Genomic DNA, 45367 nt, shown 5'->3' with positions numbered 1-45367 from the left:
ATGGTCTTCTCCGTGAATTTTTCCCGAAGGGGACAGATTTCGGAAAGGTCAGTCGTTCTGAAATCGCTCAAGCGCTCGCCTGGATTAATAGGAGACCACGAAAATGTCTTAACTGGAAAACTGCATACGAGGTCTTCACGGAAGAAGTGTTGCACTTAATTTGACAAAACGTCACATAAAAAAATCACCACCGGAGCAGGCTCCAGGTGGTGATTCAATCACTGTATTCCTTCAAGGAAGAATTAAAGTGCGTTTACGAGACGAGCGAGACGTGATTTGTCACGACCAGCTTTGTTGCTGTGGATAAGACCTTTAGCAGCAGCTTTGTCGATTTTCTTAGATGCTGTGTTGAAAGCTACGAGCGCTTGCTCTTTGTTGCCTTCAGTAGCGAAAGTTTCGACTGCTTTGATAGCTGAACGCATAGACGATTTACGTTGTACGTTAGCGACGCGGCGTTTTTCAGCTGTTTTAACACGCTTGATTGCTGATTTAATGTTAGCCATGGATGATTCACCTCCAAGAAAACTCATTCGAGATTTATATTCGCATATCTGCATTTATCGTTCAACAGAACAAACACAATTGTAGCAAACGTTTTTCTTAAAAGCAATAACAGCTCCAGTGTTTCTTTCGATTTTTGTTTTTCGGTAAAACAAAACGAGATGGTGCACCCCGTGTGATTTTTGGTATAATGAAGCGTATGTACGTTTGACTATAAGGTAAGGTGACTATAAACATGAATAATGCAGATCGTTTAAAGCGGCAAAAAAGTATTCGAAACTTCTCAATCATCGCCCATATCGACCACGGGAAATCGACACTTGCAGACCGCATTTTAGAAAAAACAGGTGCTTTGACATCACGTGAGATGAAAGATCAGACACTGGATGCCATGGATCTCGAGCGCGAACGCGGAATTACCATTAAATTGAACGCCGTTCAGTTGAAGTATACGGCAAAAGATGGTGAGGAATATATCCTCCATCTGATCGATACACCGGGACACGTCGACTTCACATATGAAGTTTCCCGTTCTCTTGCAGCCTGTGAAGGGGCGGTTCTCGTCGTCGATGCGGCGCAAGGGATTGAAGCTCAAACGCTTGCCAACGTATATTTGGCACTCGATAACGACTTGGAAATCCTGCCGATCATCAATAAGATTGATTTGCCTTCAGCAGACGTTGAACGTGTTCGTCAAGAGATTGAAGACATAATTGGTCTGGATGCTTCTGAAGCTGTTCCGACATCCGCGAAAGCCGGTATCGGGATTGAAGAAATCCTTGAACAAATCGTGGCGAAAGTGCCGGCACCGACGGGGGATCCGGAAGCGCCGCTTGAAGCATTGATTTTTGATTCCTATTACGATGCATATCGTGGTGTCGTCGCGTCGATTCGTGTTGTCAACGGGACGGTGAAAATCGGTGACAAGATTCGGATGATGTCGACCGGAAAAGACTTTGAAGTCTTGGAACTTGCTGTCTCGACACCAAAACCACTTCGTCAAAAAGAATTAACGGTCGGAGACGTTGGAACGTTATCGGCTTCTATAAAGACAGTCGGCGATGTCCGCGTCGGGGATACAATTACTTTGGCGAAACAACCCGCGACAGAAGCTTTACCGGGATACCGGAAGATGAACCCGATGGTGTACTGTGGTCTCTATCCGATTGATGCGGCACGTTACAACGATTTACGCGAAGCACTCGAGCGTCTTCAATTAAGTGACGCAGCCCTTGAATTCGAGCCGGAAACATCACAGGCACTCGGATTCGGTTTCCGTTGTGGATTCCTTGGAATGCTTCATATGGAAATCATTCAGGAACGGATTGAACGCGAATTCAACATTGATATGATTACGACGGCGCCGTCGGTTATCTATCATGTCACAACAACTGCGGGAGAAGTGCTGCATGTTGATAACCCATCGAAGATGCCGGAACAGCAAAAAGTTGAGTTCATCGAAGAGCCGTACGTTAAGGCAGCCGTCATGACACCAAACGATTATGTGGGTGCCATCATGGAACTTTGTCAAAAGAAACGCGGAACGTTCATCGATATGGAATATATTGATACGACACGCGTTAAAATCACGTATGAACTGCCGTTATCGGAAATCGTCTATGATTTCTTCGACCAGTTGAAATCGAGCACAAAAGGTTATGCGTCGCTTGATTATGAATTGATCGGCTATCAGCAGTCGCGTCTCGTCAAGATGGACATCTTATTAAACAATGAAAACGTCGATGCACTGAGTTTCATCGTTCACCGTGATTTTGCGTATGAACGCGGGAAAGTCATCGTTGATAAATTAAAAGAACTCATTCCGCGGATGCAATTCGAAGTACCGATTCAAGCAGCCGTCGGAACGAAGATTGTCGCCCGTTCGACAATCAAAGCGTTGCGTAAGAACGTTCTCGCCAAGTGTTACGGCGGAGATATCTCGCGTAAACGTAAATTGCTCGAGAAGCAAAAAGAAGGTAAGAAACGCATGAAGATGGTAGGCTCGGTAGAGGTACCGCAAGAAGCCTTCATGTCGGTTCTGTCGATGGATGAAGATTAAAGAAGACACAAAGGGGGCGTTTCTGGCGCACCCTTTTTCTGTTTAAGAAAGAAAGGATGAGGCGAAATGACACCACGCGCCGCATATGTCCACATTCCATTTTGTGAGCATATTTGTTATTACTGTGACTTTAATAAAGTCTTTTTAAAAAATCAGCCGGTTGCAGAATATCTGGATGCATTGGAACGGGAGATCGAACTGACGTTACAACACTATCCGACGGATCGGCTCGAAACGATCTTCATCGGTGGAGGAACACCGACTGCCTTAAATGAAGCTCAGATGCAACGATTGATGGATATCATTTCGAAGCACCTTCTGCCGCTGACGGATGCGACACTTGAGTATACCGTCGAATCGAATCCGGACGGCGTTTCGCCGGAAAAACTCGATATCATGAAAGCGGGCGGCGTCAACCGGGTCAGCTTCGGTGTCCAGTCATTTGACGACGGATTACTCGAACGGATCGGCCGGACGCACCGGGAAGCGAAAGTCGCAGAGACGCTCGATCATGCGGCAAAGCGCTTTGACAACATCTCGGTTGATTTGATGTTCGGCTTACCGAACCAAACGCTCGAGCAAGTCCGGTATGATGTCGAACGGGCATTACGTTTGCCAATCACGCATATCTCGTCGTACTCATTGATTCTTGAGCCGCATACCGTTTTTGCGATTCAAGAACGAAAAGGCAAGTTGCCGTTACCGACGCAGGACCTGGAAGCGGATATGTACCGTTTGATGATTGAAACGATTGAAGCCGGCGGATTGCACCAATATGAGATTTCGAATTTTTCTCTGCCGGGCCGGGAAAGTCGGCATAATCGCGTCTACTGGGAAAATGATGAATATTACGGATTTGGTGCCGGCTCCCACAGTTACATCAACAAAACACGGCGGGCAAACATCGCACCGATTCCACACTACATCAAAGCGGAAGGATTGCCGGTCCGTAATGAAACACCGTTGACGGAAGTCGAACGGATGGAAGAAGAGATGTTTCTCGGCTTACGGATGAAAGAAGGGGTGTCGGAACGGCACTTCGAAGAAAAATACGGGTATTCGCTCGACCGGGTCTTCGGTCAGACGATTGCGAAACTATTGCCGCGCGGACTCGTCGAACGGACAGCGACTCATCTCCGTCTGACGGACGCCGGTGTCCCGCTCGCCAACGAAGTATTTGCCGAGTTCATCGGCGAAGCAGAAGTGGAATAACAGAACAGCAGGAAATAAAACGGCGCCGATACGAAAGTATCCGGCGCCGCTTTATTTTTTCGGTTTTCGTAAAAAGTAGGCGGTTGTACCGATGATCGCGATGAACACCCAAACGAACACTCCAGCCATTGCAAACAGTTCGAGCATAGATCTCATCCTTTTCGTCGTTTGTTTCACTGTATCGCAGAATGGGAAAGTCTTCAAAGGGTTCAGCAAATTGGTTGACATCATTTCGCCAATTCCTTATAGTAAAGATGTAATTAGCACTCGTTAAAAGTGAGTGCTAACAAAATAAGGTGGTGAAGAAGGTGCTGACGGATCGCCAATTGTTGATTTTACGTGCAATCGTCGATGATTATATCAAAACCGCTCAACCCGTCGGCTCACGGACGCTCTCGAAACGGAGTGACGTGACGTTCAGTTCCGCGACCATTCGAAATGAGATGGCGGACCTCGAAGAAATGGGATTGATTGAAAAGCCACATACTTCTGCAGGTCGAATTCCATCCGAGCTCGGATATCGATTTTATGTCGATCATCTGATTCGTCCGGAAAGCATCTCACCGCAAGAGGCAAAAGCGTTAAAATCGTTATTTGCCCATTCCGTGAATGAAAATGATCGGTTAATCCGACATACAGCGGACTTGTTGAGCGAATTGACACATTATACGACGCTTGTATTAGGTCCAAAAGAAGAAGGACAACGTCTCCATCATTTAGAACTGATTCCCTTAGCGGAAGGACGTGTCGTTATCGTTCTCGTGACAGAAACCGGTCACGTCGAACATAAGACTCTTCAGCTCGCGGAAGCCCTCTCACGTGAGGCGGCCAGCCGCTTGATGGAACGGTTGAACCAAACGCTACGCGGAACGCCGCTCAGTCAGTTGCGTCTCCGTCTGCTCGAAGAAATCAGACGGTTCCGTTCCGAACATTCGGAACAGACGACCCTGCTGTCAAAAGCACTCGATATCGTCTTGACGGATCAGCATGAGGAACGTCCCTTGATTTACCTTGGGGGAAAAGCCAACATGTTTGATCAACCGGAGTTTCAGGATGTCGCGAAATTGCGTCCGGTCCTCGAGTTGATCGAACAGCAGGAAGCCTTGTTTGATTTCTTGAGTCCGAGTCTCGATAATCAGATTTTGATTACAATCGGCAGTGAAAATAACGTCGATGCCTTAAAAGACTGCAGCGTGATTCGTGCCCATTATTCCGTTGATGGCGTCTCACTTGGCACACTCGCCCTGATTGGGCCGAAACGAATGGATTATAATCGAGGCATCAATTCGATCATTCATCTTTTACAAGCATTCCAAACCGAGTTGCGTAAGAACAGCTTGGATTGAATATAGAAAGGGGCTCGATTCAGAGTGGAAGAAAATAAGCAGAATCAAAACCTCAATACTGAAGAAACAACCGAGCAACAAACAGAAGCAGAAACAGTTGAAGTAACAGAAGAAGAAGTCGTTCAGGCGGATCTCGTTGAAGAACCGGCTGCACCTGACTTCGAAGCACAACTTGCGGAAGCAAAAGCATCAGAATTACGCCTTCGTGCGGATTTTGACAACTTTAAACGCCGGAACCGGATTGAAGCCGAAAACCGTGCGAAGTATTCTTCACAGACAATCGTCGAGAAATTGCTTCCATTGGTCGATAATCTTGACCGCGCGCTTCAAATCGAATCGGACAACGAAGAGACAAAATCTGTCCTTGCCGGTGTCGAGATGGTCAAACGCCAATTGGTGGAAACACTTCAAAACGAAGGCGTCATCGAGATTCCAGCAGTCGGGGAAACCTTTGATCCGAACCTGCACCAGGCAGTCGTTCAAGAGCCGAGTGAAGAACACGAATCAGGTGTCGTCACAGCGGAATTCCAAAAAGGATACAAATTACACGATCGTGTCATTCGTCCAAGTATGGTCAAAGTCGCAGAATAATCTACGTTTCGATCTGATTTAACACTACTAACTATTCGAAGGTGAGGAATTTATCATGGCAAAAATCATTGGTATTGACTTAGGAACAACAAACTCATGTGTCGCAGTAATGGAAGGCGGAGAGCCAGTCGTTATCGCAAACGCTGAAGGAAACCGTACGACACCATCTGTCGTTGCTTTCAAAAACGGCGAGCGTCAAGTCGGGGAAGTCGCAAAACGTCAAGCCATCACAAACCCGAACACAATCATGTCGATCAAACGTCATATGGGTACAGACTATAAAGTTGAAGTCGAAGGCAAGGACTACACACCACAAGAAGTATCTGCCATCATTCTTCAAAAACTCAAAGCACAAGCGGAAGACTACCTCGGTGAAAAAGTAACGGAAGCGGTCATCACGGTTCCTGCTTATTTCAACGATGCAGAACGCCAAGCAACAAAAGACGCAGGAACAATTGCTGGTCTTGACGTCAAACGGATCATCAACGAGCCGACGGCAGCAGCACTTGCTTACGGTCTTGAAAAAGGCGAAGACCATACGATCCTCATCTATGACCTAGGTGGCGGTACATTCGACGTTTCGATCCTCGAACTCGGAGACGGTGTTTTCGAAGTAGTTTCAACTGCCGGTGACAGCCGTCTTGGTGGAGATGACTTTGACCAAAAAATCATCGACCACTTGGTTGCAGAATTCAAAAAAGACAACGGCATCGATCTTGCCCAAGATAAAATGGCGCTTCAACGTCTAAAAGATGCTGCTGAAAAAGCGAAGAAAGACCTCTCAGGTGTCTCTTCCACACAAATCAGTCTTCCGTTCATCACGGCTGGCGCAGCAGGTCCACTTCACCTTGAAATGACATTGTCACGTGCGAAGTTCGACGATTTGACAGCTGATCTCGTAGAACGGACGATGGCTCCAACACGTCGTGCCCTCAGCGATGCTGGCATGACACCGGACAAAATCGACAAAATCATCCTCGTTGGTGGATCAACACGTATTCCTGCAGTTCAAAAAGCCGTTCAAGACTTCACAGGCAAAGAATCATTCAAAGGCGTTAACCCGGATGAAGTCGTTGCCCTCGGAGCAGCTGTTCAAGGTGGCGTATTGACAGGGGACGTCAAAGACGTTGTCCTTCTCGACGTCACACCACTTTCGCTCGGAATCGAAACAATGGGTAGCGTGATGACGAAATTGATCGATCGTAACACGACGATCCCGACTTCAAAATCACAAGTCTTCTCAACAGCTGCTGACAACCAACCAGCCGTTGACATCCATGTTCTTCAAGGGGAACGTCCGATGGCATCAGACAACAAAACGCTTGGTCGTTTCCAATTGACAGACATTCCGCCAGCACAACGTGGTGTGCCGCAAATCGAAGTTAAATTCGACATCGATGCAAACGGAATCGTTAACGTATCAGCGAAAGATCTTGGTACGAACAAAGAACAATCGATCACAATCCAATCATCAAGCGGTTTGACTGAAGCAGACATCGACCAAATGGTCAAAGATGCAGAAGCAAACGCGGATGCTGACAACAAACGTAAAGAAGAAGTAGAACTTCGTAACGAAGCGGATCAACTTGTCTTCGCAACGGATAAAGCAGTCAAAGATCTTGGCGAGCAAATTGACGCAGCTGATAAAGAAAAAGCGGAAGCGGCAAAAGAAAAAGTAACAACTGCACTCGCAGGAACAGACGTCGAAGCGATTCGTTCTGCAAAAGACGAATTATCAACGGTTGTTCAAGAATTGACACAAAAAGTTTACGAAAACATGGCTCAACAACAAGCGGGCGCTGAAGGTGCGCAAGCTGGTGGACAAGATGACAATGTCATGGACGCTGAATTTGAAGAAGTCGACGATAAAGACAACAAATAAGTAACCGACCGATTTTTCGGGCGCTAGAGAGAGCCAAAGCGTAATCCGCGCTTTGGCTCTTTCCATGTCGCCTGAAGTTCGGTAAAATCAAACAGTATGAAATGAATCGGACCTAAAGAGAGGAAGAATGCACGTGGAAAAACGCGATTATTATGAAGTGTTAGGCGTCGCGCGCGATGCCTCAGCAGCAGAGATTAAACGAGCTTACCGAAAACTAGCCCGGACGTATCATCCGGATGTCAATAAAGAGGCGGATGCCGATCAAAAGTTCAAAGAGTTATCGGAAGCCTATGAAGTTTTGTCAGACGACAATCAACGTGCCCGTTACGACCAGTTTGGTCACCAGGATCCATCGCAAGGCGGTGGTGGCTTTGGCGGAGCAGAAGGTTTCGGCGATATCTTTGATATGTTCTTCGGCGGCGGACGCCGTCAAGATCCGAATGCCCCGCGTAAAGGGCAGGATTTACAATATGTCGAAGAAATCGACTTCATGGAAGCTTTCTCAGGTGTCGAGAAAGTCATTACGATTCCAGTCGAAGAAGATTGCGGAACATGTCACGGTTCAGGTGCTAAACCGGGAACACATCCGGAAACATGTAAACGTTGTGGCGGATCAGGACACATCAACGTCGAGCAAAACACGATGTTCGGACGTGTCGTCAATCAAACGACATGTTCGACATGCCACGGTCGTGGACAAATCGTCAAAGAACCGTGTGAAACATGCCGCGGAGCAGGTCGTGTCCGTAAAAACAAAGATGTTCGTGTCAAGATTCCAGCCGGGATTGACAACGGTCAACAGATTCGTTTGGCAGGTAAAGGGGAAGCCGGCGTTAACGGCGGACCATTCGGAGATCTGTACGTCGTCGTCCGTGTCCGCGAACATGAATTGTTTGAACGGGTCGACGATCATATCGTGATGGATATGCCGCTTACGTTCGCCCAAGCGACGCTTGGCGATGAAATTGAAGTGCCGACGGTTCATGGGAAAGTCAGCTTAAAGATTCCGGCCGGAACACAAACCGGTTCACGATTCCGTCTGCGCGGCAAAGGGATGCCGAACGTCCGTTCAGGCCATCACGGGGATCAATATGTCAACGTCGTCATCATCACACCAAAAAATCTGACAGACCGTCAAAAAGAACTACTCCGTGAGTTCAATGAGATCAGTGATGAAAAAGGTGTCGAAGAACAACACGAAGGCGTATTCAGCCGGATTAAAACATTCTTTACAGGGTGATCACTAAAGGAGCGTGACAGGAAATGAAATGGTCAGAAGTCTGTGTCCATACGACACAAGAAGCAATCGAAGCAGTCTCGAACATCTTACATGAAGCAGGAGCAAGCGGTGTCGTCATCGAGGACGTCGAAGATTTCGAAATGATGTCACACCGTGAAGATAACTTCGGTGAGATTTGGGATGAGAAGAAGCGCGACGAATATCCGGACAGCGGTGTCCTCGTCAAAGCGTATCTTGCGGAAAGCAGCGATTTGACGGATACGATCAAAGGAATCGAACGCGACATTCAGATGCTGACAAAATTCGGTCTGACGATTGGTGCAGGAACTGTCACGCTGACACAAGTCGATGAAGAAGATTGGGCCCATTCGTGGAAGCAGTTTTATAAACCGGTTAAAATCAGCCGTCATTTGACGGTTGTACCGATGTGGGAAGAGTACACACCGCAACCGGATGAGAAAATCATCGAGCTCGATCCAGGCATGGCATTCGGGACAGGAACACACCCGACGACCGTCCTCTGTATTCAAGCCATCGAAAACTATCTTCAAGACAACGATCGTGTCGTCGATGTCGGGACCGGTTCGGGTGTTCTCGCGATTGCAGCGGCCAAACTCGGTGCCAAGGATGTTTTTGCGCTTGATTTGGATGAAGTCGCGGTTCGTTCGGCAACAGACAATGTGGCGTTAAACAAAGTCAGCCAGCAAGTGACCGTCCGCCAAGGTGATTTGATGAAAGAACTCAAAGAGCCGGTCGAGTTGATTGTCGCAAACATTCTGGCCGAAGTGATTTTGTTATTTGTCAACGATGCGTATGAACTAACATTACCGGGCGGTCACTTCATCGCTTCCGGCATCATCGGTCAGAAAAAAGAGATGGTACGTGACGCCATGGTCGCTGCCGGATTCACGATCGTTGAGACGACGAAACTCGAAGACTGGGTCGCGATTATCGCGAAACGCGAGGCGTAAGCCGATGCAACGATATTTCGTCGAACAGACCGCACGTGCAGGAAATACCTTCACATTGTCAAAAGACGACGCCCATCACATAAAAAACGTCATGCGGATGGACGTCGGGGATGAGATTTTAGTATTGGACGGAACGGGATTGTTCCGTTGCCGGCTTGAGCAACTGGATAAGCAAACAGCCGTCGCAGAGCTGCTTGAAGAATTACCGATTGAGACGGAACTTCCGATTCATGTGACGATTGCCTATGCCCTGCCGAAAGGGGATAAAGTGGAGCTCGTTGCCCAAAAAGCGACAGAGCTTGGCGTTAGCCGGCTGCTTGTATTTGAGTCGGCCCGCTCGGTCTCGAAATGGGATGCGAAAAAGATTCCGAAGAAGCTCGAACGTCTTCAAAAAATCAGCAAAGAAGCAGCAGAACAATCGTACCGGGCACACTTGCCGACGATTGAGTATGTAACGTATGATGAAGTCCTACAATGTGCTGCCGATTATACAGCGTGTCTGATTGCCTATGAAGAATCGGCAAAAGAGGGAGAGGCGGCAGCCTTTGCTTCGACGTTGTCCCGGCTTCAGTCAGGCGACTCTTTATTGGTTGTGATCGGTCCGGAAGGTGGACTGACGGAAACAGAAGTAACGCGGTTAACCGCTGGCGGATTCGTGCCGGCATCACTCGGACGACGGATTTTGCGGACAGAAACGGCACCACTCTACGTCCTATCCGCCGTATCGTATCATTTTGAATTGAAAGGGTGAGTGAAATGGCAACGGTTGCCTTTCAAACGCTTGGTTGTAAAGTCAATCATTACGAGACAGAAGCCGTCTGGCAACTGTTCAAGGATGCGGGATATGGACGTGTCGACTTTGCAGATCATGCCGACGTTTACGTCGTCAATACATGTACAGTAACGAATACCGGTGATAAAAAGAGCCGCCAGGTCATACGGCGGGCAATCCGTCAAAATCCGGACAGCGTCATCTGCGTCACGGGATGTTACGCCCAGACATCACCTGCGGAAATCATGGCGATTCCAGGCGTCGATGTCGTCGTCGGCACACAGGACCGTCATAAGATGATCGGTTATATCGAACAGTTCCGCGAAGAACGGATGCCGATCAATGCCGTCGGGAACATCATGAAGGCGAAAGTCTATGAAGAACTCGATGTGCCGGCCTTTACCGACCGGACACGGGCTTCCCTGAAGATTCAGGAAGGATGCAATAATTTCTGTACGTTCTGCATCATTCCTTGGGCACGGGGTCTGATGCGTTCCCGCCAACCGGAAGATGTCTTGAAACAGGCGCAACAACTTGTCGATGCCGGATATAAGGAAATCGTTTTGACCGGTATTCATACAGGCGGTTACGGGGAAGACTTAAAAGACTACAACTTGGCGAAGTTGCTGAAAGCGCTCGAGTCCGTGACAGGTCTTGAACGGCTCCGGATTTCGTCCATTGAAGCGAGTCAAATCACGGATGAAGTGCTGGATGTTCTGAAAGATTCGCCAATCGTCGTCCGCCACCTGCACGTTCCGATTCAATCGGGGTCGGATACGGTCTTACGCCGGATGCGCCGGAAATATACGATGGCAGAGTTCGGAAAACGGATTACACGTCTGAAAGAAGTTCTGCCGGACTGTGCGATTACGTCTGACGTCATCGTCGGTTTCCCGGGCGAGACGGAAGAAGAGTTCATGGAGACATTTAACTTCATCAACGACCATAAGTTCAGCGAACTGCATGTCTTCCCGTACTCGAAGCGGACCGGAACACCGGCTGCAATGATGGACGATCAGGTTGATGAGCAGGTGAAGGAGCAACGTGTCGCACGTCTGATTGCGTTGTCGGATCAGCTGGCAAAGGAATATGCATCGAAGTACGAAGGAGAACTGCTGGAAATCATTCCGGAAGAATTTTCGGAAGAGGCAGGCGGTCGTCTTGTCGGTTATACAGACAATTACTTACGTGTCGCGATTGAAGGCGACGAATCACTGATTGGTCAACTCGTTCGCGTCAAAATCAGCAAAGCGGGTTATCCGATGAATGACGGACAATTTGTCCGCGTCATGGAAACGTTAAAAGAGCAAGCGATTTAAAAGGGATTCGCCTTCCGGTTACAGGAAGGCGGATTTTATTTTACAGTCCGACAAATTCTTTTGTTTTCAAGGAACGGATACGCTACACTGAGTAAAGATTACACAAAAGAAAGAGGATAAGGATATGCGAATTAATAAATTCATCAGTGAAACAGGATATTGTTCCCGCCGCGCAGCCGATAAGCTGATCGATGCAGGACGTGTGACGATTAACGGCAACGTCGCCGAGCTCGGATCGCAAGTCGAAAAAACGGATGCTGTCGAAATTGACGGACAGCCGCTTCAGCCAAAACCGGATCTCGAGTACTTGATTTTAAACAAACCGGTCGGTATCACGTGTACGACGGAACGTGACATCGAAGGCAACATCATTGATTTCGTCAATCATCCGAACCGGATTTTCCCGATTGGACGACTCGACAAAGATTCGGACGGCTTGATTATCCTGACGAACGACGGAGATATCGTTAACCGGATTTTACGAGCGGAAAACAATCACGATAAAGAGTACATCGTGACGGTCGACGCACCGATTACGGAAACGTTTATCGAAGGCATGGCGGGCGGCGTCGATATTCTTGGGACGACGACGAAAGAATGTGTCGTCGAACAGCTCGAGTCGCGGACGTTCCGAATCGTTTTGACCCAAGGCTTGAACCGGCAAATTCGCCGGATGTGCAAAGAGTTTGGTTACCGTGTCAAACGTCTGCAACGCGTCCGGATCATGAACATCGAACTCGGTGATTTACCGATTGGGGAATGGCGTGACTTGACGGAGTCGGAAATGAAAACATTGTTCGAGACACTCGATCAACAATAAGCTGAAAAAAGTCGCCATGATGATGGCGGCTTTACTTGTATACATATAAGGGGGTTCATCGTGGATAAACGGGGAATGAGTGCGACCTTCGTCGCCTATGTGATTGGGGGATTATTACCGATCTACAAACTGTTTGCGGATCACGTACCGGCATGGACGGTCGTCTCGATTCGCATCATCAGTGCTTTTATTTTTGTTACGTTATTATTGCGACTGACCGGGAAATTTAAGCACGTCAAACAACTTTGGCAAAGTAAACGTCAACGCAATACCGTCCTTGCAGCAGGACTTGTCCTTGGCGGGAACTGGACCTTGTATTTGTACGCAATCGGCGAAGGGTATCTCGTCGAGTCTTCACTCGGCTATTACATTAATCCGCTCGTCAGTGTCCTGTTCGGTTTGCTGTTTTTCGGAGAACGCCTGAACCGGGCTCAACTTTTTGCGATGGCGAGTGCCGTGACAGGTGTTTTGATTCTGACATTCGGATACGGAAAGTTTCCGATTATCGCCTTTTCACTCGCCATTTCGTTTGCTTTTTACGGGGTGCTGAAAAAGAAGGCGGCGGCAGAACCGTTATCCGGTCTGTTTCTTGAGACGCTCGTGACGTTACCGTTTGCCGTGCTGACGCTTGGTCTGACCGGAGCAAATCCGATTGCCTTGCCGACGGAAGCACTGTTTGCCATCGTCATGCTTGGTGTAGCGACTGCGGTCCAATTGATGTTGTTCGGATACGGCATGCCGAAAATTCCGTTCGTCTACGTCGGGATTTTACAATATATCGCCCCGACCTTGACCCTGATTCTCGGTGTCTTTTTATTCAATGACGTCTTTACACCGGTTCACTTCATCGCCTTCCTGTTCATTTGGCTGGCTGTTGCGTTATTTACAATCAGTGGGATATCGAACGGACGGATGAAAATGAAAAAAGTATCGTGACCGAGAAAAGAGGAAATGAATCATGAATAAATCGGGTTTTATCGCGACATTAGCCGCTTATGTCATTTGGGGACTGTTGCCGATCTACTGGAAGTTACTTGCGACCGTCTCGAGTGAGGAGATTTTAGCACACCGGATCGTCTGGTCGTTTATTTTCTTATTGTTATTATTATCACTTCAAAAAGCATTGCCGAAGTTTACCGGTGCGCTGAAGAATCCCTTTACCCGGCGTTTGTTTTTCCTGAACGGGCTGATCATCAGCATGAACTGGTTCATCTACATTTGGGCGGTCAATCATAATTTTATCGTTGAAGCATCGCTCGGTTATTACATCAATCCGATTGTCAGCATTATTTTCGGGGTGTTCTTTTTCCGGGAAAAACTGTCGCGGATCGAGTGGCTTGCGATTCTGCTTGCAACGATCGGTGTCTTGATCCTGACGATCGGCTATGGGAAATTCCCTTGGATTTCCTTGGCACTAGCCTTCAGCTTTGGTTTTTACGGTGTCGTCAAAAAACAACGGCCGCTTGAGTCAACCGTCAGTCTGACGATCGAAACACTGGCTCCGTTACCGATTGCTTTATTATTTTTAGGATACATGGGGGTCAGTGGACAAGAGACCTTTACCTCTTCTCCGTTTGTGATGATTGGACTTTTCTTAACCGGTATCATCACGGCCGTTCCGTTATTATTGTTCGGATTTGGTGCCCAACGGATTCCGTTTACGGTCGTCGGTTTCCTGCAATTCGTTGCCCCGACCTTGTCGCTTGCGATCGGTGTTCTTCTGTATAACGAACCCTTTACGAGAACACACTTGATTGCGTTTACATTCATTTGGTCCGCGGCACTCATCTTTACATTAAACGGTTTACTGATTCGAAAAAAACAGCTACGAAAAGTCGCGTAAAAAGATAGAAGTCTGACCTCTCACGTGATAGAATGAAAACAGAGTCTAAGGGATATCCTTAAGGAGGAACTGAATCATGAATTTAGCAGGAATGATCGACCATACCGCTTTAAAAGCAGAAACGTCACGTGCCCAAATCGAAACACTTTGTAAAGAAGCGCTCGAATACAAATTTGCCAGTGTTTGTGTCAACCCGACAAACGTAGCACTCGCGGCAGAACTCTTGAAATCAGACGATGCGGTCAAAGTATGTACAGTTATCGGCTTCCCACTCGGTGCAAACACACCGGAAGTAAAAGCATTTGAAACACAAGATGCCATCAAAAACGGCGCAACAGAAATCGATATGGTCCTAAATATCGGTGCATTAAAAGACGGCGACCTTTCACTCGTTGAACGCGACATTCGTGCAGTTGTCGAAGCGGCAAACGGCACACTCGTCAAAGTCATCTTCGAGAACTGCCTCTTAACAAAAGAAGAAATCAAAACAGCTGCTGAGTTATCAGTCAAAGCCGGTGCGGATTTCGTTAAGACGTCTACTGGTTTCTCAACAGGCGGCGCAACGGTAGAAGACATCCGTCTCATGCGCGAAACAGTCGGACCTGACATCGGTGTCAAGGCTTCAGGCGGCGTTCGTGATTTTGAAGGAGCAAAAGCAATGATCGATGCCGGCGCAACACGTATCGGTGCTTCTGCCGGAATTGCCATCGTTACAGGTGGAACTTCAGACAGCGACTACTAATTTAATTTGATAAAACCAGAGGCTGACTTAAAAGTCACTCTCGATAAAGATCAGGGTGGCGGAGTGATAATCTGCCACCCTGATTTCGTAAAAAAAGAATCACTCTCTTCACGCAACTCCTACAGGAAAAGCGCATTTTGCGCTGTCAGAGACAAACAAGACCCGATTTCCTGCCTCAATAAGGCAGGGAAACTGGCTTGTGTCTCGCCTGAGGAAAGGGTGTGAAAGAACGAGTGATTCTTTTTTGATTCAGCCACTTTTTGTTTTAAAACAATTCTGAATTTGATTTTCAGGTTAAGAAGTCAGACAACCCTTCCGATAATCCATTGTAGAACAAGGGAAGGAAGTGGAAAAGTGTCAAAACGATTCAGTTTGTCCATGCTGGCCTTAACCATCGGTCTGGCGGGTTGCGGCAGTATCATCGATCATCCTGAACAAGCAGTGAAGGAGCGCCGGAAAATGGCAGTCGTCTTATCCGATGTCGGATTAGGGGATCAGTCGTTCAGCGATGCTGCCATGAGCGGTATGTCTTTACTACGTGAAAAAGAAGACTGGTTCATTGATTATAGAGAATTAAGTGAAACAAAGTCATATGAAACGGCATTTGCCACGTTAGCGAAACAACATCCGACCGTTGTCGTCGGTCTTGGGTTTATGGGACAGGCGGACTTGGAAAAAGTCGCTAAACAGTATCCAAAACAGCAGTTTGCATTAATTGATGCCGTGTCGGAACTACCAAATGTATTATCCGTCACATTTAAAGAAGATGAAGGCAGTTATCTGGCGGGGGCAGCGGCAGCAATCCAATCCGACAGTGATACGATTGGTTTTATCGGCGGCATGAAATCACCGCTCATTGAGAAGTTTGAAAAAGGCTACCGTGCCGGTGCAACAGCCATTAATCCGGACATCCGTGTCCTTGTCGATTATGCAGAAGACTTTGCGGCACCGGATAAAGGACGTGAGCTCGCTAATGCCCAAATGAAAAAAGAGGCGGATGTCTTATACGCGGCAGCAGGACTGACCGGCAGTGGCGTTCTTGAGGCAGCAGAAGAAAAAGGAAACAAGGCGATTGGTGTCGACAGCGATCAAACGGCGATTGCTCCAGATGCCGTCATGACATCGATGTTGAAGCAGGTCGATCTTGCGATTACGAAAATTGGCGACAGCGTCAAAGCACCGGGTCTTCAAGCCGGTCAAATCGTATTAGGCGTGAAAGACGGAGCGATTCAACTCGCGCCGATTCGTAATACCAACTTTACAGAAAAAGATTTACAACGACTCGAACAATTGAAACAAGACATACTGGAAGGCAAGGTGAAGGTCCAATGACGTTACGACAACGATTTTTGGTTTCGACACTCGTGACGATTGTCAGTGTTGTCGCCTTAATGGGCTGGACGTTATTTGAACTGCGTCAAATCCAGTCCTACAACGAGGATTACGGAAAGCAACTGGTCGAGATTTCAGAACTGGAGACTAAGTTACTGTATGAGCAGGCAGCCTGGAACCGGTTAGCGAGTCAGCCTTCAGAAAATCAAAAAGAACAAGCACTTGCCTTAAGTAAAAAAAATGAAAAAGCTCTTGATTCCTTACAAAAAACGTATTTGATTGATCGGTTTAAACCGGATTTGAATCGTGCCAAAATGAAATATACGACTTTGGCGGAGAAACGGACGACTTTATTAAATGAGCTTGATCCAATTGCAATCCGCTCCCACGCAGCCCAGGTGGAAGGAGTATTAAGCGATTTATATACGTTACATACGAAAAATGGTGAATTTTACGATGTATTGCAACAGGAAGCAAAAGATAAGACATTGAATCTGACGCGCTCGGTTTTAATCGCGACATTCATTCTTCTGATTGCATTAGCACTCTATAACTGGTACTTTGCGCGGAGCATCACCCGTCCGATCAGCCGGGTCGTTCAGACGGCGGAACAGATTTCGCAAGGGGATGTCTCACAACAACTACAAATCTCGGGACGGACGGATGAAATCGGTCGTCTCGAGTCAGCGATTGCCCAGATGCAAGGAACATTGCATGGTGTCATCGGAACGATCAGTCAGACATCGACGACCATCAATCAGATGAGCGAACAGGCGACAGCTGAAAATGCCAATATCGTCGAAGTATCAGGCAACATGACACATGCCATCAATGAAATGGCCAGTGGGACACAAACTGTCTCGGATGATTTGCAAACGACAGTCAGTACCATTACGGATATGAGCACATTGTTTGAACAAAGCGAACAACGGGCGCAACAAGCATTGAGTCAAGGTCAACTGGCGGATACGACGATGGGGAAAAGTGCAACCATCATGCAGGAACAAGCGGAATCACTGGCGGCAGCGACACTTCAAAATCAGGAACTCGGTCGCAAGCTAGCCGGATTCTTACAACAAACCCAGCAAATCGAACAGATGGCGCAACTTGTCTCAAGTGTCTCGGCGCAAACGAATTTACTGTCATTAAACGCGGCCATCGAAGCGGCTCGGGCAGGAGAAGCAGGACGTGGTTTTGCCGTCGTGGCGAGTGAAGTGAAGAAGTTAGCGGACGAAACCCATCAAGCGACGCGTTCCATCTTTTCACTCGTTCGTTCGATTCGGGCAGACGGAGCGATTTTGCAGGAAGCATTGCTTCAATCTGAAAAGGAGCAAGCACATCAGGTTCAAAACTTTGCTGAGGTGACATCGTCATTCGAGGAAACCCGTGGTCACGTGACGGATGTAACGGAAGCCGTCCAGTTCATGACGACACAGTTACTTCAGTCAAAAGACCAGGCGAATCAGGTTGTAAATCAAGTCAGCTCAGTCAGTGGCGTGATGGAAGAATTAGCCGCCGGGAACGAAGAAGTGGCGGCGTCGATGCGCGATCAGCAAGCATCATTCGAACAAATTCATCAACTGATGCTGGAACTGGAACAAACAACGACTTCACTGGATCAACAAACCAGCCAGTTTAAACTGTAATATGAACAAACAGCAAAACCCCCTCAGCGAGTCAGTCCGTTGAGGGGGTTTTCGTCAAGTATGCTTAGAAGAAGTCACTTGGATTCAATTCGTTTGTCCGGCCGTTGGCATTATACTGATACCCACCGTCATGAATCTCAAAGTGAAGGTGGGGACCGGTTGAGTTTCCGGTACTGCCAAGGTTACCGATTTGTTGTCCCTGTTTCACCTGTTGACCTTGTTTGACGGTCAGAGAATTCATATGCGCATAAACGGTCGTATACGTTTTTCCACCGATGTTGTGCGAGAGATAGACGTGATTACCGTAAGGCCCGCCGGAGCTTGCCAGGATGACGGTTCCGCTTGCGGAAGCAACGACCGGGGAGTTCAGTGGTCCGGCAAAGTCAATCCCGTTATGGTACGCGTATCCGTTACTTCCACTGGCAGCGCCCATTCCTTGTGAAATGGAACCAGCAGCCGGTTTGATGAACTTGCCTGTCGCTTTTGAAAGGACTTTTGTGCTTGCTTTTGTAACAGAAGCAGGTTGCGCCGATTGCGCGGCTGCTTGTTTTTCGGCTAATCGTGCAGCTCGAGCGGCTGAACGGGCAGCAGCTTCCTGCGCCTTCAGTTGAGCGGCAGCATCTTTTAAGCTCAAGATGTTAGTTTCGATGGAACGTTTTTCTGATTTTAATCGATTCAGTAAGGCCGTTCGTTTAATCTTTTCTGCTTTTAATTCACGCTGTTTCTTTTTTAGAAGAGTACGATCCTCAACCAAATCAATACGTGTTTGTTTCAATTCTTTTTGAACCAGTGCCAATTGATGTTTGTTTTGTTCGTAATCTTTTAATAAAGAAGCATCGCTTTCGGCAATCGTATTAAAAGCATTAAAACGGCTGATCATATCTCCGACATCTTTAGCGCCAAAAACAGCCTCGAGAAATGGATCGTCATCTGCTTTTGCTTGTCGGACAGCTAAACGATCTCCGAGCATTTTTTCCTGCTTGCTGATTTTTTCGCGTAAGGCATCGATTTTTTGTTCCAATCGTTTAATCTGCTGACGGTTTTGATCAATTTTTTGTTGGTTTTCGACGACCTGCAACGTCAGTCCATTAATCTGTTGATCGAGCGCATAGACTTTTTGCTGTGCTTTGGACAGTTGGGTGGTCTTTTTCGAGAGGGCTTGCTTTTGCTTGGACTGCTGTTGTTGATTTTGCTGCTGTTTTTCCTTATAAGAACTTGCTGCACCGACGGGGTGGACAAGTGGGCTGAAAAGTAAGGTCATCGTCATCAGTGAGAGACCGAGTGTTTGTTTTAAAGATGATTTCATAGTTGAATCAATCATTCCTTCCTTCCTGAATTCAGATACATATTCTGAAATGTTACCTGTTCTACTCTAACAAGAAATGACGGGAATCACCGTTACAGTTTCGTTAAAAATATTATATGGAAATTATCAGGTGATCGAGATTCTTTATGTAAATTATTTTTGAGACACTTTCAAAAAAGTGAGAGAACCGTTGATAATCCGCGAAAGAAGACACAATAAAAAAAGTGAATCCAAGGATTCACTTCTAAAAAAGAGCTGATATGTTTTTGTAATATGAAGAAGAGGAATAAAAGTAAGGGTTTAATGAATCAAGAAACAGGATATACAAATTAGTTTTAATTTATTCTTCGTAGATCATTTTTCGTGTCATTCCGCCGTCAAGAACCAACGTTTCTCCCGTTAAGAAGTCGTTATCGGGATTCGTTAAAAACAAAGCAGCCCGGGCAACATCTTCCGGTTTTCCGACTCGTCCAGCCGGATGCTGGCTGTGGTCGTCCGGTGAAAGTTCATGATAATTTCCGGTTTCAATCCAACCGGGTGCAATCGCATTAACTAAAATCCGATCGGGTCCTAAAGAAACGGCTAAAGCATGCGTCAACGCGACAATGCCGCCTTTGGTAGCCGCGTAAGATTCCGTATCCGGCTCGGACATGAACGCGCGGGTGGAGGCCAGATTGACAATCCGTCCGCCTGCTGGGTTTTTCTTCAAATAAGGCGCCGCGGCTTTTGTCGTTAAAAAGATGCTCCGCAGATTGGTATGTTGGACACGGTCCCATTCCTCAAGCTCTAATTCAAGTAACGACTTGCGCACCATGATGCCGGCATTGTTAATCACGATATCGATCCGGCCGGTATGCTCAATGGCTTTATCAATCAGCAGGTTGACATCTTTTTCATCCTGGACATCCAGATGATAAAAGTAAGCGGTCCCGCCGTCAGCTTCGATTTCTGCCGCAAGATCGTCACCGGTCATTTGATCAATGTCGGCAAGAATGACGGTGGCGCCTTCTTTGGCATAAGTCTTGGCAAGCGTTGCTCCAATGCCATTGGCGGCACCTGTGATGATGACAGTATGATTGATATGGTTCATTGTAAATTCCTCCTGGGGAATGTGTAGTTGGGTAGACTGCTATAATCAGATAGCCGAAAATGAATCGATTAAAACATATTGTATCCTTGAAGAAAGGATTATCCAGATAGGCATTAGGGAACATAAAAGGTAGCTAACGCTACTATTATGTTGAATGGGGGATTTTTGATGGATTTATCAAATCAAAAGCTCGAAACAGAACAAGAAAAATATGCAGATGAAGCTAAAGCGTATATCAATCAACCTAAAAAAACAAATTCAATGTTACGACGTGCAAGTGAAAAAATAAATAAAAATTCGACGCTATCGATCGTTTTTTCTCCCGTCCGTTTATTTATCGATATGGTTCGTGCCTATCAATCCGGTGAATACCGAAATATTCGCAGGACGACGATTTTGAAAGTAATCGGGGCCTTGATTTATCTCGTTTCACCCATCGATTTAGTGCCGGACTTTGTGTTAGGTTTCGGATTTGCGGATGATATCGCCATCATCCTGTTCGTGACGAAAACGATTTTCGAAGAGTTGACACGATTCAGTGATTGGCAGGATGAGCAACAAAAAGCAAGTACGCAGCCGCTTCAAAGTGAGGATGCTTACTAATTTCATGAGACAACCGGACTGAGACAGTTGGTCCTCATATAAAACAGAAGGTGGATTTTGAATCCGCCTTCTGTTTTCGTTTGGATGAAAGTCCTCGTTTCATGTACTTGCGGTCAATCGAAACTAGCTCTTGTTTTGCAGGAAACAAAAACGTCATTTCTGTACGCGTCCTTGAAAGTTCGTTACACTAGAAGCAGAGAAACTTTTTGGGGAAGGAGGTATGGAATGGCTTGGCATTCATGGATTGAATCATACGGTTATTTTGGAATCATGTTGAGTTTGATGTTTCCCTTTTTACCGAGTGAAGTGCCGCTTGCGTATGCAGGCTATCTGGTCCACACAACGGAGTTTAACCTGATTGTCATGTTGATCGTGGCCGTCATGAGTTTTGTGATCAGTCAAAATATTTTCTTTACAATCGGGCGTCTCGGAAGTGACCGTTTACTAAAACGAATTTTTAGATGGTTTCGTATTTCTGAAACGAAGATGGTGCGATTCCAACGTCAAATGGATACGCGCGGTCGTTTCATCTTATTGCTGTCACCGATGTGGCGGATGGGATTTGCGATAGGGGCAGGGTTGACCGGTGTCTCGCGTCTCACTTTTACGATTGCGACGACGATTTCTTTTTTTATGTGGTCCGCTTTTTTTATCTGGGGCGGAAAGAAACTTGGACATGGCATGATGGGGCGGCATCCTGAATTCCACCATTACCTTCCCTGGATAATCGGTCTCATCGTATTTGGTGCAGGTTATCTGTATTTCCGAAAAAAAACGCTCATGAAAAAACAAAGTATATCTAAAAAATAGAGGAGTGTTCACATGGCAGTGATTTTATTTGATATTGACGGTACATTGATCGACTCGACCGATCAGATGACAGAGGCAATTCATCTTGCGATGGAAGATATGCCGCATCTGGTCAAACCATCCAAAGCAAGTGTCCAGTCGAGTTATGGTTTGGCGGGTAATGCTTTTTGGAGAAAAGCAATCCCGGATGCTTCTGAAAACGACATTAAAGAGATTCGTAGAAAACGTCATCATCACTTGGAGCAAACGATGCAGAATCAAGATGTTCTGTTTGATGGCATTCGAGAATTATTGGAACAATTGACGAATCAGGGACATATCGTATCAACAGCAAGCAATTGCGGGGTACATTATTTAAATCTTGTTCTCGACAGCCAAAACATTCGATCTTATTTTACAAGTCCAAAATGTTTGGAGTCGGTGAACGGGAAACAAAAAGCAGACATTTTAGCCGCACATCGTGAAGAGTTTGGCGAGGTCGACTATCTGATGGTCGGCGACCGTTCGTCGGACGTTGAGGCGGCCAGACTACAAAATATGCCGGTAGCGATTTGTTGCTTCGGTTTTGGAACAGAACAAGAATGGAAGACGGCTGACCATCAGCTGGAGACACCGCTTGATTTGTTGAAGTTTGTATAACGGAATGAGCAAAAAAACAAGCAGCGCTGATGAGTCAGCGTCTGCTTGTTTTTTTTTGTTAATCAAAATCAAGTCGGTACTGCTCGTGATTCGTCCAAGGACGAAAACGGCGGAAGAGCTGATGGAACAGAAGACACAGGATCACCGGCAAAACAATAAACAGTCCGAAGACAAGCGAAATATTGATCCACGTCCATCCTCCTGCCATCAAGTGAAGCGCATTGATTGGACCAATCAGACCCGACATACCGAATCCGGCACTGAAGGGGGTCCCTTGAATACCGAGTACACCTGCGAGTCCGCCAAGTACGGCGGCACTGCACATGACGGGCAGAATCATGATCGGATTGCGAATGAAATTCGCCATTTGAATTTTAGGAGATCCTAAAAAATGAGCGATGGACGTGCCGCGGGAATTGGCCTGCCACCCGGCAATCGCGAGTCCGAAACCTGCCGCACAAACACCAAGGTTAGCGGCTCCTGCTGCAACACCGGATAAACTGATGGCTGTTGCAATCCCGACCGTCGAAAGCGGTGATACGATGAGGACCGAAAAAGTAACGGCTAAGGCAATGCCCATCAACACCGGTTGAAGAACGGTAAAGTGTGTAATCACTTGACCGATCGTGGCTGTGATCTTCGTGACAAACGGATAGGTCAGGACACCGATTCCGCCGGCTCCGACGATGATTAAGGTTGGAATGACGAGAACCGTATACGTCTTAAAACGACTTCCGAGCCAGATGACGAGGGCAGTTGCGACTGCGGCTGTCAATCCGGCATTGATGACATCACCGGTTCCGATGAATAAGTAACCGGCGGTCTCGGTTCGGTTTGCGACACCGGATCCGACGACAGTCGCAAGACCAATCGAGGTCGCTTCAATCGGGGTTGCCTTGAACTGCATGGCAACGGCGACACCGATGACCATCGGCAAGAGCCGCATCGCAAGAGCAGTCGAGTCGATGATATGTTGCGCAGGAGAAAAATAGGGAAGCAAGGCTTTGGCAAGTTCACCAAGCAACGCTCCCGGGATAAGAGCAACTAAGATGCCGATACTGAGTCCGTTTAAGACATGGACACCGAATTGGCGGTCAAAACGTTTTAAGGTCGTATTCAACTAAATTCACTCCTTATGTATCGCTTTTATGCATAACAGTATAAAAGTGATGAATTGTGTTTAATCATACGAAAGAGCGTTCAAAACGTCAAGCAGAAAATGGAATTTTCTGAAAAAATAAAAGCAAACTATTCGCACTGAAACAAAAGGACTGCTAGAGTGGAGAGGTAAAAAATCGGGGAGGGAACAGTTATGTCAGAACAACAAATCGTATTAGCCAGCAGACCAGAGGGACGTCCAACACGGGACACGTTCCGTTATGAGACGATCGAATTGGACGCCTTAAAAGCGGATCAAGTTTTAGTAGAGACGCTCTATATCTCAGTCGATCCTTATATGCGCGGGCGAATGAATGATGCACGTTCTTACTCGCAACCATTCGACCTGGATGCACCCATCCAAGGTGGTGTCGTCGCGCGGGTCGTTGAATCAACAAGTGATCTGTTAACAGTGGGTGACACCGTTGTCGGAATGCTCGACTGGGCGACGAAATCCGTGGTCGATGCAAAACAAGTCCGTAAAATCGATGCAACATTGGCGCCTGTCTCAACGGCACTGGGTGTGCTCGGAATGACAGGTATGACCGCTTACTTCGGTCTGCTCGACATCGGGAACCCGCAATCTGGCGAAACGGTCGTCGTCTCGGCAGCAGCAGGAGCCGTTGGATCAATTGTTGGTCAAATCGCTAAAATTAAAGGCGCACGAGTCGTCGGGATTGCTGGAAGTGCTGAAAAGATTCAGTATCTAAAAGAGGAACTTGGATTTGATGAAGTCATCAATTACAAAACGGAGCAGATCGGCGAAGCCTTAGATCGGACTTGTCCGGACGGGATCGATGTCTACTTTGAAAATGTAGGCGGTGCAATCGGGGATGCCGTTCTTGATCGATTGAATCCTTTTGCCCGTATTCCAGTCTGTGGGGCGATTTCCGGCTATAACGAACAGGCGGATTTAGGTCCACGGGTCCAATCGAAATTGATCATTGCGCGCGCACGGATGCAAGGTTTCTTGGTCGGAGACTATGGCAAACGGTTTAAAGAAGCAGCGGAACAACTTGGTAAATGGGTCAGCAATGGTGAGTTGAAGTACGAAGAAACGATATTTGAAGGGTTTGAACAAGTCCCGGACGCCTTTCTTGGTCTGTTTGACGGGTCGAACACGGGAAAACTGTTGGTCAAATTATAAGAGTACGTCAAAAAGGTGTTGCTTTCCTGAGCGGAGAGCAACACCTTTTTTGTGCTTGAATTTATTGATCAGCAGGATCTTTTTTTAATTCTTCGACATCAGGATCCGGATGCTGTGTTTCGGCCGGTTTGATTCCCGGATCAGATGTTTTGGCTGGTTCTGGGTCCGGATGTAAGCCGACATCCGCTGTTTCGTTTGGTGTATCTTGTTTTTTATCCATCATGAGTGTTTATCCCCCTTGTACTTGATATTTTATATGTACCCGAATTATCGATTCTAAAAACGAAACGGACACTTTGATGAGATTGAGGTTTTGTAGCAAAACAAGATACGAACAAACTCGACTCCACGCAAACTCCTCTTCATTTGATGGTGAATGTAAGGAAAAAGGACAATTGCTTCATCAACTCTTTACAAAAACCTTGCATGACCTTTAAGTCCTCTTTGAACTGGTCTCGTAGACTGAAACAGAGATGAATGAAGGAAGGGTGTATACGTGTGAGTGAACAAAAGTGGAAAAAAAGTATCATTGAACAATTAAACTGGGTGCGGACTGAACAGAAGCGAATCCAATCCGCACCGGCAGCAAACCGTGCGTCGATCGAGGGACTAAAACAACTCGATGTCTTGCGGATGAAAACGACGGTTCGCCCTAAGTCATCCCCACTCGAAGCCAAAACGAAGCGTTACCATCAAGACAGCAACAGGGAGTTGCTGAAAGAGATTGCGTACGAAGACATCTCTGTGACGGGCGGTTCACGTTATTATGAACGCCGTCCGCTTGAGGTGGCGATCGTGTGCTCGGAGTTCATGCATGCCTACTATCAGGACGCGTTACATTTACATTATGTCAATCCGGCAACGTTTACGGACGTCTTTGAAAAGCCGATTGATCTGTTTCTCGTCGTCACGTCCTGGAAAGGTCTACACGGTGATGATTGGAAAGGAGTCGCGACGCCAACTTCTAAAAAACGGCAGCGTTTGCTCGACATGATGGAGCAGGTGAAAGCAAAAGGAATCCCGGTCGTTTTCCAGTCGACGGAAGATCCGAGCAATTTTGACCGGTTCAGTGATCTGGCGAAAGTTGCCGACTATATTTTAACATCAGACGAAGCGATGATTCCGGAATACCAAGTACTCTGTGGACACGACCGGATTGAAGCAACGTCGTTTGGTGTTAATCCGATCATCCACAATCCGGTCGGAGCGACGCGAAGCCGCAAAAAACACGTGCTGTTTGCCGGCAGCTGGATGGCGAAATATCCGGAGCGTGTCAAAGATACGGAGATGTTATTTGATGGTGTCTTACGCTCAGATCATACACTCGATATCGTTGACCGGAACTATCAGTTAAATCTACCGGACTATCATTTTCCGGAACGTTACGTCCCGCGTGTGGCTCCTGCGATTCCCTATGACGCATTGCAACAGGTCAGTAAATGTTATGACTGGGTGTTGAATCTAAACAGTATCAAGTACAGCAAGACGATGTGTGCGCGTCGGGTCTATGAATCACAAGCGCTCGGCAATCTGATTTTGTCGAACTACAGTATCGCCGTCAATAACGATTTCCCGAACGTCTTTACCATCCATGACCACCAAGAAGTACAGGCGATTCTAGAGCGGACGACACAAGAGGAGATTGATCGACTCCGGGCTGAAGGCATTCGTTCTGTCATGTCGTTGCATACGGTCTATGACCGGATTGATCAATTGACGCGGCTTCTGCAACTGGACATGCCGCCGGTCAAACGGACGCTTCTCGTCGTCTTACGCAATGCGACGCCGGAACTTGAACAACTGCTCGCACGTCAATCAATCACCGCTGATGTAATTTGTCACGAATCAGAGTTGACCGGAGCGCTTTATGTCTCAGCCGATCTCGTCACTGTGCTCGACGGGGCTGAATCATACGGAGAGTACTACTTGGAAGATTTGGTGAACGGGTTCAAATACAGTGATGTGTCAATCACCCGCAAAACGCGGACTGAAGAAGCTCATTTTGTAATCCGGGAAGCGGAAGGGTCGACAGTGAACGCCATGATTTGGCGTGAAGCGTTCCCGTATGAGCAGTTCTCCGAAGGAAAGATTGAGGGAAAGACTTTGTTCCTGGACGCGCTGGAGTGGAACGAAGGTGGTGGCACCGCAATGGTCAAGGCTCCTGTGCTGTCTGTCATCGTCCCGATCTTCAACAATGGCAGGCATTTGACGTATAAATGTTTTGCCAGCCTCAAACGGATGGATCGGTTTGAAGAGTCGGAAATTATCTTGGTCGACGATGGATCGACGGATCGATTCACCCGCCAAGCGATTGACCGCCTGGCACGACGTCACGGGAATGTCGTGACCTATCTGTTTCCGACGGGCGGCAGCGGCAGTGCGTCACGTCCGCGCAACAAAGGGGTTGAACTGGCGCGCTCGGAACGGATCGCTTTCCTTGATCCTGATAATGAAGTCTTGAGTGACCGGTATGCCGAACTGTTGGCTGAGTTGGATCAAGATCCGACACTCGACTTTGCTGTCGGCCACATGAAGAAACTGGCGGAAAAAACAAGCATCATTGCGTTGCCGAAGATTCGTAAACAAGGACGGACGGGGTGTGATCAACCGAAAGCCTACTTATTGGAAAATCGCTTTTCCGTTCAAAGTATTCAGGCGCTGGTCGTCAACCGACGTTTTCTGCAGGAACATCAGCTGGAGCAGGTGGTAGGTGCCGTCGGACAAGATTCCCTGTTTTTCCAAGAGATGATGTTGCACGCAAATCGTGTCTTGCTCGTAAATCGTGTCATCCATTATTACTATGCCGCGGTTGCCGGTTCAACCGTCAACTCCTTGACGGTTCGTTTCTTCGAACGAAGTGTTGTCCGGGAAAAGGCACGGGCAGAGAAATTTGCCCGTTACGGTGTGCTCGATGCGTATAAGACAACACGTTTTGAGCATTTCTTTGAACACTGGTATTTAGTGAAGCTTCGGTATTGCAGCGACAAGGATTTTGCCCCGAGTGTCGCATTACTGCGTATGATTGTTGCTTTTTATGAACCAATGAACCTGACGAACCCGCTGATCCGTCAATTCGTGGAGTTGGCGGACATGAAACGGACGGATGCGATTCAAACATTGTTACTGGAGGAGGTCAGATGATGCAGACAAAACAGATGATGCGACCGAAAGATGAAATTCGGGCCGCTTATTATGATCAACTCGGCGTCGCATTCGGGAAAAAGGTCCGGTCTCGGGTCCACTGGATCGTCCGGGAAACAAAAGGCAGTCAAATTCTCGATATCGGCTGTTCCGGTGGACTGGTTCCGATTTTGCTCGGGCGCGAAGGCAAGCAGGTAGTCGGTATCGATGTCTCGCCGGAAGCAATCGTGGAAGCGACGGCGGCACTAAGAGAAGAAGCACACTCCGTTCAAGAATTGATTCAATTGGAAGAAGCCAATCTGATGACCTTCCAAACGTCCCAACGATTCGACACGGTATTGATGACGGAAGTCTTAGAACATATCGGGGAACCGGAGCGGTTTGTCGAAAAAGCCTGTGCGTTCTTAAAACCCGGTGGTCGGCTCGTCGTGACCGTTCCATTCGGTGTGAACGATTATGCCGATCATAAACGGACGTATTATTTACAGCATCTGCTGGAACAATTGACACCATACGGGACGATTGAGCAGTTGGAACGCATCGATAAATGGCTCGGTGTGACGTTGACGCTTCATCCGGAGAAACAACCGTCACGCCCGGTAACGGAACAAGAAGTCAGTTGGCTCGAAACAGCTTTTGAAGCGGTTGAACGGTTGCATCTCACTGAAATCGTCCGCTTGAAGCAACTGAATAAAAAGTGGGAATTGAAGCAGCAAAAACAGCAGGACATCGAACAGGAACAAGCGGAGTTGGTGTCAGAGCGGGATCAGCTCACGCGGCAACTCGCGGAGAAGGAAGACGAAATTGAGTTGCTGACGCAACAGTATCAAATGGTGCTCGCGCGATACGAAGGGGCGCTTGTGTCGAATCTGGATGTCTTGGAGGCGAATGCAGAATGGAAATCAAAGTACCGGTCACTCGCAAATTCAAAGCTCGGAAAAGTCGTCATCCGTTACTGGAAATTCAGACGAAACGTAAAGAAGCGACGGGCCCGGAGACGATGAACGTTCTGATGATTTGTCAAAATTTTTATCCGGAGATCGGGAGTGCTGCGAACCGGATGAAAAATATCTTCAAACGGATGGAGCAACAGGGGAGTGAGGTCCACGTCTTGACGTCGGAACCACTCTATCCGACAGCTGAACTGTACACGGATGCCATGTTTTGGGACGAACCGAGTCTGGATGCTGCGAAGATTACCCGAATTCAACCGCGTGATCTTCGGGCGACGACGAATTTATGGCGCAGACTCCGTTTGTTCATTGAACAATTTGTCTTGGCAGTCCAGGAAGTACGGCACGATACTAAACAATACGCTTACATCTATGCGACGACGCCGTCGATCTTCATGGGTCTTGTCGGAGTCGTTGCCAAACACCTGAAAAAAGCACCGCTGATTCTGGATGTTCGCGACTTATGGCCGGAATCACTGGTCGGAGTCGGGATTACGAAATCACGGTTGTTGCTTGCGCCACTCTATTGGCTGGAAAAATGGATGTACCGCCAAGCCGATCAAATTGTTATCAACAGTGAAGGGTTTCGGTCGTATATCGAAAAGAAAGGGATTGCACCAGAGAAGATTCACTACATCCCGAATTCGATTGAGGAAAATGAATGGTTGATTAAACGGCGGAAAGTATCGGAGCAAGTCCGTGTCGTCTACACCGGCAACATCGGTCTGGCGCAGGATGTTTTTTTACTACTTGATGTCGCGGAACAACTAAAAGAGGATAAACACATTGAATTCCATGTCGTCGGATACGGGTATCACAAGGAAAAATTCGAAGCCCATGTTCTCGAGCGGGGACTGACGAACATTCACTTCATGAACGCGATGCCACGATGGGATGCGCTGAAACAACTGGCGAAGAGTGACATCGCCTTTGCAACGTTGGTCGAGAGTACAGCGTTCGACACGGTGACACCAGGGAAAATCATCGACTACATGGCGATGGGGTGTGCGATTGTCGGAGCCGTCTCGGGGCATGCCGCAAAAGTTATTGAAGATGCGGGAGCGGGCTTTGTCTCCCGCGAGCGGAGTCGTGAAAAGATCGTCGAGCATATCCGGTACTTGGCTGAACATCCCGAAGCACGCAGTGCCATGGGGCAGTCCGGTGTGAAGTATGTCCAGGCGCACTTTGACTGGGAACAAAATCAGGAGCGGTTGTTTGAGGCGATTCGTCAAACCGATCTTCGAGTATTAGGGGTGAGTAAATGAAGCGGGTCGGAATGTTTGTTTGGAATACGTTTACGAACGATGCGCGTGTTTTACGGGAATGTACGGCGCTTTCGGAAGCCGGGTATCACGTTGATCTGTATTGCCTGAATGATGGGAGCTTGCCGAAACTCGAACGACACCCGGCAGGTTTTCAGATTCTTCGAATCGATCGGACACCTCCACTTGAATCCGTGCTGCGCCGGATCCGGAAGCGTAATCCTCTTACGCTGATGGCCGGCGCAGGCGTGTTCTTGCTGTTTCCATGGCTGATTCCGGTCTTGGTGCTACTGTTTCTCTTACAGAAAAGCCGGTTTGTCCGCTATGCACTGTACAACAGCTTTGGAATCATCCGCATGACGCGGGCGGCTCGCAAACACACGTACGATATCATGCATGCGAACGATTTAAACACGTTGCCTCAAGCGATTTTTTCCGCAAGAGGGGCGAAGATCGTTTACGATTCGCATGAAGTGCAGACCGACCGGACAGGTTACGGAAAAGGACAGGGGTTGTTTGAGCGTTACTTGTTACGGTTTGTTGATCGAACGATGGTTGAAAATGACACACGGGCAGACTACCACGCATCACTTTATGGCGAATGGCCGGCTGTCCTGCATAATTATCCGTTTTATCACGAAGAAGTACCACAACCGCGATCCGTACATCAAGAAATCGGCATCAAGGAGGACGAACCCATTTTGCTGTACCAAGGCGGTATTCAGGAAGGGCGGGGACTTGAGCGACTGATTGAAGCGATGCCGTTTGTCCGGCGTGGGACTTTGCTGTTTGTTGGAGACGGAAAAATCAAACCGCGGCTCCAGGAGTTGGCGGCACAGTCCCCGGAACGGGAGCGGATCCATTTTATTGATAAAGTACCGCTTGATCAACTGCCGAGTTATACGGCGGCTGCGACGGTCGGTTTTCAAGTTCTGCAAAACATCTGCTTTAATCACTATTCGGCTTCTTCGAATAAGCTGTTTGAATACATGGCGGCACTCGTGCCGGTCGTTGCGTCGGATTTACCGGAAATTCGGCGTGTCGTCGAAACGGAAGGCGTCGGCTTACTCGTTGACGTTGAATCCCCGGAAGCGATCGCTGTCGCCGTGAACCAAATCGTTGAGGAAGACGGCTTGCGTCAGGCGATGAAAGAACGGACAAAGCAGGCACGCCGGAAATACAACTGGGATAAAGAAAAACATCATTTATTGGACGTTTACCGTGAAATAACGAAGTAATTAAACACTGAATGAAGATGGAACAAGACAGATGCAGGCAAATCCACGACAGGAAACAGCGGAAGTGACCGGATTCGGTTGTTTGTTTGCCGAATGCGATGAATGTTTGTTGATTATTTACAAGCTTTACAAAAAGTACAGGAAACGCCTTGAATGTAAGGTCTGTGAAGAATGGTTTAAGAGATGGTTAGAACCATTGGAAACACAAGCAATTGTCGTTATGGTCTAGTTACAGCCACGACACAGTCGGTAATTTGCTGACGTGAAGGACTAACTCGTAACTAGATGGAGGAATGACAAAATGAAACTTTGTACAATCGGACTCGGATATATTGGATTACCTTCTTCAGCCATGTTTGCAGATCACGGAACGGACGTCGTCGGGGTCGATATCGACCCGCGCATCGTTAAGATGTTGAATGCGGGAGACATTCATATTGAAGAACCGGGACTTGAAGATGTCATCAAGCGTGTCGTCGCAAACGGAAAGTTTCGGGCAACACTGACACCGGAACCCGCAGATGTCTTTTTAATTGCTGTTCCGACACCGAATTTAAATGACACCTATAAATCGTGTGACTTGAAGTATGTCCTGTCAGCTGTTCAGAATATGTTGCCGCACGTTCAAAAAGGCAACGTCATCATCGTCGAATCAACAATCGCTCCGCGGACGATGGATGATCATGTCCGACCATTGATTGAAGCAGCCGGGTTCGTCATTGGTCAAGACGTCTTCGTCGTTCATTGTCCGGAGCGGGTGCTTCCGGGACAAATCTTACATGAACTCATTCACAATAACCGGATTGTCGGCGGATTGACATTGGCTTGCGCGGATGCAGGTGCAGCGGTATATAAAACATTCGTTCAAGGCGAAATCGTCAAGACGGATGCGAAGACGGCAGAGATGTCGAAATTGATGGAAAACACGTTCCGCGATGTCAACATCGCCCTAGCCAATGAACTGACGCAAGTGTGTCACAAACTCGAGATCAACGTGCTCGACGTAATCGAGATGGCGAACATGCACCCGCGTGTTAATCTACATCATCCGGGACCGGGTGTCGGCGGACACTGTCTTGCGGTGGATCCATACTTCATCGTTGCTAAGGCACCGTCCCTTGCCCGGATCATTCATACGGCACGGGAAACAAACGTCAACATGCCCCATTTCGTTGCTGAACAGGCCGAGCGTCTCGTCTCGTCGCGTGTTCGACCAAAAATTGCTGTCTTTGGCGTCACGTATAAAGGAAATGTGGATGATATGCGGGAGAGTCCGGCTGTTGATGTCATCGAGCAGTTGATCGACCGGGGACTGGATGTTGCGGTCTGTGATCCGCACGTCGAACGTTCGATTTCGTCACGATTTGAACTGGTGGACGAAATTGAAGCAATTCGAGACGCGGACCTTGCTCTTGTTTTAGTCGATCATGATGAGTTTAAACAGTTTGATTCACGGCGTCTTGCGAATCAGATGCGGACACCGCTCTTATTTGATACGAAAGGAATCGTCCAGCCGCTCGAAGACGTGACAGTCTTAAACTTCGGTAACCTGCACACGCATCGCACGACGGAAGTGGACGCAAAAGCGATATGAACGGAATTTATACAATTGGGAAAGAGTTGAAAGATCATTTTTATCTGATCTTTCGCCTTTCACTTTATGAAACAAAAAGTCTATACAGCATGCAATACCTCGGGTGGTTTTGGGAAATCATGACGCCACTCCTGCAAATTGGTGTGTACTGGGTCGTGTTTGGTTTCGGGATCCGCGGCGGCCATCCAGTCGACGGAATTCCATTTGTCTTTTGGTTGGTCAGTGGATTGATTGCCTGGTTTTTCATCGGCAGTACGATTCCGAGTGGTTCACGTTCGATTTACGGTCGGGTCGCTTTAGTCTCGAAAATGCACTTTCCGCTTAGTACAATCCCGGCCTATGTCATCTTGGCGCAGTTCTATCGCCATCTTGCCATGATTGCCTTGACGATTGTTCTCGGGATGGCATTCGGCTATTTTCCGGGCTGGCATACGCTTGAATTGCTCTATATTGTACCTGCTGGTGTCATTTTCCTGTATGCCGTTTCTCTGTTGTTATCGGCCCTTGCGACCATGATCCGCGATGTCCAAAACATGGTGACGTCTGCCATCCGGATGTTGATGTACTTGACGCCCATCATGTGGATACCGCCGGACCACAGTCTGTTTAAGACATTGTTGATGATCAATCCTCTCGTCTATTTGATCGAAGGATACCGTTCGGCATTGATTGGGACCGGTTATCTGCTCGATCACGTCTGGTACGGTCTATACTTCTGGACTGTGACGTCCGTTTTGTTAGTGGTAGGAGCAGCAGTTCATCTGCGGTTCCGGCGGTACTTCATTGATTATGTCTAGGAGGAAAAAACATGAGTCACGTCGTATTCGAGAATGTTTCAAAACGTTACGTCCTGTATTCACGCCCGATCGATAAATTAAAAGAAGTGTTGTTCGGTAAAGTCAGCGGTAAACCGTTTTATGCTTTAAAAAATATCTCGTTCTCCGTCGAACAAGGCGAAATCGTCGGTGTGGTCGGAATCAACGGGAGTGGGAAGTCGACCTTGTCGCATTTGCTTGCCAACGTCACGCCGCCGACATACGGTCGTGTGACACTTGGCGGTAAATCGGCATTAATCGCGATTTCCAGTGGTCTCAATAATCAGCTGACCGGGCGGGACAACATCGAATTAAAAGGCTTGATGATGGGGCTGACCAAAAAACAGATCCAGACGATTACACCGGAAATTCTGGAGTTCGCGGACATCGGGGATTTTATCGATCAACCCGTCAAAACGTATTCAAGTGGGATGCGGGCACGGCTTGGTTTTGCCATTTCCATCAACATCAATCCGGATATCCTGATCATCGATGAAGCACTGTCGGTCGGTGACCAAACCTTTACGGAAAAATGCCTCGATAAGATGCGGGAGTTTCGCGATCAGGGAAAAACGATCTTTTTTGTCAGCCATTCCTTGAATCAAGTCAAAAGTTTTTGTACAAAAATCCTTTGGCTCGAGTATGGAGAAGTCCGGATGTTTGGACCGACAGCGGAAACGATGGCAGAGTATAACAAATATTTATATTGGTACAAGCAACTGACGAAAAAACAAGCAGCACATTATGTCATGAAAAAACGAACAGGACGAAGTGATGAAATCAAGCGTTCGGCACGCGGTGAAACGATTGAATTGTCGTCATGAATAACGGATAGGGGATGGAACGAATGAAACGAATCATGCTAGTGTTCGGAACGAGACCGGAAGCCATCAAGATGGCGCCTGTCGTCAAAGCATTGGAAAAACGAGAAGGGGTCAAACCGATCGTCGTCGTGACGGCACAACACCGGGAAATGCTCGATCAAGTCCTTGAACTGTTTCAGATCGTTCCCGACCATGATTTAGACTTGATGCGTCCACGTCAGACACTCGAAGAGATGACGGCACGGATTTTAAATGCGATGCGTCGTGTCTTGGAAAAAGAGCAACCGGATTTGGTGTTGGTCCATGGGGATACGACAACGACATTCGCGGCTTCACTTGCGGCTTTTTACCAACAGATTCCGGTTGGTCATGTCGAAGCCGGCTTACGGACGTATCAGAAGTATGCCCCATTCCCGGAAGAGATGAATCGTCAATTGACGGGTGTACTCGCTGATTACCATTTTGCACCGACCGATCAGGCAGCAGAAAATCTACGGCTCGAGAACAAACAGAGTCCGATTATCGTGACGGGAAATACAGTCATCGACGCGTTAAAAACAACGGTTTCGAAAGACTACACGCACCCGGTGTTGACGGATCTTACAGCAAGCGGACGGAAACTCGTTTTGTTGACCGTTCACCGACGCGAAAATCACTTGCAATTATCGCAAATTTTTGATGCCGTTGAACGATTGGCGGACAGTCATCCGGATATCGAAATCGTCTATCCGGTCCATCCGAATCCGATTGTCCTCGAGGCAGCGGAACAGTTGAACTATCATCCACGCATCCGATTGGTTGAACCGCTCGATGTCTTTGATTTTCATAACTTGGCAGCCCGGGCGACTCTGATTTTGACGGATTCTGGAGGTATCCAAGAAGAAGCACCTTCGCTTGGCGTGCCGGTCCTCGTCTTGCGTGATACGACCGAACGTCCGGAAGGTGTCGCAGCCGGTACGTTGAAGCTTGTCGGGACGGATCCGGAACGTATTTATGAAACAGGTCACCTGTTGCTGACGGATCAAGTTGCCTATGATGCGATGGCACAAGCGGCGAATCCATACGGAGACGGTCATGCGGCAGAACGTATTGTGGATGCGATTTTAAGCGCGGTACCGGTATGAGTTCACGTCCATTGGAACTGGCAAGTTATCAGTTTTTTCCGCAAGGGAACCGGGATAAGATTTTGCTCGAAGAAGATGCGGACGGTGTTTGGTTCGATTTTCAACAGGCGGACCCGACCGATAAGCTGTACATCCAATTGTTTGATCAGGGATTTCAATATCCTCCCTCAAAGTTGTATCGGGCCGACGCCTCTTTTGGACAGGCCGAGTCCGTCACATTGACATGCGAGCTGGAAGCGGAATCGTCATGCGACGTTCAGGTGTTCAAAATGCAATACGGACAAAAAAAACGGATGCATTCAGAGACGGAATGGCTGACGGTAAACGGAAAAACAATGTGTTCCTTACAATTCAAACGAGTCCAAGGCGCCGACTATTTTAAAATTGCATTCAAGTTTTTACTCGAAGGGGACATGCGGGTTCGGTTGACGGCGTTACACGTCAACCGGCTTGTTCCGATCAAGCAGGAGGAATCCTATCATGTTATTTAGTTCGACGATTTTTTTATTTCTATTTTTACCGTTCGTGTTGCTTGTCTACCACTTGTTGCCACGCACGTTTCGGAACGGCTGGCTCTTGGTAGCGAGCCTTTTCTTTTATGCCTGGGGTGAACCGAGATTCGTCCTATTGATGTTGACGAGCATTTTGATCAACTACCTGTTTGCCTTGGCCGTCCACGCGTACCGGACACGAATCGGTGTCAAATGGATCATGTTCAGTATGATTGTCGTCAATCTGGGATTGCTCGGCTGGTTTAAATACAGCGGTTTTTTTGTGACGTCAATCAACGAGACGTTTCAAACGACGCTGTTTGTCCCGGAAGTCGTTTTACCAATCGGAATTTCCTTCTTTACGTTCCAAGCGATGAGTTATGTCATCGATGTGTATCGTCAAGCGGGACAGGTCCAAAAAAACCCGCTCAATCTTGCTTTGTACATCGCGTTGTTTCCGCAGTTGATTGCCGGTCCGATTGTCCGCTATGAGACGGTTGCGGACGAAATCAACCACCGGCGGGAAACCTTGCCTGAATTTGCACAAGGTGTCCGTCGCTTTATCATCGGTTTATCCAAAAAATTGATTTTAGCGAATGGATGCGGACAAGTCGCGGATACGATCTTTAACATGAAAGATCTGTCGATGGGTCTCGCCTGGATTGGAATCATCGCCTATGCTCTGCAAATTTATTTTGATTTTTCCGGATACAGTGACATGGCGATTGGACTGGGGTTGATGTTTGGCTTTCATTTTCTTGAAAACTTTAACTATCCGTATATCTCAAAATCAGTCTCTGAATTTTGGCGCCGGTGGCATATTTCTTTAGGCTCTTGGTTCCGGGATTATGTTTACATTCCTCTTGGAGGAAACCGGGTGTCGCCATGGAAACAGTATCGCAATCTCGGAATCGTCTGGATATTGACCGGACTTTGGCACGGCGCAAGCTGGACGTTTGTTGCTTGGGGCGTCTACTACGGAATCTGGATCATGCTCGAAAAAGCATTTCTCGGGAAATTATTGGCGCGGGTTCCCGTGTTCGCAACGGTATGGACACTGGTGCTCGTTTTGGTCGGGTGGGTCTTTTTCCGGGCGGAAACGTTCCCGGAAGCGATTACGTACATTCAAGCGATGTTCGTCCCGGATGTGCTGTGGGATGACCGAGCGAGTTATCAGCTCGTCCAAAATGGTGTCATTTTAGCGCTGTCGTGTCTTGCTGCGACCCCGATTCCAAAACGGATCGGTGAACGATTTGTCGAATCATCGGGCAAAGTCGGACATACGATGCAATATGGATACGCGATGGTCTTGTTGTTCCTCGCAACATCGGCACTCGTCGCAAGTACATTTAATCCCTTTATTTATTTCCGTTTCTAGAAAGGAGAAGACGACATGGCACAACCAATCGAACGCAAATTAAAGCCGAAAGCGGACGGTCAACCGTCCTCATCCTTTGAACGGAAGATGATGTGGCTGACGACGATCAGTTTTTTCGTCATCTTGATGGCGATTGGCGCGGGGACAATCCTTCGGGAAGACCGCGTCAGTTCCCAACTGGAAAATCGAGCCCTTGCACAGGCGGTCAAACCGACCGTCCAAGGCGTGATTTCGGGTGACGACATGGTGAAGATGGAAAGTTATTTCACTGATCAATTACTGCTTCGAGGTACGTTTGTTGAAATGCAGGCCCGATTATCAAAAAATGTCCTTCGGCAACCGTTCCGTAACGGCATTTATACGGCAGAAGACGGTTACTTGATTGAGCCGAGTCAAGCGGCGCAACCGATCGTCCCGGACGCTTTCCGACAGTTCACGCAAGAGGTCGACCGTCCGGTCTACTTTGCCCTGGCACCGTCGAAAACCGTCGTCGCGGAACGCGATGGAATCATTCCGGATTATGTCGCGTCGAATGCAATACAGCGGCATAAGACGATGCAGGCCGGCTTTACAAAAGCGGGCATCACATCAATTTCACTGGACCGTTTACAGTTGTCCGATTATTTTAAAACGGATCATCACTGGAATATAGACGGTGCCTATCAAGCATATGACGAGATTGTGCGGACCATCGGAAAAACAGAACCGGCCTTAAAAAAGGTCGAAGTGAACCCCGGGTCGAAACGGTCTTCGGAACATCCGTACTTCGGATCCCTTGCACGCAAGACGACACTGGCATATGCAAGCACAGGTGACACGATTGAATACTATGGTGCGGATCAGTTTAAAGGAATCGATGTCTGTTATGACAACACATGCGGACAGCCGTTGATTGATGAAAAATTTATTAAGGAAGAGGGCGATTATGCCGATCGATATGAAGTGTTCATGCGCGGTAATCATGGAATTTTATCGATGACTTCAAAGACGAAGGGTCCTAAATTACTTGTCCTTAAGGACTCGTTTGCCAATCCCGTCCTGCCGTTTCTCGCGAGGAGCGCAAATCTCGAAGTGGTGGATGTCCGGTACGTCAACAAAGACTTTGATGCTTCCGAGTTCGCGAAGCAACAGAACGTTGATGCGGTTCTCTTTTTACACAATTCCAATATTGCCGGACTGATGAAGACGTATCAGCAGAAACTATAGGAGGTATCCCCGTGAGATCACGTGTAAGAAAAAAACGGCCCTCGGTCGGCTGGCGTATGATCAGTGCCTTGTTACTGGCCGTCATCCTGATTGCGAGCGGCACGACAGGATATGCTTTTTTGCGCTTGCAACAAACAGCAGATGGTTTCATTACACCGCTGAAAGGAAAAGAGAAGCTCCCGCTTGAAACGATGCGACCGGCCAATGTCTTGCTGATTGGCGTCGATGAACGGAAAAACGATCCGGGGCGGGCGGATGCGATCATGTTATTATCGTTTAACCCGAAAACAAAACAGGCGACGTCGCTGTCCATTCCACGGGACATGCAGGTGACACTAAAAGATGGGGCAAGGACGAAAATCAATCATACCTATGCGTATGGCGGGGTGGAAGAGACGATTGAAACCGTCGAACAGACATTTGATGTCAAGATTCCGTACTATGCCAAAATCAATATGGAAGGTCTGATTGAACTTGTGGATGCCGTCGGCGGAGTCACCGTGGATAACCCGTCCGCATTTAGTTGGAACGATCGACGCTTACAAAAGGACTATGCGGAAGGGGAAATCAAACTGGACGGACTCGAGGCGAGCGGATACGCGCGAATGCGAAAGCAGGATCCGCTCGGTGATATGGGCCGGCAAATCCGGCAACGTCAGGTACTTGAAGCCGTCGGTATGAAACTTGCCGGACCGGATATCCTGACGAACTTAGAAGAGGTCAGCCGGGTCCTGAAAAACAATTTCAATACAAACATCACGTTTTCCGAAGCAGCCCAACTCACACAGGAAAATCAGTCGGGATTCGAGCGGTTGAAGCCGCTGAAACTTGAAGGAGAAGGGTATATCGCCAGTGACGGAGTCTGGTACTTCTTTGCTTCGGATCACTCGATGCAAGCCACGAAACAAACAATCCATGAAATTACGGATCAACAAGCAAAATGAGCAGTGGGAGGGTGGCGGACATGCCATTCTCTTTTTTTATTGTTATTTGTCGCTGTTGGTCCAAAAGTCTTATTTTCTTTAGTGAACTAAAATAAGCTTTGACAGATAAGTCGAACGAATGGAGAATGGAAATGAAAACGATTACATAAATCCAAGGAGGATACGGCATGAATCGATGGAAATCAGTCTGTGCAGTTGTGCTAACGTTTGCACTGATCTTTAGTTTATTCCCGGTAAACGGTTTGGCACTGGAAAAAGGGAAGTCGACACTCGTCATCATTCACTACAAGGAAGATAAAACAGCACCAAAAGATTGGAATCTCTGGTTATGGGCAAATGGACCGGATTACTTCCCGAATAAAGCACATGCCTTTAACGGACAAGATGCATACGGGAAAATTGCCGCTTACGAATTTCCGGTGGATCAGCCGGAAAAAATCGGTTTTATCGTCCGCGATGATTCCTGGAACAAAGATGCGGGGTCAGAAAACGACCGCTTCATTACAAAAGACATGATCAAAGACGGTGTGGCGGAAGTCTGGATTGAATCAGGCAGCAAAGACGTTTCACCGGTCAATCCAACAGGCGGCAGTGACGTTGAGTCCGTCAACACGAACATTCATTATTACCGCTATGACAATGACTACGACAAGTACGGGGTGTGGGCATGGCCGAATGCGCAGGACGGAAAACGATTTGAATTTGACGGACAAGATGCGTTTGGAGCTGTAGCAAACGTCACCTTGACGAATACGACGAAGGAACGTCTCGTCGGAATCATTCCTCACATCGAAGGATGGTCGGAAAAAGACGGGGCTGATCGTTTTTACTACGCGGGAGCCAAGGATATCTGGTTGATTGAAGGCGATCAAACCGTTTATTACAGCCAACCGGACATCGATCGGACACCAAAGTTTACTAGTTTCCTGGCAGACGATTTTAAGACGATGACATTAAAAACGAATTCACCGATCGCAGCAGAAGATGTAAAAACGCTGACATTCAAAGGTCTGGTCAATCCGGTTGTCACACAAGTGGACGCGAAGACGTTACACGTGACTGTCGCGTCGGATATTGATTTAGCAAATGTCGTCACGGTCTCACACCCGGTATTCGGGGAAGGGATTTTAGAAGCAGGAAAAGTATTGCGGTCTGATGCTTTTGACAAAAAATATGCGTACGACGGTAAACTCGGTACGGCGTATCAAAAAGGCAAAACGACATTCCGCGTCTGGGCACCGACTGCGCAGTCCGTTGAACTGGAACTTTACAAATTGCCGAAAAAACAAGCAGCCACAACGAAGGATATCGTCCGTGAAGTGAAGATGGTCCGCGGTGACCGCGGTGTCTTCAGCATCACAGTCAAAGGTGACCTCGACGGAACAGGCTACACCTATGAAGTCAAGCACGCCAAAGAAACGACACGGGCCGTCGATCCGTACGCGACAGCTGTGGCGGTCAACGGAGATCAAGGCGTCGTCGTCGATTTGAGAGAGACGAACCCGAAACGCTGGACAAAAACAAAAATGCCGCTGAAACAAGCGACAGACGCCATCATTTACGAGACACACGTCCGTGACCTGTCGATGTTTGACGTCACGGGAGATACGTATGATTCAGGTATCGAGCAAAAAGGGAAGTATCTTGGTGTCGTCGAGCCGGGAACACGTCTGATGAAAGACGGTAAGAAAACAAAGACGAAAACGGGACTCGATCATTTGAAGGAGCTCGGCATCACACATGTCCAGTTCATTCCAGTCTATGATTTCAATACGGCTTCTGTCGACGAGACGAATCCGCTCAAAACATACAACTGGGGATATGATCCGAAAAACTACAATGCACCGGAAGGCTCTTATTCAACGAATCCGTACGATCCGAAAGTCCGGATCAAAGAAATGAAACAAATGATTCAAGGGCTACATGATAACGGACTCCGCGCCGTCATGGATGTGGTCTACAATCATATGTTTGACGCGAAAGCATCAAACCTCGATAAAATCGTGCCGGGTTACTACTACCGTTATACGGAAGGCGGCGATCTCGCCAACGGCACAGGTGTCGGAAACGATACCGCTTCTGAACGGAAAATGATGCATAAACTGATTGTCGATTCTGTCGGCTACTGGGCAAAAGAATACCGTTGGGACGGATTCCGATTTGATTTAATGGGGATTCATGACGTGAAGACGATGAATGCCGTCAAAAAAACGACGACAAAAATTGATCCGTCAATCCTTGTCTTCGGAGAAGGCTGGAGTCTCGGAACACCGCTTCCGGAAGCCGACAAAGCCAACCAGACGAATGCCAAACAGATGCCGGGTATCGCTCACTTCAACGATAACTTGCGTGATGCACTGAAAGGAAGTGTCTTTGAAGACACGGATGCCGGTTTCATCAACGGGAAAACAGGTCTTGAAACACGGATCAAACGCGGAATCGTCGGTGAGATTGCGTACAACAAAGACATCACCGGCTTCGCAGCAGAACCGAACCAAGCAATCACGTATGTCGAAGCTCACGATAACCACACGCTGTGGGACAAGCTGAACTTAACGAATCCGAATGATACGGATGCGACGAAAACCAAGATGCACCGCTTGGCGTCAAGCATTCTGCTGACTTCACAAGGCACGACATTTATTCATGCCGGTCAAGATTTCATGCGGACAAAAGGCGGCGATCATAATTCATACAAATCACCGGATGCTGTCAACCAGCTCGACTGGAAACGCAAAATGGACCGTCAAGCCGACGTCGATTACATGAAAGGACTGATTCAAGTCCGTAAAGCGAACCCTGTTCTTCATTTAGGGACAGCAAAAGACATCCGACGTTACCTGACGTTTAAAGATGTACCGGAGCAAGTGGTGGCGTATCAATTATCAGACGATGCCCCCCAACAAAAAACGGATCTTTACGTCGTTCATAATGCGAAACGTCAAGCTGTCAAGATGACGTTACCAAAAGGAACATGGAGTGTCATCGTCGACGGGAAAACTGCCGGAATGAAAACACTGAAAAAAGTCTCGGGCAGTGTGACGGTTGATCCGCTCAGCTCGTATGTCTTAAAAAAATAATCAACACAAAAACGCGCCGCCCCTGTGAATGATTCACGGAGGCGACGCGTTTTTTTATCGAGGAAACGTTAAGCGTAACGCTCGTCTTCTTCCTCTTCTTCACTCAGGTTACCTTCTTCTGATTTGGCGACAATGACTGCACAAGCGGCGTCACCTGTGATATTGACCGCAGTCCGCATCATATCAAGCAGACGATCAACCCCGATGATTAAGGCAATCCCTTCGACAGGCAGATTGACGGACTGAAGCACCATCGTCAGCATGACAAGCCCGACACCCGGTACGCCGGCTGTTCCGACGGACGCGAGAACGGCAGTCAGGACGACGGTTGCCAGTTGTGCCGGAGACAAGCTGATATCATAAACTTGAGCGATAAAGACCGTTGCGACTCCCTGCATGATCGCTGTACCATCCATGTTGATCGTCGCGCCGAGCGGTTGGACGAAACTTGAGACGGAACGCGGTACTTTCAGTTCACGCTGTGCAGTCTGCATCGCGACCGGTAGCGTTGCATTCGACGACGAAGTCGAGAAGGCGAACAGCATGACCGGCGCAAACTTTTTGAAGAAGAAAAACGGATTCATTTTTCCGAGCAGTGAGACGGTCGAACCGTACGTCAACAGGGAGTGGACAATCAAAGCCAGGATAACGACTGCCATGTAGAGCCCCATTGCCTTTAAGGAATCAAACCCTTGTGCACCGACGGCGGAAGCAATCAATGCAAATGCGCCGAGCGGGGCCATCTTCATGACAAGTCCGATCAAATATGTCATCAAATCATTTCCCTGTTCGATGAATGAACGTAATGTCGAGACCTTGTTGCCGAGGAATGTGATCCCGAAACCGATGAAGACACTGAAGACGATAATTTGCAGCATATTGCCTTCTGCCATCGACGTGATCGGATTGGTCGGGAACATCCCGACGATCGTATTGATCAAACTCGTATCCGGTAAGTTGCCTTGATCATACTTCAAGTTGTCTGTCGCAAAGTTCCCGAACGTACCCGGTTTGATCAGTAATGACAAACCAAGAGCGATGACGATGGCGACAGCGGTCGTCGTCATGAAATACGTAATGGCTTTTCCGCCGACGCGACCCAGTTCTTTTGGATTTCCGAGTCCCATGACACCAAGGGAGATCGAGAAGAAGACGATCGGGACGACGAGCATCTTAATCAGGTTGAGGAAAATCGTTCCGATTGGTTGAAGTGCATACTTATTCAATCCTTCATAGATCGATTTGTCTGGTAACAAAGCGAGAATGATTCCGAGGATGACTCCGAGAATCAATCCGAAAATAATTCGTTTGGCTTCTTTCATATCAGAACAACTCCTTTTTCAGATAACTGTGTCTATTTTGACACATCATTCCCCATTTTGACAAAACATTTCATGAAAAATTAGAAAACGCTTACAAAATATTTCGAATTTTTTCGTTGAATAATCATGAATTTGTTGTAAATACGGAAGCAACATGAGACTATAGAAAAGAACAAAAAGGAACATATCAGGAGTGAAGCAAAACCGGTTAATCAACTATTGACCATTTTGTATATTCCTACTATAATGTTGTATGACGTGTCTGACACGTTTCCTTTAGTCGGTAATATCGGAGGGAGGGAAAACTAGTGGAAACTCGTGTACGTAAAAATGAATCACTTGAAGACGCACTTCGTCGCTTCAAACGTGGTGTTTCAAAAGATGGTACGCTTGCTGAAGTTCGTAAACGTAAACACTACGAAAAGCCAAGTGTAAAACGTAAGCTTAAATCGGAGGCTGCGCGTAAGCGTAAGAAGTTCTAACGTAAGAGAGGGTGTATCCTCATGAGTCTTCAAGAGCGTTTGACAGTGGATATGAAGGAAGCCATGCGTTCGCGTGAGAAAGATCGTCTTACGACGATTCGGATGGTGAAGTCGTCCCTGCAAAATGAAGCGATTAAACTCGGTAAGCAAGAATTAACTGATGAGGAAGAGCTAACTATACTCTCACGTGAGATGAAACAGCGCAACGACTCCCTCCGAGAATTCGAACGCGCTGATCGTCACGACCTCGTCGAGAAGATTCAAGCAGAGATAATCGTGCTCGAAGCTTATATGCCAAAACAACTTTCGGAAGAAGAAGTTCAGGAAATCGTCAACGCAGCCATTGCGAAGACGGGTGCCTCAGCTCCTTCTGATATGGGGAAAGTAATGGGTGTCGTCATGCCGCAACTTAAGGGTAAAGCGGACGGTGCTCTAATTAATCGCCTTGTTAAACAACAACTACATTAACCCGTTTTGAAAGGCG

At 47.7% G+C, this 45367-nt stretch carries 40 protein-coding genes and 1 pseudogene; 35 read left to right on the top strand and 6 right to left on the bottom strand.

All coding sequences use genetic code 11. From position 1 onward, the window contains the following. A pseudogene (locus tag KNQ07_RS16105) lies at window positions 1-164 on the top strand (IS30 family transposase); the annotation flags it as partial. A 78-nt stretch (window positions 165-242) separates the two neighbouring features. Here KNQ07_RS16105 and rpsT read toward each other — a convergent pair. Beyond that, window positions 243-503, bottom strand: a complete 261-nt coding sequence (gene rpsT, locus KNQ07_RS08125) for a 30S ribosomal protein S20 (RefSeq protein ID WP_012369681.1) — start codon at window positions 501-503, stop codon at window positions 243-245. A gap of 233 nt (window positions 504-736) precedes the next feature. Between rpsT and lepA the strand changes: the two genes are divergently transcribed. From lepA to KNQ07_RS08050, 15 genes are all read left to right on the top strand, one after another. Then, complete coding sequence (gene lepA, locus KNQ07_RS08120; RefSeq protein ID WP_214766001.1) at window positions 737-2560, top strand: translation elongation factor 4; 1824 nt, start codon at window positions 737-739, stop codon at window positions 2558-2560. Window positions 2561-2626: 66 nt separating this feature from the next. Then, window positions 2627-3772, top strand: coding sequence for a radical SAM family heme chaperone HemW (gene hemW, locus KNQ07_RS08115; RefSeq protein ID WP_214765999.1), 1146 nt, complete (start codon window positions 2627-2629; stop codon window positions 3770-3772). Between the two features lie 308 nt (window positions 3773-4080). Next, window positions 4081-5118, top strand: coding sequence for a heat-inducible transcriptional repressor HrcA (gene hrcA / locus KNQ07_RS08110; protein WP_214765997.1), 1038 nt, complete (start codon window positions 4081-4083; stop codon window positions 5116-5118). A gap of 24 nt (window positions 5119-5142) precedes the next feature. Continuing rightward, a complete protein-coding gene (grpE, locus tag KNQ07_RS08105; protein WP_214765995.1) occupies window positions 5143-5709 on the top strand; it encodes a nucleotide exchange factor GrpE in 567 nt (188 codons plus the stop codon). Window positions 5710-5764: 55 nt separating this feature from the next. After that, window positions 5765-7591, top strand: coding sequence for a molecular chaperone DnaK (gene dnaK, locus KNQ07_RS08100; RefSeq protein ID WP_012369686.1), 1827 nt, complete (start codon window positions 5765-5767; stop codon window positions 7589-7591). A gap of 133 nt (window positions 7592-7724) precedes the next feature. Continuing rightward, a complete protein-coding gene (dnaJ, locus tag KNQ07_RS08095) occupies window positions 7725-8831 on the top strand; it encodes a molecular chaperone DnaJ (RefSeq protein ID WP_012369687.1) in 1107 nt (368 codons plus the stop codon). 23 nt (window positions 8832-8854) lie between these two features. Further along, window positions 8855-9802, top strand: coding sequence for a 50S ribosomal protein L11 methyltransferase (gene prmA / locus KNQ07_RS08090; RefSeq protein WP_012369688.1), 948 nt, complete (start codon window positions 8855-8857; stop codon window positions 9800-9802). Window positions 9803-9806: 4 nt separating this feature from the next. Continuing rightward, window positions 9807-10553 carry a 16S rRNA (uracil(1498)-N(3))-methyltransferase gene (locus tag KNQ07_RS08085; protein WP_012369689.1) on the top strand — a complete coding sequence of 249 codons (747 nt, stop codon included), beginning with the start codon at window positions 9807-9809 and terminating at the stop codon, window positions 10551-10553. 5 nt (window positions 10554-10558) lie between these two features. After that, on the top strand, window positions 10559-11893 hold the full coding sequence (gene mtaB, locus KNQ07_RS08080; protein WP_012369690.1) for a tRNA (N(6)-L-threonylcarbamoyladenosine(37)-C(2))-methylthiotransferase MtaB: 1335 nt from the start codon (window positions 10559-10561) through the stop codon (window positions 11891-11893). A 124-nt stretch (window positions 11894-12017) separates the two neighbouring features. Continuing rightward, window positions 12018-12713, top strand: a complete 696-nt coding sequence (gene rluF / locus KNQ07_RS08075; protein WP_012369691.1) for a 23S rRNA pseudouridine(2604) synthase RluF — start codon at window positions 12018-12020, stop codon at window positions 12711-12713. A gap of 60 nt (window positions 12714-12773) precedes the next feature. Next, a complete protein-coding gene (gene rarD / locus KNQ07_RS08070) occupies window positions 12774-13649 on the top strand; it encodes an EamA family transporter RarD (RefSeq protein WP_214765993.1) in 876 nt (291 codons plus the stop codon). A gap of 22 nt (window positions 13650-13671) precedes the next feature. Then, window positions 13672-14556 (top strand): EamA family transporter RarD, encoded by an 885-nt coding sequence (gene rarD, locus KNQ07_RS08065; protein WP_214765991.1) that lies wholly within the window; start codon window positions 13672-13674, stop codon window positions 14554-14556. A 76-nt stretch (window positions 14557-14632) separates the two neighbouring features. Then, window positions 14633-15298, top strand: coding sequence for a deoxyribose-phosphate aldolase (gene deoC / locus KNQ07_RS08060; RefSeq protein ID WP_012369694.1), 666 nt, complete (start codon window positions 14633-14635; stop codon window positions 15296-15298). A 354-nt stretch (window positions 15299-15652) separates the two neighbouring features. Continuing rightward, the gene (locus KNQ07_RS08055; RefSeq protein ID WP_012369695.1) at window positions 15653-16630 is read left to right on the top strand and encodes a BMP family lipoprotein; all 978 of its coding nucleotides are present in this window, start codon (window positions 15653-15655) and stop codon (window positions 16628-16630) included. After that, a complete protein-coding gene (locus KNQ07_RS08050; protein ID WP_012369696.1) occupies window positions 16627-18276 on the top strand; it encodes a methyl-accepting chemotaxis protein in 1650 nt (549 codons plus the stop codon). Before KNQ07_RS08055 ends, KNQ07_RS08050 begins: the two co-directional genes overlap by 4 nt. Window positions 18277-18340: 64 nt before the next feature. Here the strand turns inward: KNQ07_RS08050 and KNQ07_RS08045 are convergent, their stop codons facing one another. Together KNQ07_RS08045 and KNQ07_RS08040 are read right to left on the bottom strand one after the other, a co-directional pair. After that, window positions 18341-19597: a murein hydrolase activator EnvC family protein gene (locus KNQ07_RS08045; protein WP_214765989.1), complete on the bottom strand. Its 1257-nt coding sequence runs from the start codon at window positions 19595-19597 to the stop codon at window positions 18341-18343. 325 nt (window positions 19598-19922) lie between these two features. Next, a complete protein-coding gene (locus KNQ07_RS08040) occupies window positions 19923-20672 on the bottom strand; it encodes an SDR family NAD(P)-dependent oxidoreductase (RefSeq protein WP_214765987.1) in 750 nt (249 codons plus the stop codon). Window positions 20673-20840: 168 nt separating this feature from the next. On the opposite strand from KNQ07_RS08040, the gene KNQ07_RS08035 reads away from it, so the two are divergent. The 3 genes from KNQ07_RS08035 (at window position 20841) to KNQ07_RS08025 (ending at window position 22724) form a co-directional block, all read left to right on the top strand. Continuing rightward, on the top strand, window positions 20841-21275 hold the full coding sequence (locus tag KNQ07_RS08035) for a YkvA family protein (RefSeq protein WP_012369699.1): 435 nt from the start codon (window positions 20841-20843) through the stop codon (window positions 21273-21275). A 225-nt stretch (window positions 21276-21500) separates the two neighbouring features. Then, a complete protein-coding gene (locus KNQ07_RS08030) occupies window positions 21501-22085 on the top strand; it encodes a DedA family protein (protein ID WP_214765985.1) in 585 nt (194 codons plus the stop codon). Window positions 22086-22097: 12 nt separating this feature from the next. Continuing rightward, window positions 22098-22724, top strand: a complete 627-nt coding sequence (locus KNQ07_RS08025) for an HAD family hydrolase (RefSeq protein ID WP_119922466.1) — start codon at window positions 22098-22100, stop codon at window positions 22722-22724. A gap of 58 nt (window positions 22725-22782) precedes the next feature. Here KNQ07_RS08025 and KNQ07_RS08020 read toward each other — a convergent pair whose 3' ends face one another. Next, window positions 22783-23844, bottom strand: coding sequence for a PTS sugar transporter subunit IIC (locus KNQ07_RS08020; protein ID WP_012369702.1), 1062 nt, complete (start codon window positions 23842-23844; stop codon window positions 22783-22785). A gap of 192 nt (window positions 23845-24036) precedes the next feature. Here KNQ07_RS08020 and KNQ07_RS08015 point away from each other — a divergent pair, with 192 nt between their 5' ends. Then, the gene (locus tag KNQ07_RS08015) at window positions 24037-25029 is read left to right on the top strand and encodes an NADP-dependent oxidoreductase (protein ID WP_012369703.1); all 993 of its coding nucleotides are present in this window, start codon (window positions 24037-24039) and stop codon (window positions 25027-25029) included. Window positions 25030-25090: 61 nt separating this feature from the next. Here KNQ07_RS08015 and KNQ07_RS08010 read toward each other — a convergent pair whose 3' ends face one another. Beyond that, window positions 25091-25252 (bottom strand): hypothetical protein, encoded by a 162-nt coding sequence (locus KNQ07_RS08010; protein WP_012369704.1) that lies wholly within the window; start codon window positions 25250-25252, stop codon window positions 25091-25093. A 275-nt stretch (window positions 25253-25527) separates the two neighbouring features. Here KNQ07_RS08010 and KNQ07_RS16310 point away from each other — a divergent pair, with 275 nt between their 5' ends. The 13 genes from KNQ07_RS16310 (at window position 25528) to pulA (ending at window position 43079) form a co-directional block, all read left to right on the top strand. Continuing rightward, window positions 25528-28170, top strand: a complete 2643-nt coding sequence (locus KNQ07_RS16310) for a glycosyltransferase (protein WP_214765983.1) — start codon at window positions 25528-25530, stop codon at window positions 28168-28170. Beyond that, complete coding sequence (locus KNQ07_RS08000; protein ID WP_214765981.1) at window positions 28167-29174, top strand: methyltransferase domain-containing protein; 1008 nt, start codon at window positions 28167-28169, stop codon at window positions 29172-29174. The genes KNQ07_RS16310 and KNQ07_RS08000 overlap by 4 nt, the downstream gene beginning before the upstream one ends. After that, the gene (locus tag KNQ07_RS07995) at window positions 29066-30388 is read left to right on the top strand and encodes a glycosyltransferase family 4 protein (RefSeq protein WP_251135831.1); all 1323 of its coding nucleotides are present in this window, start codon (window positions 29066-29068) and stop codon (window positions 30386-30388) included. Before KNQ07_RS08000 ends, KNQ07_RS07995 begins: the two co-directional genes overlap by 109 nt. Beyond that, window positions 30385-31623 carry a glycosyltransferase gene (locus KNQ07_RS07990; protein WP_214765979.1) on the top strand — a complete coding sequence of 413 codons (1239 nt, stop codon included), beginning with the start codon at window positions 30385-30387 and terminating at the stop codon, window positions 31621-31623. Before KNQ07_RS07995 ends, KNQ07_RS07990 begins: the two co-directional genes overlap by 4 nt. Before the next feature lie 301 nt (window positions 31624-31924). Beyond that, window positions 31925-33217, top strand: a complete 1293-nt coding sequence (locus KNQ07_RS07985) for a nucleotide sugar dehydrogenase (protein ID WP_214765977.1) — start codon at window positions 31925-31927, stop codon at window positions 33215-33217. Next, a complete protein-coding gene (locus tag KNQ07_RS07980) occupies window positions 33214-34014 on the top strand; it encodes an ABC transporter permease (RefSeq protein WP_214765975.1) in 801 nt (266 codons plus the stop codon). Before KNQ07_RS07985 ends, KNQ07_RS07980 begins: the two co-directional genes overlap by 4 nt. Window positions 34015-34025: 11 nt before the next feature. Beyond that, window positions 34026-34856 (top strand): teichoic acids export ABC transporter ATP-binding subunit TagH, encoded by an 831-nt coding sequence (gene tagH / locus KNQ07_RS07975; RefSeq protein WP_214765973.1) that lies wholly within the window; start codon window positions 34026-34028, stop codon window positions 34854-34856. Between the two features lie 14 nt (window positions 34857-34870). Then, the gene (wecB, locus tag KNQ07_RS07970; protein WP_376778092.1) at window positions 34871-35980 is read left to right on the top strand and encodes a non-hydrolyzing UDP-N-acetylglucosamine 2-epimerase; all 1110 of its coding nucleotides are present in this window, start codon (window positions 34871-34873) and stop codon (window positions 35978-35980) included. After that, a complete protein-coding gene (locus KNQ07_RS07965; RefSeq protein ID WP_214765969.1) occupies window positions 35977-36471 on the top strand; it encodes a hypothetical protein in 495 nt (164 codons plus the stop codon). Before wecB ends, KNQ07_RS07965 begins: the two co-directional genes overlap by 4 nt. Further along, a complete protein-coding gene (locus tag KNQ07_RS07960) occupies window positions 36461-37849 on the top strand; it encodes an MBOAT family O-acyltransferase (protein WP_214765967.1) in 1389 nt (462 codons plus the stop codon). Before KNQ07_RS07965 ends, KNQ07_RS07960 begins: the two co-directional genes overlap by 11 nt. Window positions 37850-37864: 15 nt before the next feature. After that, window positions 37865-39055 (top strand): DHHW family protein, encoded by a 1191-nt coding sequence (locus tag KNQ07_RS07955; protein WP_214765965.1) that lies wholly within the window; start codon window positions 37865-37867, stop codon window positions 39053-39055. An 11-nt stretch (window positions 39056-39066) separates the two neighbouring features. After that, window positions 39067-39999 carry an LCP family protein gene (locus KNQ07_RS07950; protein WP_214765963.1) on the top strand — a complete coding sequence of 311 codons (933 nt, stop codon included), beginning with the start codon at window positions 39067-39069 and terminating at the stop codon, window positions 39997-39999. 167 nt (window positions 40000-40166) lie between these two features. Beyond that, window positions 40167-43079 (top strand): type I pullulanase, encoded by a 2913-nt coding sequence (pulA, locus tag KNQ07_RS07945; protein WP_214765961.1) that lies wholly within the window; start codon window positions 40167-40169, stop codon window positions 43077-43079. A 68-nt stretch (window positions 43080-43147) separates the two neighbouring features. Here pulA and KNQ07_RS07940 read toward each other — a convergent pair whose 3' ends face one another. Then, complete coding sequence (locus KNQ07_RS07940; protein ID WP_214765959.1) at window positions 43148-44401, bottom strand: dicarboxylate/amino acid:cation symporter; 1254 nt, start codon at window positions 44399-44401, stop codon at window positions 43148-43150. A 308-nt stretch (window positions 44402-44709) separates the two neighbouring features. Between KNQ07_RS07940 and rpsU the strand changes: the two genes are divergently transcribed. After that, a complete protein-coding gene (rpsU, locus tag KNQ07_RS07935; protein ID WP_012369719.1) occupies window positions 44710-44883 on the top strand; it encodes a 30S ribosomal protein S21 in 174 nt (57 codons plus the stop codon). A 21-nt stretch (window positions 44884-44904) separates the two neighbouring features. Continuing rightward, the gene (locus KNQ07_RS07930; protein WP_012369720.1) at window positions 44905-45351 is read left to right on the top strand and encodes a GatB/YqeY domain-containing protein; all 447 of its coding nucleotides are present in this window, start codon (window positions 44905-44907) and stop codon (window positions 45349-45351) included. The last annotated feature ends 16 nt before the right edge of the window (window positions 45352-45367 follow it).

It is taken from the genome of Exiguobacterium sp. s145 (assembly GCF_018618835.1).
Lineage (GTDB): Bacteria > Bacillota > Bacilli > Exiguobacteriales > Exiguobacteriaceae > Exiguobacterium_A > Exiguobacterium_A artemiae.
Note: the sequence above shows the minus strand (reverse complement) of the source record. Positions and strands in the feature narration are given on the sequence as shown.

What these genes read in the sequence shown, in the direction of transcription:
- lepA (WP_214766001.1), top strand. Translation starts at nt 737, where the DNA reads ATGAATAATGCAGATCGTTTAAAGCGGCAAAAAAGTATTCGAAACTTC.
- KNQ07_RS08015 (WP_012369703.1), top strand. Translation starts at nt 24,037, where the DNA reads ATGTCAGAACAACAAATCGTATTAGCCAGCAGACCAGAGGGACGTCCA.
- rarD (WP_214765991.1), top strand. Translation starts at nt 13,672, where the DNA reads ATGAATAAATCGGGTTTTATCGCGACATTAGCCGCTTATGTCATTTGG.
- KNQ07_RS08030 (WP_214765985.1), top strand. Translation starts at nt 21,501, where the DNA reads ATGGCTTGGCATTCATGGATTGAATCATACGGTTATTTTGGAATCATG.
- KNQ07_RS07965 (WP_214765969.1), top strand. Translation starts at nt 35,977, where the DNA reads ATGAGTTCACGTCCATTGGAACTGGCAAGTTATCAGTTTTTTCCGCAA.
- KNQ07_RS07995 (WP_251135831.1), top strand. Translation starts at nt 29,066, where the DNA reads ATGGAAATCAAAGTACCGGTCACTCGCAAATTCAAAGCTCGGAAAAGT.
- wecB (WP_376778092.1), top strand. Translation starts at nt 34,871, where the DNA reads ATGGAACGAATGAAACGAATCATGCTAGTGTTCGGAACGAGACCGGAA.
- KNQ07_RS07960 (WP_214765967.1), top strand. Translation starts at nt 36,461, where the DNA reads ATGTTATTTAGTTCGACGATTTTTTTATTTCTATTTTTACCGTTCGTG.
- KNQ07_RS08040 (WP_214765987.1), bottom strand. Translation starts at nt 20,672, where the DNA reads ATGAACCATATCAATCATACTGTCATCATCACAGGTGCCGCCAATGGC.
- KNQ07_RS08085 (WP_012369689.1), top strand. Translation starts at nt 9,807, where the DNA reads ATGCAACGATATTTCGTCGAACAGACCGCACGTGCAGGAAATACCTTC.
- deoC (WP_012369694.1), top strand. Translation starts at nt 14,633, where the DNA reads ATGAATTTAGCAGGAATGATCGACCATACCGCTTTAAAAGCAGAAACG.
- tagH (WP_214765973.1), top strand. Translation starts at nt 34,026, where the DNA reads ATGAGTCACGTCGTATTCGAGAATGTTTCAAAACGTTACGTCCTGTAT.
- KNQ07_RS07985 (WP_214765977.1), top strand. Translation starts at nt 31,925, where the DNA reads ATGAAACTTTGTACAATCGGACTCGGATATATTGGATTACCTTCTTCA.
- pulA (WP_214765961.1), top strand. Translation starts at nt 40,167, where the DNA reads ATGAATCGATGGAAATCAGTCTGTGCAGTTGTGCTAACGTTTGCACTG.
- rluF (WP_012369691.1), top strand. Translation starts at nt 12,018, where the DNA reads ATGCGAATTAATAAATTCATCAGTGAAACAGGATATTGTTCCCGCCGC.
- KNQ07_RS07990 (WP_214765979.1), top strand. Translation starts at nt 30,385, where the DNA reads ATGAAGCGGGTCGGAATGTTTGTTTGGAATACGTTTACGAACGATGCG.
- KNQ07_RS08000 (WP_214765981.1), top strand. Translation starts at nt 28,167, where the DNA reads ATGATGCAGACAAAACAGATGATGCGACCGAAAGATGAAATTCGGGCC.
- dnaK (WP_012369686.1), top strand. Translation starts at nt 5,765, where the DNA reads ATGGCAAAAATCATTGGTATTGACTTAGGAACAACAAACTCATGTGTC.
- rpsT (WP_012369681.1), bottom strand. Translation starts at nt 503, where the DNA reads ATGGCTAACATTAAATCAGCAATCAAGCGTGTTAAAACAGCTGAAAAA.
- KNQ07_RS07980 (WP_214765975.1), top strand. Translation starts at nt 33,214, where the DNA reads ATGAACGGAATTTATACAATTGGGAAAGAGTTGAAAGATCATTTTTAT.
- prmA (WP_012369688.1), top strand. Translation starts at nt 8,855, where the DNA reads ATGAAATGGTCAGAAGTCTGTGTCCATACGACACAAGAAGCAATCGAA.
- KNQ07_RS08035 (WP_012369699.1), top strand. Translation starts at nt 20,841, where the DNA reads ATGGATTTATCAAATCAAAAGCTCGAAACAGAACAAGAAAAATATGCA.
- KNQ07_RS08025 (WP_119922466.1), top strand. Translation starts at nt 22,098, where the DNA reads ATGGCAGTGATTTTATTTGATATTGACGGTACATTGATCGACTCGACC.
- hemW (WP_214765999.1), top strand. Translation starts at nt 2,627, where the DNA reads ATGACACCACGCGCCGCATATGTCCACATTCCATTTTGTGAGCATATT.
- KNQ07_RS08050 (WP_012369696.1), top strand. Translation starts at nt 16,627, where the DNA reads ATGACGTTACGACAACGATTTTTGGTTTCGACACTCGTGACGATTGTC.
- mtaB (WP_012369690.1), top strand. Translation starts at nt 10,559, where the DNA reads ATGGCAACGGTTGCCTTTCAAACGCTTGGTTGTAAAGTCAATCATTAC.
- KNQ07_RS07955 (WP_214765965.1), top strand. Translation starts at nt 37,865, where the DNA reads ATGGCACAACCAATCGAACGCAAATTAAAGCCGAAAGCGGACGGTCAA.
- KNQ07_RS07940 (WP_214765959.1), bottom strand. Translation starts at nt 44,401, where the DNA reads ATGAAAGAAGCCAAACGAATTATTTTCGGATTGATTCTCGGAGTCATC.
- KNQ07_RS08045 (WP_214765989.1), bottom strand. Translation starts at nt 19,597, where the DNA reads ATGATTGATTCAACTATGAAATCATCTTTAAAACAAACACTCGGTCTC.
- KNQ07_RS08010 (WP_012369704.1), bottom strand. Translation starts at nt 25,252, where the DNA reads ATGATGGATAAAAAACAAGATACACCAAACGAAACAGCGGATGTCGGC.
- KNQ07_RS07930 (WP_012369720.1), top strand. Translation starts at nt 44,905, where the DNA reads ATGAGTCTTCAAGAGCGTTTGACAGTGGATATGAAGGAAGCCATGCGT.